The organism is Parasphingorhabdus sp. (genome assembly GCF_036964565.1).
In the GTDB taxonomy this organism is placed as follows: domain Bacteria; phylum Pseudomonadota; class Alphaproteobacteria; order Sphingomonadales; family Sphingomonadaceae; genus Parasphingorhabdus.
Window position 1 is genome coordinate 1 of record NZ_JBALTN010000005.1, and the last position, 54,719, is coordinate 54,719.

Below are 54,719 nucleotides of genomic sequence, written 5' to 3' on the forward strand. Positions count from 1 at the left end.
TTGCACCCATCACGCTCAACCAAAAACTGGTCTACTTTTGCGCCGCCATATGGCCTGATTTTACTCCGCCGTTGACAATTATGACAGCCATGCCCAGCTGACCGCGCATCTCAACGACTTCATTGACGCCTACAATTATGGTCGGCGGCTGAAGACCCTCAAGAGACTCACACCCTTCGAATACATCTGCAAAATGTGGACAACTGAACCAAACAGATTTACACTTAATCCAACTCATCAAATGCCTAGCATTACAGTTGCATTTTAATTTTGAGATGTGCTTTTCTGGCAGCCGCCTGATGCGCTCGTCTCCAGCATGACCATGCGATGATATAGGCAGGTTGGATACGGCGGTGCGCAAGTTTGTTGGCGATGCGACGGACTTCTTGAATGGACCAGCGGATTAGATCCTGATGGTCCTCATCTTGGGTCTTTTTTGGGGCGTGACATTATTGGCGCGATATCGGATCACCGCCATCATCGCAAAGGCAAGCATGACGAGGGACACATGGCGGTGCCAGCCATGCCAGGACCGGGTTTCGTTATGGTCGAGGCCAAGCTCGTTTTTGGTAGTCTCGAAGCTGTCTTCGATCGCCCAGCGGTGTCCTTCGACAGAGACGAGCGTCTGGATGTTCGTGCCAGATGGACACCAGGTTGTGAAGAAAGCCATGTCACCGTCAGCAATGTTGCGCCGTATCAGCAGCCCGCGAGTCCAGAGACCTGTTTTCGCCTCATTATATTCATCGGCATCAAGATCGGCAAGTTCGAGATAGGCCCAGTCATGGAGCCTTAGACCCTTGGTGCCCTCACCAGCAGAAAGACGCTGCCACGCACCGGGTTCGAGTTCCTGTGCGATCTCGCGGGCCATTCCACCGATCGCAGGTGTACGTGACCACGAGCCAAAAAAATGATTGGATTTAACGCCAAGGACATACCCTTTACAGGCGCGTCGCAGGGCTTGTTCGACATCGCCAACCCCGTACACTGCATCTGCTGCAACCCATGAGAACGGCACATCGGTTGCCAGCGCACGCTCGATCATCTCCACAGCAAGTGCAGGCTTGGTGGCGAAGGCTACCGCTTCAGGAACGTGGGTCGCAGCAAGGCGCGCTGGATCGCCGGTCCAGCTCTTGGGCAAGTATAAAGCGCGATCGATAAAGGCATGGCCCCGAGTAGACACATAAGCAGCAAACACGCCGATCTGACAGTTTGTGATTTTGCCAGCCGAGCCGGTATATTGGCGTGCAACGCCGCACGATGATTTTCCCTGCTTGAGAAAGCCGGTCTCATCAATGACCAGAACCGCGTCGTTAGCGCCCAGGTTCTCCATAGCATATTCGCGCACGATGTCCCGCAGCCCGTCCGCATCCCAGCGACCACGGCCGAGGATGGCCTGTTGCCGCCAAGGTCCCGGATCACCAGCAGCCTCGGCGCGCATCCAGCCCGTCTTGCGCCGCTCATCGCCCAGCAAGCCGTCCAGAAACAAATTCGCCGAGGCGGCCACACGTTCCTGCGTGAACAGCCCGCGCATCCGGCCCTTCACATCCCGCAGCGAAGATGACCAAAGTTCCAGCGTCGTCTCGATAGATGCACTCATTATCTATGACCTCCATATCATGGAGACCCATTGATTCAGAGCTTGATCAAAAATGCAACTGTAATGCTAGACTAAACACCTAGCTTCAAATCAAGGTATCAAAATTCATATTTGGTATTCTCGACCACCCAATTCATCGAAGATATGACAGGTCATTCTAACATTGCGGTTAGCGTTCGTGGGAGCTTTTCCAAAAAGAAAGAACGCTCCTGAGAGCTGCGACAAAGGCCAATGGCTGATCGAGCATCAGGTGGTGGCGGGCTTCCGGTATGGCTATTATCGGGATGTCGTTTCCACCCATCTCGCGGATGTAATCGGCAGAATCCTGTGAGAAGAGCAGACTGTTACCGCCGTGCACGATTGCTTTGCGGCCCGGCGCTTGCACCAGCCGCTTACCCATGTTCAGCCACTCCTCGGGCCTATTGCTCCGCCGGAAAACCTCTGGTGAGAATTTCCACGTCCAACTGCCTCTTTTATGCTTCAGCGAATGATACGCAATATAATCTAGCAGGAATGGCTCCTCGGCGGGCTGAGGCGGCGATAGGATGTAGCGCGCACGCGCTGCTTCATAGCTGGGATAGCGCTTGTTGGGCTTGTCCGGATTCCCTGATCCCGGGCTCGACCGATCGTTCTTCCAGTATTTTTCAAGCAATTCAGGGCGCATGATCATAAGGTCGCATACGACCACTCCAGCAAAGGCGTCGGGCGACTGGGTCACGGCTGTCAGCGCGGCACCCGAACCGAAGCTGTGCGCGATGATCGTTGGCTTTTGGCCATCCGCAAACATGTTCAGGGCCTCGGCAACCTCGGTGAATTCCCTCCCGCGGGCCGCCGTGTCAGCTGCCCCCCGCATTTCGCTGTCCCCCATACCCGCCAAATCGAATGCCACGACATCATATTCTTCCGCGAAGAACGGCGCAATAAAAGCGAAGCAGCGGGCATGGGCGAGGAAGCCATGTGTCATTAGCAATTTGGGCTTATCGGGGCTGCCCCAGCGGAGATAGTGCACCTTGGCACCGGAAATCTCTACATAAGCTTCTTCGCGCGGCACGTTCAGTGCTGCTATGAACCATTCGGGCAGGTGCGAACCGTCCCCGGCCCACAAGGAATCGATGTCAGTCGGAAGGTTGTTTACAGGGGTCATTTCATTCATTGCGCGAAAGGTTCCTTGTTGGTGAGTTTTTAGGTGGCGAATCCGCGATAGGCATTTTGCGCTACGTCGTCGCATACGGCGGCATAGCCAACCACGCTTGGGAAATTGATAAGCTGGCGCTTCTTGCTCGGGATGTTTGCGCCCATGTACCAGGAGTCCGCTTCGGGAAAGAGTGTCATCGCGCCAGCTTGGGCGACTATTTCGGTCCAGGTCGTCTCGGCCTGCGGTTCGGCATCGAAGAGCTTGATCCCGCCTTGCCTCAGCCATATCAGAAAGTCGCAAATCCAGTCGCCTTGTATCTCAGCGCTCGTTGGGCCGTTCGCAAAACCTGATGGGCTCAGGGGACCGTAAGAAAACAGCATATTGGGAAAGCCCGTCACGGACATGCCCAGATAGGCGCGCAAGCCATCGTTCCAGGCCTGTGCCAAACCGAGCCCGCCCAGCCCGGTTATATTCATGTCGATCAGTCCGCCGCGTCCGGCATCGAAGCCTGTTGCAAAGACGATCAGATCGCAGTCAAACGCCCCATCCTGAGTTTCGATACGGTCCGCGCTGATCCGGACGATCGGCGTTTCCTTCAGATCGACGAGCGCGACATTTTCCTGCGCAAAAATCTCGTAATAATTCTGTTCCAGCGATGGCCGCTTGGTGCCGAAGGGGTGGGGCGGCTCGGCAGGAGCAAGTTTTTCCGCAAGCGCCGGATCGACGATCCGCTCCCGGACTTTGTCGCGCCAGAAATCATAAGCGTAGCGGTTTGCTTCGCGGTTGGTGAGCATATCCGCAAAATTGTGATACCAAAATTTTAGACCGCCGCGCTGCCAGAGATGCTCGAAATGTGCGGTGCGCTCCTCATCGCTAACCTCAAGTGCCGATTTTTCCAGCGACTGGTATTCAAAACCCCCGCTGGTCTGCTTGCGTTGTTCGAAAATGGCCGGATACCCCTGCTTTTCGCACACCTGCCCTTCCTCGGTCATTGTCTCCTGGCGCATGGGAAGGGCCAGGATCGGCGTCCTCTGAAACAGTGTCAGCCGGTCTGCTGATTTTGCTGCCTCCTGTGCCACCTGCACACCGCTGGCGCCGGTGCCGATCAGGCAAATCTTGCGGCCTGCCAGATCAATGCCTTCCTGAGGCCAGCGCGCGGTGTGGCACCATTCGCCAGCGAAGGTGTCGAGGCCGGGAATGTCGGGGACATAAGGCTTCGACGCGAAGCCGAGAGCCGGCAGGAGAAACCGCGCTGTCACCGTGTCCCCACCGTCCAGATGCAGGCGCCAGAGCGATGCCTTTTCGGCGAAGCGCGCGCTTTCGACCCTCGTGCCCAAACGCATGTGCGGCCACAGATCGAGGGTATCGCAGACATGACGAAAATAGGTGCGCAGCTCTTCCCATCCGGGAAAGCGCTCGGTCCAAGACCATGTCTGCCATATATCTGGGAGTGAGAATTCGTAAAGCGGAACCTGCGAATCGACCCGCGCGCCCGGATAGCGGTTCCAGTACCAGATGCCGCCGGGCTGGGCGGCAGCATCGACCAGCAGGATATTGAACCCGGCCTCGCGCAGTTTGTGAAGCAGGTAGATGCCGCTGAAACCGGCACCGACGATCACCGCGTCATAGTCTGGCGTGGTCTTGCCGCTCACGCTGCCGCCCTGCTGCCTTCCGCAATTTTCTTTGCCGCTGCGTAATCCGCCTTTCCGTTCGAGGCGCGCAGAGGCGTGTCGGTAGGATGGATCGCCTTGGGCGTTTTATATCCCGCCAGCTGCTGGCGGACGTGATCCTTTACAGCTTGCTCATCAAATTCAGCCTGCTTGTCGAGATGAACCACGGCGGTTACCGCTTGACCCCATTTTTCGTCCGGCACGCCGACCACCAGCGCATCGGCGATGGCGGGGTGGGTCTTCAGCACTTCTTCGACTTCTTCGGGATAGACCTTTTCACCAGCGGTGTTGATGCACACGCTGCCCCGGCCGAGCAGGGTCAGGCTGCCATCGGTCTCCACGTGGCACCAGTCGCCCGGTATCGAGTAACGCACACCGTCGATTGTCTTGAAAGTCTTGGCCGACTTTTCGGGGTCCTTGTAATAGCCGACCGGGATCGCACCCTTGCGCGCGATAAAGCCGGGCACGCCGCTGCCCGGTTCGACCGTCTGGTCGTTCTCGTCGAACACGTCGCAGAACTCGCCGATGCCGAATTTGGCGGTGTTGGTGCCGCCTTGCGCGGTGGTGACCGAAAGGCCGTAGCCGAGGCCTTCGGAAGCGCCGAAACTGTCCATCAGGATGACTTGAGAAATGTGCTTGCAAAGACCGGCCTTGACCTCCTTGCTCCACATCACGCCGGACGAGATGATCGACACGAGGCTGCTGGTATCCCAGCGGCCGGGATGTTCGTCGAGGGCGCGAAGCATCGGCTTGGCGAAAGCGTCACCCACGATTGCGATACTCTCGACCTTGTGTTTCTCGACCGTCTCCCACAACTCTTCGGCATCGAATGACGGGTCGGAGAGTGTAACGATTGCACCGCCCGACATCAGCGCGCCGATCCCGGTGATAAAGCCTGTGCCGTGCATCAGCGGGCAGGAGGGGAGGGTGCGGCGTCCCGGCCCCTGGCTCTTGATCAGCGCGACGTTTTCTTCGTGCGACTGCGGCACCGGGCCGAGCAGCTTTTGCGCGTCGAGCTGCGCCTTGCGCATGTCGTCGTGCCGCCACATCACGCCCTTGGGCATGCCGGTGGTGCCGCCGGTATAGATGAACAGCAGATCGCCTGGTGAGCGCTCGATGCCTAGAGGCGAACCGTCTCCCTGCGTCGTGAGATGTTCATAGGGAACGGCGAAAGGGGCGATTTCCGACGCATCACCGATCTCGACGAAAGTGTGGACCTTCTCAAGCCGGTCCTTCAGCTCAAGGATATAGTCGCGAAATTCGGAGCTGTAGACGATCACCTCGCTGTCGGAATCGTCGAAGATGTAGAATACTTCTTCGGGCACGTAGCGATAATTGATGTTCACATGCGTGAGCCGACCCTTGAAGCAGGCCGCCATCAGCTCGCCGTATTCGGGACGGTTTCGCATGTAGAACGCCACCTTCGCTCCGTCGACGGCACCGCGTTCCCGCAGGTTGCGCGCGAGATTGTTCGAACGGACTGACATTTCCGGCCATGTGATGATCCGGTCGCCATGGATCAGCGCGGGCGCATCCTTCGGCATGGCCGGTTCGATAGCATCAAGAATGTCGCCAAGGTTCCAGTCGATCACGTTTCCATCTCATCTCTTGGCGGGGCGCCGCTTGTCTCGCGGCGTCCCCGCAGCTACTTAAATCACGCTGCCCGGGTCCACCCCTGCCGCGCTGCTGCTTCGGCTCTCACCGCTTCGGGGCCGCCAAGAACCTGGCGATCGAAACCGATCCGCTTGAACCAATAATGGAGCCCAAGCAGGTCGGTGAAGCCCATCCCGCCATGCACTTCGGTGGAAGTGCGCGCGACGAAGCGATACACCTCGCCGGTATGCGATTTCGCATGGCACGCGGCGAGCGTGGCTTCATCCGACGCCGCGTCGAAAGCATGCGCTGCGTACCAAATCAGGGAGCGGCATGGTTCGTGACGGGCTGCCATTTCCGCGCACATATGCTTGACCGCCTGAAAGCTGCCAATGATCCGCCCGAATTGTTCGCGCTGTCCGGCATAATCGACCGCCTTCTCAATCATGGCCTGACCCGCGCCGAGGCTGTCAGCGGCCAGGATCACCCGGCCCGCATCGCGCAGCCGTGCCGCAGTCGCTCCGCCATCGTTGGCCAGTGGTTCGGCCGCAACGGTCTCGAACCGCATTTCCCCTACGCTGCGGGTGCGGTCGATCGTCGTCAGCGGGATTTTCTCCAGCCCCGGTGCATCGGCGGGGACGAAGTGCATCCGCCCCGCGGTATCGGCCACCAGGAAGGCCTCGGCGCCGGTGAAATCGAGTGCGAACAGCGCCGTGCCGTCCAGCTTGCCGCTGTTGCAGGTTACGCCCGCCCCGTCGCGCGCCTCAATAGTCTCGGCAATGGCAACGGCGATCTGCGCTTTGCCGCTGGCGATCTGAGGCAACCACTCAGCCTGCTGCTGCTCGTTGCCGGCTTGCGCCAGCGCGATGGGTGCAAGCACATGGCTGGCGAGAAACGGCACCGGAGCGACCGCATAGGCAAGCTGTTCGGCCACAATAGCTGCATCTAGCAAGGTCATACCGAGGCCGCCATGCTGTTCGGGAACCATCATTCCTGTGATGCCCAGTTCGCTCAGTGCAGACTGCACCTTTTCGCTGTAAGAAGCTTCGCCTTCGGCGCACTCACGCACATGGTCGAGCGGGCAGGTGTCGGCGAGGCATCGCGCGACTGTATCGCGCAGCATCTGCTGGTCTTGCGACAGTCCGAAATCCATCAGGCGGCTCCCTGTTTCTGGCGGGCCGCGACGGCGGCGCCCTGTTCGGCCGGCGCAGGTTTGGCCAGCTTAGGTTCGCGCGGCATATCGAGACCGCGTTCGGCGATGATGTTCTTCTGGATCTGCGCGGTACCTCCACCGATGATAAGGCCCAGCTGGAACATGTAGTTCCACTGCCACGCGCCTCCTTCGCGCTCGCGATTGCTACCGTGATAAAGGATGCCGATCTCGCCCATGGCGTCGATCGCCAGAGCCGATATCTGATGCGCCAGTTCGCAGCTTTGCAGCTTGACAATCAGCTTGGCCATGCCGCCGGGTTCGCCCTTCAGATTGTCCGAAAGGATACGCATTCCGTTGTATTTCATCGCTGCAACTTCGGCCTGAAGCGCCGCCAACCGGTCGCGCAGCACGGCATTGTCGATCGCGCGGCCTTGGCCGACACGTTCTTTCTGCATTAGCTTGACCAGTGCCTGAAATCGGTTTTCCAGCGCATCGGGATCGCCCAGCATGCCGCGTTCGTGACCCAGTGTCGCATTGGCGACGAACCAGCCTTGACCACGCTGGCCGACGATCTGGTCCATCGGCACCCGCACGTCGGTGAAGAACGTCTCGTTAAATTCGGCGTGACCGGTCATGGTCTTGAGCGGACGCACCTCAATCCCCGGCGTATCCATCGAGAATATCAGATAGGAAATGCCGCCGTGCTTGGGCGCGTCAGGTTCGGTCCTGACCAGGCAGAAGATCATGTCCGCCTGCTTGGCCGTGCTGGTCCAGATCTTCTGGCCGTTGATCACGAATTCGCCGTTTTCGATCCGCGCGCTGGTTTTCAGGCTGGCAAGGTCCGATCCCGCGCCGGGCTCGGAATAGCCCTGGCACCATACGACCTCGCCTTTCAGCGTCGGCTCGACCCACTGGCGTTTCTGTGCCTCAGTTCCCAGTTCCAGCAGTGTAGGGACCAGCATCGATATGCCTTGGTTGGCAAGTCCGCCGGGAATGCCGGCGCGCGCGAATTCCTCGGCGATGATTCGCGATTTGAGAATGTCGGGCTCGGCCCCGTAACCCCCGTATTCCGTGGGGATCGTGCGCGCGGTATAGCCATGTTCGATCAGCAGCTTTTGCCACTCGACCGCCTCGGGACAGGGGCGGGCGGCCCGGCCCTGCTCGGCTGGCGCACGATTCCCGTACGTCTTTAAGAATTGTCGCACTTCCTCGCAGAAAGCGTCATATTCGGGTCCATATTCGAGATCCATTTCGTGCTTATCCTTCGTGGGGTAGGTTCGTATCGGGGCGGAAAACCGGCAGGCGGAAATCCGCGCCGATCAGTTCGAAATCGAGCGTTACCGGAAGGTCCAGCTCTAGCTTGTCGCGGTCGCAATCGATCAGACGCGTGGCCATGCGGACGCCTTCTTCCAGTTCCACCACCGCCGAGACGAACGGAATGTCAGCGGCAAAGGCAGGGTGCAGAGCCTGATGTGTGACCGTCCAGGAAAACAGCGTACCTTTTCCGCTGCTTTGCTCCCAAGAAAAGTCGGGCGAGCCGCATTTTGCGCACATGTAGCGCGGCAGGTGGCGGAAGGTGCCACATTCGCCGCAGCGCTGGAAATAGAGATTGCCGTCCTGGCAACGGTTCCAGAATTCCTGTTCCACCGGATCCTGCGGGCGCGGTTGCGGCTTTGGCGGCGCCTTCTGCGCCGAGGCACGCATTTTGGGCGGAAGATTCTTCTCGTCGCTCATGCAAACCTCCTCAGGATAGCGATACTGCCATCGCCCAAGTCGCCCCAGCCGGTGACCAGCCCGGTCTGCGCGCCTTCGACCTGGCGTTCGCCGCAATCGTGGCGCAGTTGACGCACCGCCTCGACCACGTGGTTGAGGCCCCAGACATGCGCTTCGCTCAGCAGGCCGCCATGGGTGTTGACCGGATAGCGCCCGCCCAGCTCGATCTGCCCGTCGGCGACAAATTCACCCTGTCCGCCCGGTTCGCAATAACCCAGCGCTTCGAGCTGTAGCAGGACGACATAAGTAAAGCAGTCGTAGATCTGCAGGAAATCCATGTCCTCGCGGCGAACGCCCGCCATGTCGAAGGCGCGCGGGGCGGCATAGCTGAGGCCGATTTTGAACGGATCGGGCCGGGAAGGAATGTCGTCGGCCGGATAGGGATGTCCCTCGGCTGCGCCCGCAATGCTGACGGGGACATGCGGCATGTCTTTTGCCCGGTCCATCCGCGAGACGACGACCGCGCAGGCTCCGTCGGTTTCCAGGCAGCAATCGTAAAGGCGGAAAGGTTCGGAAATCAACCGCGCCGAGTGATAGGTTTCCGCGTCCAGCTCGCGCCCATAGGTAAAGGCCTGCGGATTCATCTGCGCATGGCGGCGGCAGGCCAGCGCGACGGCCGCCATTGCGTCAGGCCCGACGCCGTAAAGCTTTGAATGGCGGGTCGCGAGCCAGGCATACATTTGCACCGGCAAAAACACGCCATAGGGACTGTAATAGCCTTTGACCGTGTTGGTCAGCGTGTTCATGTTCATCGGCCGCGTCGGCGGCGCACCTGGCTTGGGCCTGAGCGCCGAATATCCGTTCCAGCCCAGCGTTATGAGCACATGGTCGCACAGGCCGCTGGCGATCGCCATTGCCGCGTTTTGCAGCGCCGTAGTCGGGCTGGCCCCGCCCATATGCACTGTGGCGGCATAGCGCAGCACATCGATACCCAGATTGGCGGCCATTTCCTCTGACGTCGTATAGATCGGCGGCGGCACCATGCCATCGATATCGGAAGGTTTCAGCCCGGCATCCGCGATGGCGCGGCGCGATGCTTCCAGCATCATGTCCACTGCGGTGCGTTCGGTGCCTTTGACGAAAGCGGTTTCGCCAACGCCAGTGATAGCGGACCTGTCGCTGAAGCTTAGGGCGGCGGGACCGTTCATGCCTGCAGCTCGCCTTGCCGGCGCGCCTGAAACTCACGCTCCAGTCGCTGTGAAAGATCACGCACGCCTACATATACTGCCGGGGGCTGGAGGTTCAGATCGCGGCGCACTTCCTCAAGCGGGTGATCGAGGTACCTTTCCCAATAGAAAGTGGTCAGGTCCGCTGCCTTGCGACCCAGTCGCCACGCCTCAAACGCGGCGCGCGCGACGGGGAGCTGCCATTGCTCCGCCAGCAGTTTGGGAATACCGACCGCAACGATGAAGGTGATGCCGTGATTGTAGAATTGTGCATTGCCAAAAGAGAGTACGCACAATTCGCCCAATGCATCGCGGCCATAACCGGTCACCACATGGAACAGATCGTGCGAATCGCGCAGACGTTGGCGATAGAGCGTGACCGCAGGATCGCTGAATTCTGCCATGCCGCTTGCCTCGCTCGCCTCGGCCAAGCCCTGAGCGGTCAGTCCCTCGCCATAGACGAAATCGAGATAAGCGCGGCCAAGCGTCCCCGGCGCGCAGCGCGCCAGACGCTCCCGGTCGCTGAGCGTGCCGAGCAAATCGGCCCGTTCCGTCAGGATCGTCTGCCCTTGCGGCGAGGCGGCGAAGCGGCGGAAGTTGCGGTAGTAGGAATTGCCCGATAGCGCCTGGACGATGCGAAATACCTGCGAAGTGTCTTCCTTGTCCGCTATCAGCCGGCGCATTGCCGAAAAGGCTTCTCCAGGGCGAATGCCGCGGCGCAATTCGTGCCCTTGCGGCAAGTTTGGTACTTCGTTCATGACAATACCTCCGTCGCGGTTCACGAGTAGGACTTGGCGGATGAAAGCGCCTCTTCGGCCCCCGTGACGAGATCCTGCATGACCTCGGAGGCGGGACGGATCGCGTCGATCAGTCCGATCCCCTGACCTGCGAAACCGGGAATAACGTCTTTTCGCTCCGCCTTGATGCCGGAGGCCATTACCGGCCCGGAAATCATCGATTGGTACGGCATGGGGAGGGGCTCTTTGCCCGCCTCAACCCATGCATCGGCCCATCTGTTGCGAATCATGCGCGCAGGCTTGCCGGTAAGAGAGCGGCTGACCACCGTGTCGTCCTCGCCGCTTTCGGTGATCGCTTCTTTCTGGAAGTGTTCGATACCCGCTTCCTCGGTCGCGAGGAACGCCGTTCCGATCCATGCGCCCTCGGCGCCCAGCATCATCGCGGCAGCAACGCCGCGGCCATCCGAAATGCCGCCGGCACCGATGACGGGAACGCGATCGCCTACCGCATCGACCACTTGCGGGATGAGCGAGATGGTGCCGATCGGCGAATTGTGACCGCCACCATCGTGACCCTGCGCCACAATCATGTCGATGCCCGAACCGACCACTTGCTCGGCATGTTTAACCTTGCCGATCACCGCCATGACCTTGGTGCCATTGGCATGCAGGCGGTCCATCCACGGTTCGGGATTGCCAAGACCCGCAGCATAGACGGACACTTTTTCCTCGATCACCACTTCCATCTGCGCTTCAAAGAACTCCTTCGAGAAGAGCTGAGGCCCGCCTTTCCCCATTTCGGGGGCGCCAGCCGCCCGCATGGCCGCCTCAGTATCAACTTGAGGAAGGCCTTCGCGGTCCATGAAATCGCGGGTGAACTGCTGGTATTCGCCCAGCAGTTCCATCGGATTTTCGGGTGCGCCACCGCTCTGCGGTGCGGATCCGCGCGTGACCGAGGCGGGCAGCAGCGTATCGACGCCGAAGGGCTTGTCGGTCAGCTCGCGGGTCTGACGAATCCAGTCGCGCAGCTGTTCAGGCGAACACGCCGCCGCACCCAGCACGCCCAACCCGCCCGCATTCGATACTGCCGCGGCCAGTGCCGGAACGCTTGCACCGCCCATGCCGGCCAGCAGGATCGGATATTCGATTCCCAGCATTTCACAAATTCGGCTTCTCAGTGCCATTTTCTCTTCCTCTCCGCATGGATGCCTTTTGGCACGCTTCAATTGGTTACAACTGCTAAATTTGCCCCCATTTGACCCGTTGGGACACCAGTTCCGGGCTGCGTTCCGCAAGATAGGATGCCGAGCCCGAGACGAGGCGGCTCATCGCCTGCCGCGCAGCTGCCTGGTCGCCAGTGCGCACCGATTCGAGAACGCTGCGCAAAAATCGTAGTTGGACCGCTCGCTCTTGTGCCGAATACCCCAGCGAGTTCGAGAATTCGCGGGTCAGCAAATGCATCGTCGAGGTTAGCAAGCCAAAGAGCGGATTGCCGCTTGCCCAGCCAAGCAGGTCGTGAAAACGGCGGTTCAGTTCCTCGAAATTATTGTCGGCTTCATTGCGCTCCAGTTCTTTGAAGCAATCGGCAAGTGCACTCAGGTCGCCCGTGGTCGCGCGCAGCGCGGCATAGGCAGCGACATCGGGCGCAATCGCCTCGCGCAGTTCCAGCAATCCGCGCAGGTCCGCTTCCATGAAATGCAGGATCAGCGACAGGCTATTGGCGAAATCACCAGTCTGCGGGCGTGCCACCACCGGCCCGCCTCCGCGCCCCAGTTGCAGGTGGATCACGCCCTGGAGTTCCAGGAAGCGCAAGGCTTCGCGCAAGGTCGCACGGGCAACCTCGTAGCGCGCCAGCATCTCGTCCTCGTGCGGCAGCCGGTCCCCAGGAGAATGCGCCCCCGCCTCGATGTCGCGCACGATGTTCTGGGCGAGCGATAAGGCGCGCTTGGTTTTCTTCACTGTTTCGACCTGCGGCTGCATCGTTGCCCCTTGGCTAAAGTCGTATAACATTTAAAAGCGTTCAATGCCCGCTGTCAATGGCCTTGAAACGATAGGGTGGGGTAAAAAGTAGAAAATATTATAAGCTTTCTTGACAAGAATCGGCTAGACCATTATTTTTGTAAGATTAGGGCAGGATTGCTTGCGGGAGAGGAAGACAGGATATGAATACCCAGATCATGGAAATGGATACTGCAGACAAGATCGCCGCGATTCCGATTGAAGAGATCGACGTTGCCCGGCCAAGCCTGTTCCAGAACGATACCATCGGATTGTTCTTTGATCGGCTGCGCAAGGAAGATCCGGTTCATTACTGCCGCGACAGCTATGTCGGCCCTTATTGGTCGATCACCAAGTTCGACGACATCATGGCGGTCGATACCAACCACAAGGTGTTCTCGTCCGAGGCGAAGCTTGGCGGTATCGCGATTCAGGACATGCATTCGGTTGAGGGTGCGCTTGACCTGGAAATGTTCATTGCCATGGATCCACCCAAGCACGATCAGCAGCGAAAGGCTGTGACGCCCTCGGTCGCGCCGTCCAACTTGCAGCAGCTGGAACCGATCATTCGCCAACGTGCCGCCAAGATTCTCGACGACCTGCCGGTCGGTGAGGAGATTGACTGGGTCGACAAGGTTTCGATCGAATTGACCACTATGACGCTCGCGACGCTGTTCGACTTTCCCTGGGAAGAACGGCGCAAGCTCACCCGCTGGTCGGACATCACAACGGCTGCGCCGGAAACTGGCATCGTCGAATCCTACGAGGCGAGGCGCGAAGAGCTCATCGAGTGCGCAATGTATTTCAAGGGGCTGTGGGAACAGCGCATCAATGAGGAGCCAAAGAACGACCTGATCTCCATTATGGCGCACTCCCCGGCGACAAGGGACATGCCCTTCCTGGAATTTCTGGGTAACCTTCTGCTGCTCATCGTGGGCGGCAACGACACGACCCGCAATTCGATCAGCGGAGGCGTGCTGGCTCTTAATGAGAACCCCGATCAATATCGCAGGCTGTCGGACGACCCTTCGCTCATTGGCAGCATGGTGCCGGAAATCATCCGGTGGCAGACGCCGCTGACCCATATGCGCCGCACTGCGCTCCAGGATTGGGAGATCGGCGGCAAACAGATTAAAAAGGGCGACAAGGTCGTGATGTGGTATCTCTCCGGCAACCGCGACGGCAGCGTCATCGACCGAGCGGACGAATTCATTATCGACCGCAAAAATCCGCGCCATCACCTCTCTTTTGGCTATGGAATTCATCGCTGCATGGGCAGCCGCCTCGCCGAACTGCAACTGCGTATCATCTGGGAAGAGATTCACAAGCGTTTCTCAAGGGTCGAAGTGACCGGCGAGCCTGAGCGCCTGTTTTCAAATCTGGTGCGGGGAATCACCAATCTGCCGGTGCGTTTGCATGCCCGCTGATTGTCCGAACCAAATATTGCGGAGATAGAAATGGTAAAGGTAACGTTCGTCGCGAGCGACGGAGAGCGCCGGGAAGTCGAGATCGACAAAGGCGAAACCGCGCGCGAAGCGGCATTGTTCAACGACGTGCCGGGTATCGACGGCGATTGCGGAGGCGTTTGCGCCTGCGCGACCTGTCACGTTCATGTCGACCCCGAATGGATCGACAAGGTCGGTCGGCTGCAGGAAGACGGGATGGAAGCCGAACTGCTGCAGTTCGCCGAAGGCACTACAGAATACAGCCGCCTCGCGTGCCAGATTCCGATGAAGCCGATGCTGGACGGCCTAGTGCTTCACGTGCCCGAACAGCAATATTGATCCATCGAGATAGATCTCGCAATCCTCGCCCAATCGATGGAGAAGCAACCCTGATCCTCAGATGGAGACCATGATGGCGACCCAGCTGAAAGAGAACACCCACGCGGACGACGACGCGTTTCGCACAGAAGTACACGAATTCCTTAGCGAAAAATTCCCGCAAGAACTCAAGAGCAAGGTCAACCTTGCTAGCAGGCCTGAAAATTCCGACAAACGAAACGCCTCTTCATACAAAATGGCGTGAGTCATATTGGTGCTCGGGGCTGGGCACGCCCACTGGACCCAAGGCATATGGAGGCAGTGGCAGGCTGCTGCCGAGATGCTCGATTTGGCGCAGGCATTGTTCGACAGCACGCTTGACTACCTGAAGCAGCACGTGCGGTTCAACCAGATGCTCGCTTCTTAGCGCTTCAATACCGCGCTGAGCTTTCGCCTGCCGCTAGCTGCGCGAGGAAGGCTAGCTAAGCGGCATGTGGGCACGCAACTCTCGCGCCCACGATCCGAGCGGTCGTCTCATCCGCCCGATCATTTTTCGCAGGTGCTGAGACTGTCCGTCGAACAGCACAGTGGAGGTTTAAATGCATTCGGGCCTACTTCTTTCGTAAGCGAGTTCGGCACCGACTTGCTGCCAACCTCTGCCTTCCTCTCAGCAGGTTGATTCTTCCCCCGTCAATTCTGTCCGCCCCCGAGTCCAATCAGAACAGCCCGGGCTGGACGGCCTGCGAATAGGCGGAACTGTTTGCCCTTCATTCGAACACCCATTCGTTCAGGAGCTATCGGGAATGCAATCTCGTCAACCTACTACTTCACTGGCTGCCCCATAACCCGCACTCTCGGGAATGGTGAGAATGTTCTTCCCGTCACGCTGAACGATTTTCGGGAGGACTGGCGCGATCAAGCGCGCTTCGGCACGTTCGACGCAGTCCTGCGCACTGCTGGCCTGGGCCAGCAGTTCCAGGTTCAGCCTGGTGGGAAAGATAATCGTCCGCTCCCCGGCTTCGCCCATAGCCAGTGCGCCGCCAGGTGATAACCATTCGGCATCCACGGTTTCGTAGCCATCGCACGCCGCGATCTGGCGTTCGGGAGCGCGGGCGACGTAGAACCAAGTGTCGAAGCGCTTGTTCATGAAGGTGGGTGTGATTCACCGAGCGAAATCGCTAAGCCTGTCCAGCCGCAATTGCACATCGGCCTCACGAACCACGTCGAGGAACGCGAGTTCGCCTTGTTCGACCGCCTTGCGGCTTGCCGGGTCGCAGGAACCCTCGAAAGCGCTGCCATCGCTTTTATCGGCCAGCAGGATGCCCGCTTCCTCATAGGCTTCGCGAACTGCGGCGATCCGCAGGGTCCGCTGTGTCGGTTCAAGTGTGTCCCAGCCGGCGCAATGGTCGGCCCATTGCGCAGCATCATCACCCGTAGCTGGTTTCCCACCCGGAAAGACCAGCGCGCCGGAGGCAAAGTCGATCTGGTGGTGCCGCTTTACCATCAGCACTTGGAATTCCGGCTCGTCGCGCAGCAACAACATGGTGGCTGCGGGGACGGGATCGACGGGTTGCGGGCTGGTCATATTTCTCTCTCCGGTTTGATCTTCGCTTATTTGTGTTGGCTTTAAGACATGGGCAGTCGGCTGGTTCAATTCCATTTCCGGACCAATGCGATCAGTGCGAGCGCTAGGGTGATCCCTGCCAGCACCCACGACTGGTCGGGTCGATGGTCACGGGAATCGAGCCAGATCGGGCGATAATGGTGGCATTGCCGATTAGGTCTGGCAGGGAAGCCGAAAGACCGAACAGTCGGCGGCGCAGCTTGGTGAGCTGGCTGCGGGTCGCACCGAACGAGAACCGTTCCGACAGCAGTTCAATAAGGATGGGTCTGGTCTCTTCGGCAATGTTGTAGTCTGGCGCGAACGCGAGGACAGGGCCTTCGGTCGTCAGCAGTGTGCGCAGCAGGATGGCAAGATCGGGCGGCAGGACGAGGCTGTATTCGCGCAGAAGGCCGAAAACCCGGTCGAAAAGCGCCGATAATTCGATCCCCGACAGCACCGTGCCGCGAAATTCTTCGATGATATGGTCCAGATCGAGGGCGAGCTGGTCGCGATCCACCGCCGGATTGCCGGCCCAGTCGAGCAGCAGATCGGCAACGTCCTCCGCCTGTTCGTCGGCGATTGCGAGGATCAGACGGACGATTTCCTGCCGACTCGCTCCGCTGAGAAAACCGACCGCGCCGAAATCGATGAAGCCAACCTGGTCAGCATCCATCCGGAAAATATTACCGGGATGGGGGTCGCCATGGAATTTGCCATTGAGGATCATCATCCGCAGCACAGCATCGGCATAGCGTTTGGCAAATACGATGTTTCGCGCCTTCTCCGCCACACGGTCGATCTGCGATGCGGTGCGATCTCAACCGGTCGATGCAACACAGGCGTTCCAGCACATTCACCCGCAGGCCGGTGAGATGCCAGTGTATCGCCGGGGACTTCGCTCCCAGCGTTTCAAGGTAGCCGCCGATCCGCTCGCAGGCCCGCGCTTCTGCAGCGAGGTCCATCTAGCGGGCCAGGTTCTTGCCGAAGGTCTGGAGGAACTCGACTGGACGATAGCGGGCGATGTCGCTCGACCGCCGCTCGGATAGCTTCGCCAGCCGCACCAGTATGCGCATGTCTGCTTCCAGTCTGGCCGCAGTGCCCGACCGTCGAACCTTCACGATCACGTCACTGCTATTCAGCAAGGTTGCCGTATAGGTTTGGGCGATAGAGGCGGAGGCCATCGGATCGCGCTCGAATGCCGTGAAATCTTCCTCCCACTTCTCGCCCCAACTGGCGACGAGAACAGGCTCGATCGCGTCAAACGGCAGGGGCTCGACCCGGTCCTGAAGACTGGCCAAGGCGTCTATCCACTCGTCAGAGAACACATCGCCGCGCGTTGCGAGAAGTTGGCCGAGTTTCACACCGATCGGGCCAATATCGCGCAGCAAGGCAACCATTGATTTCGGTCGCAAGTGCTCTGGACTGACATCTTCTTCCGGAAAAGGTGCAATTCCAAGGGCATTACCCAGATTCATTGCACCGTGACGGGCAAAAATTCGACCGAGTTCCGCCAATCGCGAAAGGTCGCCTATGAGTTTTTCCGAATCTCCGGGCATCTGGCTCAGTCCGTTGCGTCCGGGAGTTTTTCAAGGTTCTTGGATATCCGATCATCGTCAGTGATTATCTCCCGACGGTCTTTCGATTCGCGCACTTGGAGTTCATAGATGGCCATGGGATTGCTTTAGCCAACTTGGTATGAAACACCAAACAAATATAATAAAGTGCTTTACGATCTGTAGGGCTATCTCTAACTCACCCGTTAAATGAATCGGGATCGATAGAGTGAGCGGACAAATGAAGGATATTTCCGAAGCTGTAGAGGGCGACAATGAACCGGCTGCGGGATCGCGTTCCAACAGGAAACTACGCCTGTTCATCCTCGCGGCGGTGATCGTGGCCGTTCTTGCAGGTGCCTGGTGGTATTATCGTTATGTTACCTACGGGCAATACATGCAGTCAACCGACAATGCCTACGTTGCAGCGGACAGTGTGGTGGTCTCTTCCAAGGTGGCCGGATACGTCGATGCGGTGCTGGTTTCGGAAAACCAACAGGTTGCCCGCGGCGAAGCACTGGTCCAGCTCGACCTGCGTGATTACCGCGCCCAAGCCGCTCAGGCACGCGCCCAGATCGCGGCCACGGTGGCCGGTGCCGACACGATCCGCTCGCAGGTGAGCGAACAGAACGCCGCGATCCGCCAGGCGCGCGCGCAATTGGCCGTCGCGCGCGCGACGCTAGACCTTGCCAACAAACAGGTGAACCGCTATCGCCCGCTCGCCGCCAGCGGGGCGGAACCGCGCGAAAAACTCGACCAGTACGTGACACAAGCGCAGCAGGCTCGGGCCGAACTTGCCTCCGCGCAGGCTGCGGTCGCGGCCGCCACAGGGCGCCGCGCCACGTTGTTTGAGCAGATCGAGCAGACCCGGGCACAGGCCGATGCTGCTCGCGCGCAGCTCGATGTTGCCGACCTCAATGTCTCTTCGACCCGGCTGGAAGCGAGCAGGGCAGGGCGCATTGGTGACCTGTCGGTCCGGGTCGGGCAGTTCGTCCAGCCCGGCCAGCGGCTCATGACTCTGGTGCCGGTGAGCCAGATCTACGTTACCGCCAATTTCAAGGAAACGCAGGTCGGTCTCGTGCGACCGGGTCAGCCGGTCAGACTCGAAGTGGATGCATTGCCAGATGGCAAGATTGCTGGAACGGTGGACAGCATCTCGCCCGGAACCGGGGCCGAATTTTCGATTTTGCCACCAGAAAACGCGACCGGGAACTTCACCAAGATCGTCCAGCGTATCCCGGTCCGCATATCCATCGACGCAGCACCCGAAGTGCGCCGCCTGCTCGTGCCCGGCATGTCGGTCGTCGCTACCATCGACACCCGCGGTGCCGTCGGCGAACTCGAAGAGATTTCGAGCGCTGCCGAATGACCGAGGCAGCGCCTGCCCAAGCTGGCCCGACCGGTGCTCCAACCAAGCCGCAGAATGCCGACGTCACTGCCTGGGTCGCGGTGGTGGCGGGCGCGCTCGGCGCTATGCTGGCGACCTTGGACATCTCAATCGTCAATTCCGCGCTTCCCGTCATTCAGGGCGAAATCGGGGCGACCGGTACCGAGGGCACCTGGATCGCTACCTCCTTTCTCGTCGCCGAGATTGTCGTCATCCCGCTCAGCGCCTGGCTGGAGCGCCTGTTTGGCTTGCGTACGCTGCTCATCATCGCCGTGACTGCGTTTACAGGCTTCTCGATACTATGCGGGATCGCGACCGATCTGACGACTATGATTATCGGTCGTACAGGTCAGGGATTTATGGGCGGCGTACTGATTCCGACTGCGATGACGATCGTGGCGAAGCGGCTGCCTCCCCACCAGCAACCCATCGGTATGGCGCTGTTCGGCATGACCGTCGTCTTAGGTCCGGTCATGGGGCCGCTGATCGGCGGATGGTTGACTGAGAATCTTAGTTGGCACTACGCCTTCTTTGTCAATGTCCCGGTCTGCGCGACCCTCCTCTTGCTCCTATTCGTAGGTTTGCCACACGAAAAGCCGAACTGGGAATATCTGACCCAGGCAGACTGGGCCGGTATCCTTGGCATGATTCTCGGGCTTGGTGGACTGACGGTCGTGCTGGAGGAAGGCCACCGCGAGGAATGGTTCGATTCCTCTCTCATCCGATGGCTTACCCTGATCACTGTAATCGGGTTCGCGTCCCTCATCTACGGTCAATTGTACGCCTCCAAACCCGTTCTTAAACTCCGGCTACTCTTAAGTCGGCAATTCGGGAGCGTCGCTGTGATGGCGCTCGCGTTGGGGATGGTGATGTATGGCTCGATCTACGTTATCCCACAGTTCCTGGCGATTATATCTGATTACAACGCCTTCCAGACCGGGCTGGTAATCTTCTGGATGGGTGTGCCGGCGTTCCTGTTGATGCCGGTTCTACCCTTCATGATCCGTCGCGTTGATATCCGCATCGCAGTAGGGGCTGGTATGCTCTTGATGGCCCTTAGCTGTTTTGTGAGCACCAGCCTTACAGCCGAATCCGGTGGCGCAGTGTTTACCGAAAGCCAGCTAATACGCGGGGTGGGTATGATCCTGGCGATGATGTTCCTCAACCAGGCGACTGTTGCCTCGGTGGCGAAGGACGAAGCCGGCGATGCTTCGGGCATCTTCAATGCCGCGCGCAATCTGGGGGGGTCATTCGCATTAGCGGGCCTCGCCTCGTTCCAGGACCAGCGCACCTGGCATCACAGCCGCCGGATGGAAGAAACTCTGAATGCAAACAGCGTCTCGCTGCAGAGCTACCTGGATTCGCTGGCGCGGACCTTCGGCGGTATGGATGAAGCAATGGCCGTGCTGGACCGGACCATCCAACGTGAAGCCTTTGTTATGACCTATAACGACGTGTTCTTCGTGATGGGTCTGTTGACGGTGATAACGGTGCCGCTTGTCGTGTTCCTCAAGCCGCTGCCCAAGAACGTTTCCCTCTCGATGCACTGATACCGACATGATCCGAAAATCAATTCCTTTTCTTCTTATTGCCGCCACTCTGGCAGGATGCACCGCCGGCCCAGACTATGCGGGGCCGCCCGAGTTGGCTGCCGCCGGCGGAGCCGGGGGTTTCATCCGGGCCGGCGACAAAGTGAGCAGCACAGTGCCGGAACTCGCCGAGTGGTGGATTCTACTCGACGATCCCGGACTCGATCGACTGATCGAGGCGGCGCTCGCCGATAATCCTTCGCTGGAGGCGGTGGGTGCGCGCATCGCGCAGTCCCGCGCATCCCTCGCGCAGGAAAATGCAGGCCGTCTGCCATCGCTTGGCACCCAAGCAACGGTCGTGCAGGGCCGTCTGCCGGGTTTAGACATTCAGGGCGGTCCGCCACTTCCTCCAGGGACGCCCGGAATGCCGCCAGAAGAGGAAGACGATACCATCAGTTTTTATAATGCCGGCCTCAACGCCAATTGGGAGATCGATTTTGGTGGCGGGACCGGGCGGCGGATCGAGGCAGCCAATGCACAGTTGGCCGCTGCCGTAGCGAATGCCGAGGATGCGCGAGTCCAGCTAACTGCAGACGTCGCCAACGCCTATGTGAACCTGCGCGAGGCACAGCAGCGGGTCGTGCGGTACCGCCTGCAAAGCGAGTTGCAGGAGCAGATACTCGTTCTGACCTATCAGCGTTATCAGCAAGGTACCCTACCGCTGTTTCCGGTCGGAAATGCTAATGCAGAACTGGAGTTGCTCAAGTCGCAACTGGCCGAGGCCGAAGCAGATGAGGCCGTGTTGCTCGATGCGCTCGCCGTTCTGACCGGGCGCGCTCCGGGAGCGCCTTCTCTCGAAGTTGCACCGATTGGCGAGATCCCCCTGCCGCCCGAAAGAGTGGCGGTAGGTGATCCCGCTAGTCTCATCGCGCGGCGGCCCGATATCCGCGCCGCTGAACGCACCTTGGCCGCCGCGACGGCGCGGGTCGGTGTGGCCGAGGCTGCGAAGTTTCCGAAACTCTCGTTCATGGGCATCCTCGGGCTGGGGGGAACCTCGCCGGAAGATATCTTCGACGTAGGCGAGTTTTCTGCCATTGCGATTCCGCGCCTGCAATGGAATTTCCTTGATTTCGGAAGGGTCGACGCGTCGATCGACCGGGCAGGTGCGGCTCGCCGCGAGGCTGCTGCAAATTACCGGCAGACCGTGCTTGCAGCTTTGCAGGATGCCGAGCGCGCCTTAGCCCGTTTCGCGCAGCAGCGCGCTGCGCTGGCGGCTTTGATCCAGGTCAAGCGACATGCCGATAAATCGGCGGATCTCAACCGGCAGCGCTTTGAGTCGGGGGCGATCTCGCGCATCGATCTCAACCGGACTTTGCGCGAGCAGGAGAAGGCCAATACGGACTTGGCCCGGGGCAGAGCTGCCCTTACTCTTGCGTGGATTGCGGTGCAAAAATCGCTCGGCCTGGGATGGCAGGCGCCATCCTAGATGCCGACCCTACAGGTCACCGCATATATAGGCACCGCGCCCGCTAGCGAGCAATTTTTCATTCGGCCCGGTAACGCTGGTTTCGGCCACTGAAATTTGCTGACCGACTTTCACAATCAAACCGGTTGCGACGAGCGGGCCTGAGGTTGCCGGGCGATGATAATCGACCCGCAGATCGGCAGTAGCCTTTACTTTCGTGCCCTGTGCAATGAGGGCGTAGAAACCGGTCAGGTCGATCAGAGACGCAAGTACGCCGCCATGGGCCGATCCGATTATAGGATTGGAAACGATTTCGTCGCGCCATGGCATTTCGAGCTCCAGCCGCTGCGGAGTCAGCGACCTAACCTTCAGATCGAGCCACGCATGGAAAGGCGCGATACGGAGAATTTCCTCTATGCGTGCCCGATCTATTCGCGCTGGCGCCTCGCTCATGTTTCTCGCCCCCGCATGGAGTGATGTCGTTTCAGGAAATCGAGAATGGCGTGAGAAAACGAATCGTTCGCATCGCCCACAACCATGTGAGTGGCGCCGGCGATGTCGGTATATTCCGCATGCGGCGCAAGTTCGCGTAGATGCTCCACCGCGTCTTCGGAAACGAGGTCGCTCGAACCGCCGCGAATGAGATGGACCGGCAAGGTGAGGTTCTGGGTCGCCTGGCTTAATGCTTCAAATTGGCGTTGATGGCGCCCTTCATCGCGTTTGCTGACCGTCCTGCTGCTAAGGATAAAGGCTGGATCCCAATGCCAGTAATACCGCCCATCGGCTTTGTGTCGTAGATAGTTACGCAGCCCTTCGCCGCTCGACCGCTTGCGTCGAAGGGGCATATAACGCGCGATCGCTTCCGACGCCTCTTCGGGCGAGGCGAAACCGGTTTCGATATGCTCTTCCATAAATCCGACAATGCGGTTGACCCCGCTTACTTCCATCTGCGGTGCGATGTCGACAAGTGTCAGGGAAGCGAAGCTGCCGGGCGCCAAATCCCCTTCGGCGAGTATACCGGCCATTCCGCCCAGCGACGCCCCGACCAGCGCAAGCTTGCGCTCCATCCGTGATACGATGGCGACCAGATCGGACGCGAAATCGTGTGTTTCGTAAGCGCCATCGGCTGCCCATTCGCTGTCGCCGTGGCCCCGCATGTCGATGGCGATTGCGTGGAAACCCGCCTCCGCAAGGTCGCCGACCACGTTCTTCCATGCACGACGTGTTTGCCCACCACCATGAGCGAGCAGGACGGGCATCGCACCACTCTCGCCGTTGGCTTCGGCTGTGAGGGTCAAGCCTCCAGCTCCTTCAATGCTGACTGTTTCGCAATACATGGGACTACCCCCTAGCTTCCGGCGCCCCAAACAGTAAAGTTATTTAATGTCTCGCCTTTGAAGGAAACTCACCAGCTTATAGCTGGTAGAAGGCTTCAGCCGTTATTGTTTGCTCAGCACTATCCTCCAGAAAATGACCGGCTCGCAGGCGAAGTCATTTTCTGGAGGATAGTGCTTATGCCATATTCACGCGGGAGCCACACGGCTTTTCATCACCGTTATCATATTGTCTGGGCACCAAAATACCGCTTCAAGGTGCTGCATGGGGAGGTCCGCCTGCGGGTGCGGGAGATCATCCGGCAGGTCTGCAGCGAACTGGGCGTGAAGATCATCCATGGCGTTCTGTCACGCGATCATGTGCATATGTTTGTCGAGATCCCGCCCCATATTGCAGTCAGCGACTTCGTGCGCCGGGCAAAGGGACGCTCATCGCGCAAGATACAGCAGGAGTTCGAGCATATCCGCAAACGCTACTGGGGCCAGCGCTTCTGGCAACGAGGCTATTTCTCGACCACCTCAGGCAATATCACCGACGACGTGATCCTCAATTATCTCGACAAGCATACTAACCCAAACAAAGCTGGCTTCAGCCCCAACCCGTGAACCTACATGGAGTAATCGCGGGAGCGTGTCGCCTTGACGGCATTTATGCAGTAAAGGGCTTTATATTATATTGAATTTACGATATGGTCACTATCATGACAACCGAAACAGCTACAATGAGCGCAAACGCGCAAGACGGCTTCCTGAATGAGACCGATGAGTTTGCGTTTTTGCTGGAGGAAGTACCGCGAGTCCTGCGCAAGTCATTTGATGAATCGATTGCCCAGTTCGGCTTGTCCCGCACCCAGTGGAGAACATTGGCCTATCTGATCAAGACCGAGGGAATGACGCAAACCGAGCTGGCAGTTTGCCTAGAACTGGAACGAGCTACGATCGGATTGACGATTGATCATCTTGAAAAACTGGAATTTGTCGAACGTCGGTCCGCAGAAGATGACCGGCGTGTCTGGCGGATATTCCTGCGTCCAAAGGCAATCGACATTATTCCGGAACTTCGGAAAGAAGCCAACGCCGTTTATCAGAAGATGTTCAAAGGCATTTCCAAAGCAGACTTGACCATCATACGAACCGCGATGGAAAAAATGGTTGGGAATCTAAGGGTGTGCTGAACACGTCAGATCCCAAAATCTAACTGGTTCTGATCCTTCTCTCCCATAGGATCAGCTGGAGCGAGTGGCTGGGGCCACTCGCTCCCTTTTTTGGTATAAGCCAGTTATTGGCGTTGCTAGCGATCGACTCCTGCCGGAGCATAAATCAGGCAGTCATCCGCGGCTAGAAGTTGCTTAACGGGATGTACGACGTGGATAGAGTAGATATCCTCATCCTTATATACAGCGGATATGATCTACACTGCGCCATGTAGCCGTTGGACGGCATAGCGCCCGAGACTACCGAGAATCTCCCAGCGCGGATTGTGTTTGCTTGTAAGAATACCGAAGAGGTGGTCGACCGACCGACAAGAGGGCGGGTTGTGTTGAAAAACTCGGTCTTGTCAGCATTGTAGAGATGCGATTCAGCATTCCTGTAGAGGCGGGAGATGCTGCGATGATGGGCGAGCGGACGGTGATGCAGGAGGCGCTGTTTTTCGGGTCGATGGTCCGGCAACCAATTTGCTCGCTGTTTTCGGTGACTGGCAAGTGGTTCAGCCGAGCGTTGCCAAAGCACTTGATCGCCTTTTTTCGGGGGAAGGTGAAGAGTTTGCGACCACCGACTGTGCTGCGCTGATGCCGCGCAGCTGGCAATGGCTCGACGGCTCTGCCTTTTCAACTCATGGAGACCTTATGCAAGTCGCGTTTGGTCTGGATCCAATCAATACCGACAAACCGCTCATGTATCAGGGTGTTCGGATCGGTTTTTCGGCCCGACCGAAGATGTGTCGTTGCCCACTATCGAACATGGTATTGATTTTGAAGGCGAGTTCGGTGTTATTGTAGATCATGTTCCAATGGGAACATGCGCTACGGACGCAACGAAACACATCAGACTAATCGTCAAAATCAACGACTGCTCTTTGCGCGCGATTGCTCCGATAGAAATGGCAACCGGCTTTGGTTGGGTGCAGGCAAAACCGGCCTGTTCGATGGTGCCCTTTGCGGTGACACCCGATGAACTGGGTGAAGTCTAGAAAGATGGCGTGTTTGACACGACTTATAAATTGACTTGTACGGTGAACGTTTTGGTGCAGCCATGGATTTTGGTTTCCAGGGACTGGTTGCTCATGCTGCATTGACGCGCGATCTGGTAGCGGCAACGATTATTGAGTCGGGTACCGTTTCCGATTCAAACTATACAGAAGTCGGATCAAGCTGTATTTCAGAGGTTCGTGCGATCGAGGTGATCCGCGACAAGGGCCTAGCCACAACGCCGTTCCTGTCTTTTGGTGACCCTATTCGCATCGAAGGGCGCGGAATTGACGGCTCATCCCCATGTGGTGTGATCGACCAGCAGGTCGTTCAAGCCTGACGTGCGACTGCCACTTTCTGAAAATAGTATAGGAAAGCCTGATTTGTCATGCCAAGATCGCTCAATTGAAATTGTTTTCAATTGAACCTATTTGGTTGATCTTTTTGACCATGTTCTAGAATGAGCGTGAAATCCATAGGGTGCGATGAGAACAAAAAGAGAGTATCCGCACTTACATTGCACTTACAGCGGTGATATAAGAATTCAGCATTTTGAAAAAATGGCTGAAAACTGGCCGGGACGAGAGGATTCGAACCTCCGATCCCCCCCAGCATCGACTGCTCAGGATAACGCGATCATCTTTAGCCAGGATTGTTCAATCAGTGTTTATTTTTGTCAGAAAAAAAGATTACCATGACACATCTTATTCGTCTGCCCTCTGGTGTTGTTTCGCTGAACACCTAAAGCTCTTGTTCGCATCGCAATTTGAATCGTGATACAACGCAACTATGACCAAGCCAGATCCAGCAACATTGAAAATTGTGGCGGCGCTAATTCGAACCCGCATGGACCGCCTTTCCGGCGATCAGCGACTTGATGGTCTAGAGCGCCTTGGAGCATATCGTGAGTTCAATCAATTGGCGAAAGATCTTGACGCGACCGCAGTCGAGTTTACTCGCGACGAGAAATGGTAGCAGGCGCCGCTACCGGAAATCGTTTTTACATTTATCACTGTTTTGGGTTGGATGGTTCGTTGGTTTAGCAATCAACGCTGTTGTATTCCCTACCTTTGAAAGAACTGGTCCATCATCAGTTCTTCGAATATTGGAATTTCTTCCATTTGCTACCCAAAATGCTACCCAAGTTGCAAATATTGCAACTTCGAATATCATTCTGTCAGAAAATCGTTTATCTTCAACGTATTATGGTGAGCCCTGCTGGGTTCGAACCAGCGACCTACTGATTAAAAGTCAGTTGCTCTACCGACTGAGCTAAGGGCCCCACGACCGGCGGTGCGTTGCGCATTGCCTTCGGGAAGCGCTTCCCTAGGGACGGTTTGGCGGAGGGTCAAGCCGCTTTGGCGCTTTTTCCCGTCGCTTCCTGGGGCGCCGGTTCAGGGCGGCGAGCTGGGCCATGGTCCGGCCGCTGAGCGGGTCGCGCCAATCGCCCGCGATTTCGGCGGCCGGGCCGAGCACGAAGCCGCGCTCGCGCATCAGCGGGTGGGGTATCGTCAGCGGGGGCGGACCGCCAGCGAACATGCCACCGCTCCACAGGATGATATCGAGATCGAGCACCCGGCGCGACCAGGGCTGGCCGCGGCGCGCACCGAATTGCGACTCGATGTGCTTGAGCCGCTTGAGCAGTGCCTGCGGCGGCAGCGCTGTTTCCAGAATTGCGGCGGCATTGGCATAGCGGCGCTGGGACGGTCCGACCGGGCGGGAGCCGATCACCGCCGATCGAGCGACCACCATCAGGTCGTCATCCTCGGCGAGCCGGCGGGCCGCCGCCGCGATCACGGCGCGCGGTCGTCCGGCGTGCCGGTGCCGCTGGTTCGAACCGAGAGCGATCAGGTAGAGCATGGACGGCACGGTAGCTCCGGTGCGACAGGAGGGGGCGACGAACGGAACAGGGGGTTCCAAGCCGGTGTATCGGCTGCTATCATGCAAGCAATGGCAAGAAAATCAAGGAGAAGCTGCATGCGTCACGCTCAATTCACTCTACCGGGCATCGCCCTGTTGTCGCTCGTTGCTGCGTCCTGCAGCCCGCAGGGAGAATCGCCCGGCGAGGCCAGCGGCAACGTTGCCCGCGCCGCACTGGTCGGCGCGGACGAGACACAATATGGCGAGGTCATCGTGGCCCAGGGCGATGAGGGGCTGCTCGTCAATATCAGGGCGCAGGGCATGTCTCCCGGACCCCATGGCGTGCATATTCACCAGACCGGCAAATGCGAGGGCCCCGATTTCAAGTCCGCCGGCGGCCACTGGAACCCGGGGAACAAGGAGCATGGCTTTGACAATCCGCAGGGCGCGCATGCCGGGGATTTCTTCAACCTCGACATCGGCGCCGATGGCACCGGCTCGCTCGAGGCTACCGTATCGGACGCCAAGCTGCGCGATGGCGACTTTGCCCTGCTCGACGCTGACGGCGCTGCCTTTGTCGTGCACGAGGGAGCGGACGACCTCAAAACTGATCCGTCCGGCGAGAGCGGCGGCCGGCTGGCTTGCGGCGTCTTTGTCGGCGGCCGCTGATCGGCGCGTTGCGTTGCGGCTGGCAGCAGAGCGGTAGATGAGTGTAGCGGTCCTGTTCGTGTGCCTCGGCAACATCTGCCGCTCGCCGCTGGCCGAGGCGGCGCTGCGCCAGGAATGCACGGCATCGGACCTGAATATCATCGTCGATTCCGCCGGAACGGGCGACTGGCATGCCGGTCAGCCGCCGGACGAGCGGGCTCAGGCGGCAGCAGCGCGCAACGGGCTCGATATCGGCCATTTGCGTGCCCGCCAGGTGACCCCGGCCGATTTTCGGGATTTCGATCACATCGTCGCCCTGGACCGCCAGAATTACCGGGATCTGCGGGCCATGCAGCCGGCCAATGCGCGTGCGCAGCTGTCGCTGCTGCTTGACCATGTCGAGGGCAGGGCGGGGGAGGATGTCGCCGACCCCTATTATGGCGAGGACGCCGCTTTCGACCAGACATGGAGCGAAGTGACCGATGCCGCGAGGGCGATGCGGCAGCGGCTGGAAGCGGACGCCGTTGCCTAGCGCCTGTTGCTGGCTGGCGACAGGGGGCCGGACGCGCCTCTTCATAGATAATATCTATCGAATTGCCTGATAGTATTTTAGAAGCCCGTTGCGGTTTCTCTTGAAATAGCGGTACTATTACACGATATTGAACGCATGGAGCCGAATTGCTGGCTCGCCAATTGAGGAGTATGGAAATATGGCTTGGCAGGATCCAAGAACAACCTTCGGGCAGGCACCGGTTGGCGCCGCATCGCAGACGCAGGTTGCGTTTGACGCGGGCCTGCGGACATACATGCTCAAGGTTTATAATTACATGGCCAGCGGCGTGCTGCTGACCGGCGTCGTTGCGATGCTGTTCGCCAGCTCCGGCTTGGCGCAGGACATCATGTTCGGTGGCGGTCCCCTGAAATGGCTGATCATCCTTTCGCCGCTCGCGATCGTTTTCGCGATGAGCTTTGGCCAGAACAAATTCTCGACCTTCACGATCCAGGCAATGTTCTGGGCGTTTGCGGCTTTGATGGGCATGTCGATGTCGACGATATTCCTGGTCTATACCGGCGCGTCAATCGCCCAGACCTTCTTTGCCACGGCGGCGGCCTTTCTGGGCTTGAGCCTCTACGGCTACACCACCAAGAAGGACCTGTCCGGCATGGGCAGCTTCCTGATCATGGGCGTGATCGGCTTGCTGGTTGCGATGGTGATCAATATCTTCCTGCAATCGACGATGATGCAGCTGGTGATCAGCGCCATCGGCGTTTTGATCTTCGCGGGCCTGACCGCCTACGACACGCAGCGGATCAAAAGCATGTATGCCTATGTGGCGGGAACCGACATGGTCGGCAAGACCGTGGTCCTGAGCGCGCTCAGCCTCTATCTGGACTTCATCAACATGTTCCAGTTCCTGCTCTATTTCATGGGCAACCAGGAATAGGCTAGAGGGCGGAACAGCCCACCCAAATTATCGGAAAGGCCCGGCAGAAAACTGTCGGGCTTTTTTGTTTGGCACTTCGTCGAGAATTGATCGCAATTGCTGGACAAGGGCTTGTGTGAATCCTAATGAAACGGCTGTTGTTTTGGGGAGAGTATCACGATGCCGCGTTTGAAGAATTTGCGTCTGTTATTGATAGCCGGTGGTCTGGCTGCTCTCGCGGCCTGTCAAACGCCGCCACCGCCGCCACCGCCCCCGCCGCCGGTCGTCCAGCCGCAATATACGCCGCGCGCTCCGACCCCGCCATTCGGTGCCAGCAGCTTGACCATTGTCCCTGCGTTGCGGGCTGACGGTCTGCGCGAAACCATCAACCGCGACATTGGTCCGCTGGAGACCTTGTGGCACGTGCGTGCGGCCCTGAATGTTGCTGCGCTCAGCTGCACCGGCCCGCTCTACGAGCGCCTGGTGGGTGACTATAATGCCTTCATCACCAACAACAGCGCCTCGCTGCGCAATGCCAACGATGCGATTATTCGCAAATTCCAGCGGGATATCGGCGCCGGATACAAGGTTGAGCATGACCGGCACCAGACCCAGCTCTACAATTACTGGTCCTTCTCGCCGCTGCGCCGGCCGTTCTGCGATCAGGCTGTACAGATCAGCCAGCGCGCGATCGTGACCAAGTCTGCCGACCTCGACGATTTTGCGGCACGGGCGCTGCCGGAACTGGAGAAACCATTCACCGATTTTTACCTGGCCTATGAGGAATATCAGCGCGATCTTCAGGCATGGCAGGTCCAGTATGGCCAGCCAGGATCGGTCCCGGTTCAATCCATCACCGTCCAGCCGGATGCTGGATTCGGTACGGTCGTGCCCAATCTCGCCCAGCCGGAAGCCACCATCGACGTCCCCACGCCCGACTCAGACCAGCCGGTAACCGGCGGATAGAGGGGGCTCTCCTGTAATGAAGAAAAGGCCGGATCTGCTGATCAGATCCGGCCCTTTCTTTTGGAGGGACTGCGGTTCAGCTATTTTCGGCGATCAACCTATCGTCGATCGCCTTTGCGGCCAGATAGGCGTCGCGCCCGGTCACCCGGCCGGCATAGGCCAACAAGGAATCCCGCTTCGGCAGGGTATCGAACATCGTGCCCCACACCACCTGCGCGCCGACATAGACGTCGGCCATGGTAAAGCGCGATCCGCAGACATAGTCATCGGCCTGGAATTTGGCATCCAGCACATCGACGACCTGTTCAAAATTGCCATAGCCGGCCATCATCTGCTTGTCCGGTACCACCTCGAAGCCCATTGACCGGTTGGTGACCGCCGCTTCCACCGGACCGGCGGTGAAAAACAGCCAGCGGAAATAGTCGGCCTTCTCGGCCGCGGTGGGCGCAAGGCCGGCATCCGGGAAGGCTTCGGCGAGATAGGCGCAAATGGCCGCGCATTCGGTCACGATGGTGCCGTCGTGATCGATGGCGGGCACCTTGCCCATCGGATTGACCTTGAGATAATCTTCTGCCTTCATGGACGTGCCATATTCCAGCAGCACCTGGTCATAGTCGGCACCGGCTTCGTGCAGGGCCCAGCGGCCGATCTGGCCGCGCGACATCGGGTTGGTGTAAAAGATCAGGCTCATGTTATTTTTCTCCTCCGTAGCAACGAGAACATAGTAGGAACAAAATTCCGCGAGTCAATCTCGATCGCGCTCGGGATACTCAGGATCCCGCTGGTCCTTCGCAAAGCTCGGCAAGCTGGTCAGCGCATGCGCCCCAGCCCTCCGCAAAGCCCATCGCTTCATGCCGGTCACGGCCTTCCTTGCTCCAGTGGCGGGCCACCGCGGTATAGCGCATGCCGCTGCCTTCTGCTGGGCGAACAGCTCGATCATGGCGCCTCCTTCACCGCGGCCTCGATCGCCGCCACGTCGATCTTGCGCATCGTCATCATCGCCTCGAATGCCCGCTGGGCAACGGCGCCGCCTCGCGCCATGGCGTCCGTCAGCACCCGCGGGGTGATCTGCCAGTTGAGACCCCATTGGTCCTTGCACCAGCCGCATTCGCTTTCCTGTCCGCCATGGCCGACGATCGCATTCCAGTAGCGGTCCGTTTCCTCCTGGCTGTCGGTCGCAATCTGCAGCGAAAAGGCCTCGCTTTGCGGGAATGCCGGACCGCCGTTCAGGCCGATGCAGGCAAGGCCGCAGACCGTGAACTCCACCGTCAGCGCATCGCCCGCCTTGCCGCCGGGGAAATCGGCCGGCGCATGGTGTACCGCCGTGACCCGGCTGTCGGGGAAGGTTTCGGAGTAGAAGCACGCGGCCGCTTCCGCATCCTTGTCATACCACAGACAGAGCGTGGCTTTGGCAGCGGCGCTCATGTCCGCGCTCCAACCAGGCCGAATATCGCGCCCTGCGGGTCCATAGCCACCAGCGAATAATCGCCGCCGGGTATTTCAATCGGCTCCTGCACCAGTTGGCCGGACTTGGCCTTGATCGTCTCGACCGCCTTGTCGATATCCGGGACGCGGAAATAATAGGTCCACATCGACACCGGCTGCTCCGCCATTTTCGGCATGACCGCGCCCAGCATGAATCCCCGATCGTCCCCGACCTTCCAGAATTCATATTTGCCCATCGGCCCCATGTCCATGTCGCCATCCTGCTGCCAGCCGAACTGATTGCCGTAGAATGTCTTGGCGCCTTCGGGATCCTCGGTGGCCAATTCGTTCCACGCACAATGGCCGGGTTTCGGCTCGGTTGCCGCAAAGCTGCTGCTGTCACCGCCTTCCACGCTGCCCTTCATCACATAGAACGGCGCGCCCTGCGGGTCGGCGACAAAGGCCATGCGTCCGACGCCCGGGATATCCCATGGCTCCATGTGGACGGCACCGCCGCTGGCCTTGATATCGGCAACCGACGCATCGACATCGTCGACCCCGATATAGCCCAGCCAGCAGGGGCGGGCACCACCGGCCGTCATCTCGCTGGTCAGCGGCATCAGCCCGCCGACCTCGGTGCCTGCCATCGAGAACAGGCGGTAATCCATATCGGGCTGGTCGGACGCCTTGACCGTCCAGCCGACGACGGCGCTGTAAAATTCCTGCGCCTTGTCGGCATCGCCGGTCATCAGTTCATACCAGATGAAATCACCATGTCTGTTGGCCATCATTTCCTCTCCTCGTATCTCTCAGCTATTTCTCCAGCGTGACCACGGGCACGAAGCCGCCGAAGATCATGCGCTTGCCGTCGAAGGGCATAGGATTGTTCGCCGGATCCATGCGCGGGTCGGCCATCTCCGGATTCTCCATCATCTCGGTCATCTTCGCCATCGCTGCGTCGCGGGTGGCCTTGTCGGGCCATTCGATCCAGGAAAACAGCACCGCCTCATCTTCGGTGGCTTTCACCGCGCCGAAAAAATCGGTGACCTCGCCCTTCGGGACATCGTCTTGCCAGCATTCCAGTATGCGCGTCGCGCCCAGTTCCATGAACACCGGGTCGGCCTTTTTCGCATGGGCAATGAATTTTTCCTTGTTCGCCTTCGGGCAGGCGATCACGAAACCGTCAATATAGCTCATCTTCCTTCTCCTTCTGATAAACAGTCCATCATTGGTCGCGGGCCAGCCGGTTGCGGAGCCCTTCCTCCTGCTGCGCCTGCTCGGGCGTCAGCGCCTCGCCAAAATCCGCAGCCTCGTAATAGGGACGGATCTCCAGTTCGCTCGGCCCCGGCATCGGATTGGGGCAACACCTGGCCCAGGCGACTGCCTCGTCCATGTCGGCGACATCCCATATCCAGTAACCGGCCACCAGTTCATCGGGCGGGCCAAAGGGACCGTCGATCACCGTCCGGCTGTCGCCGTCAAAGGCGATCCGCTTGCCGAAGGACGAGGGCTTGAGGCCATCACCATCGACCAGGATCCCGGCGTCGACCAGCTGCTCGTTATAGGCGCCCATCGCGGCGAACATCTCGGCCATGTCCTCGACCGGACCCAGCCCCGCTTCGCTGTCTGCGGTTGCCTTGACAAATACCATCACGCGCATCGCTCATTCTCCTGCCATCGCTGCATCCATGTCCATCCAGAAGGGCCCCCAGACATGGCCGTCGGGATCGGCGATATCGCGGCCATACATCCAGCCATGATCCTGCACCGGATTGATGTCGGCGGTGCCGCCTGCGACCGCTGCGGCCTCGCACATCGCATCCACCGCGTCCCGGCTCTCGCAGGACAGGGCCAGCATCACCTCGCTCGAAGTGGCAGGCGGGATCGGGCGGTCGGTGAAGGTTCGCCACTTGTCACGGGTCAGCAACATCAGGTTGATCGTGTCGCTCCACACCATGCCGGCGGCCGTCTCGTCGGTGAACTGTGGATTGTTGGTGAAGCCGAGCGCCTCGTAAAATGCCATGGAGGCGTTCAGATCGGCGACTGGCAGGTTCACGAAAATATCTCGACTCATTGTAGGCTTCCTTCCTCTTTCATGCGGTTTTCACAGTTGAAAAGCATCAGCACATAGCGCCGCAGATGGGCGATCGCGTCGTGGACCGGCGCTGCGCTGCCCTGGCCCTTGGCGAGAATGAACGCGCCTTGCAGAACGGCCTGTGTATGGAGTCCCAGTGACAGGCCAGTGACGCCCTCGGGTGCGCCATAGTGCGCAATGGCTTGATCGAGATCCTCGGCAAGCCGGGCGCTGTGGCCGGCGATGCTCTGGTAGGCGGCGCCCCGGATTGCATCGCTGCTGCCATAGCATTCCTGCAGGCTGGTACCGGCATAACAGGTGAAGTCGGCCACCTCGCCGGTGGCAATTTCATCGCGGAAGTCGAGATAGCCGAGATAGCGGTCGAGCGGGTCTTCGTGGCGATTATAGTCCGCTTCCATGAACAGCGCGCTCGAGGTGGCGGTCCAGTGCTCTGCCGCCGCTGCACCAAGGGCATCCTTGCTCGCAAAATGGTGAAAGAACGCGCCCTTGGTCACGCCCGCCATTCCGCACAGCTGATCGACGGTGGTCGCCGAAAATCCCTGTTGGCGGACGAGGGCTATGGCCGCGTCCAGCAGCTTGGAACGGGCATTTTCGGTTTTGGCGGGCAAGGTGCGACTCGTGTTCATCTGTACAACATACCAACCAGTCGGTATGTTGTACAGATGGAATCCTGTGGGCGAGGGTGGCCGCCTCGTTCAGCCGCTGCGATCGCGGCTCACCGTCCTGCCATTTTTGACAGCATCTCGCCCCGTTCCGCTCCGCCTAGCATGGCTGGACAGGTTGACAGCGGCAGGAGCGCCATGATGATCAAGCATTTCTTTCTGATTTCGAAAAAGCCCGAGATTTCCGCGGAGGATTTTCGCACCTATTACGAAACCCATCATGTCCCGCTGGTCCGGCGGTTGCTGCCCATGTTCGCCCATTACCAGCGCCACTATATCGACCGGTCGGAAAGCCGGATCGATGCCGCGCAGGTCGAGCCGGATTTCGACGTAATCACCGAAATCCATTTTGCCACGCAGGCCGACTACGACCTTTTCCTCGAAACCGTCTCCGATCCCGACGTGCTCGCTGCGATCCGCGCCGACGAGGCCCATTTCCTGATCAGCGACGCCACCCGGTCACTGCGCATGGACAGCAGCAGCTAGGACCTCCGCGCAGACCCGGACAAAAAAACGGCGTGGGGATTAGCCACGCCGTCTTGTCTGGTTACAGAGTCCGGTTCGCGAATTACTTCGCCTTGCTGGGGGACTTTTTCTTTGCCGGAGCTTTCTTTTTCTTCGCCTTCGGCGCTGCCGCCGTGACTTCGAAATTCAGGGCATTGTCCTTCAGGTGCACCTTGACCTCGCCGCCGTTCCTGAGCTTGCCGAACAGCAGTTCCTCGGCCAGCGGCTGCTTGATCTTCTCCTGGATCAGGCGGCCCATCGGACGAGCACCGTAGAGCTTGTCATAGCCGCGCTCGGTGAGCCATGCCTGCGCATCCTCATCAAGCGTGATGTGGACATTCTGATCGGCCAGTTGCAGCTCGAGCTCGAGAATGAACTTCTCGACGACCCGGGCCACCACTTCGGTCGGCAGATAGGCGAAGGGCACGATCGCATCCAGACGGTTGCGGAATTCCGGCGAGAACATCTTCTTCACGGCCTCGTCGCCGGCATCTTCCTTCGACATATTGCCGAAGCCGATGCCTTCCTTGGCCATGTCGGACGCGCCGGCATTGGTCGTCATGATCAGCACGACATTGCGGAAATCGACGGTCTTGCCATGATGATCGGTCAGCTTGCCGTTGTCCATCACCTGCAGAAGGATGTTGAACAGGTCGGGGTGCGCCTTCTCGATCTCGTCGAGCAGCAACACGCAATGCGGGTTCTGGTCGATGGCATCGGTCAGCAGGCCGCCCTGATCATAGCCGACATAGCCCGGAGGCGCACCGATCAGACGGGAAACACTGTGCCGTTCCATATATTCGGACATGTCGAACCGCTTCAGCGGGATGCCCATGATCGACGCCAGCTGCCGCGCGACCTCGGTCTTGCCGACGCCGGTCGGGCCGCTGAACAGATAGTTGCCGATCGGCTTTTCCGGTTCGCGCAGGCCCGCCCGCGACAGCTTGATCGCGCTGGACAGCTTGGCGATCGCCTCGTCCTGGCCAAAGACCACGCGCTTGAGATCCTTCTCCAGATTTTCCAGCGTCTTCTTGTCGTCCTTGGACACCGACTTGGGCGGGATCCGCGCCATCGTCGCAATCACGGCCTCGATATCCTTGGCGGTGATCATCTTCTTGCGCCGCGAGGGCGGCAACAGCATCTGCATCGCGCCGACCTCGTCGATCACGTCGATCGCCTTGTCCGGCAGCTTGCGGTCGTTGATATAGCGGGTCGACAGTTCCACTGCCGATTTCAATGCATCCGGCGAATAACGCACCTTGTGATGCTCTTCGAACGCGCCGCGCAGACCAGCGAGAATCTTGATCGTGTCCTCGACCGAAGGCTCGTTGATGTCGATCTTCTGGAACCGCCGCAGCAGCGCCCGATCCTTCTCGAAATGGTTGCGGAATTCCTTGTAAGTGGTTGATCCGATGCAGCGAATGATCCCACCGGACAATGCCGGCTTGAGCAGGTTCGAAGCGTCCATCGCGCCGCCGCTGGTTGCGCCGGCCCCGATCACCGTGTGGATCTCGTCGATGAACAGGATCGCGTCCGGCATTTTTTCCAGCTCGGACACGACCTGCTTCAGCCGTTCCTCGAAATCGCCGCGATAGCGGGTCCCCGCGAGGAGCGAGCCCATGTCGAGCGAGTAGATCACCGCCGGCTTCAACACGTCGGGGACATTCTCCTCGACGATGCGCAGCGCCAGGCCTTCGGCAATCGCCGTCTTGCCGACGCCGGGTTCGCCGACATAAAGCGGGTTGTTCTTCGAGCGCCGGCACAGGATCTGCACCGTCCGGTCCACTTCCGCCTGTCGTCCGATCAGCGGGTCGATCCGGCCCTCTGCGGCTTTCAGGTTCAGATTGACGGTGAACTGGTCGAGCGCGGTCTCTTTCTTGTTTTTCTCTTTCTTGTCCTGTTCGCTATCCATGCCGGACAGCTCGGCCGGTTCGGCGCTCTGGCCGCCCTTGCCGACGCCGTGGCTGATATAGCTTACCGCGTCTAGCCGGCTCATGTCCTGCTGTTGCAGGAAATAGACCGCGTAGCTCTCGCGTTCGGAGAACAGTGCGACCAGCACATTGGCGCCGGTCACCTCATCCTTGCCGGAGGACTGGACATGGAGGATGGCGCGCTGGACCACGCGCTGGAATCCCGAGGTGGGGGAGGGATCGATCGCCTTCTCCACCTTGAGCGAATCCAGTTCGCTGTCGAGGTAGAGGATGACGGCATCTTCCAGGTCACCAAGATCGACGCCGCAGGCGTTCATCACCTGGGACGCGTCGCCATCGTCTATCAGGGCAAGGAGAAGATGCTCGAGCGTCGCATATTCATGGCTGCGATCCGATGCGTTTTTCAGCGCCTGGTGCAGCGTTTTCTCGAGCGATTCCGCAAATGATGGCATATGTTTTACTCCAAATTGGGGCGCTTTTGCCGCCCCGGTTGCCGCGCCGGATAGTCTTTCATCCAGGATCGGGCTTTCACTAACTGCTTGCTGTCTAGATCGTGAGCCGTCCGGCAAACGTCAAGGGTTGCCCGGGTTCGGATTAGCTAGCATCCAGCGAAAGCTGCCGGTTTTCGTCTCCTTCATCCTGTAGACGGCCCATAACGAAACGCCTGAAGCCGAATATTGTTAAACAAGGTTAACAAATGCTTTATTGAAAGCCAGCATTTATCACGTCTTGAACAGATTTTCTGCGCTGGCGCGATGCGAGACGGCAAAGCTTTTCTTGGATTCACAGCGGCTTATTTCGGATTTCAGCAGTGAAATTCGCTGATCCAGTTCATCAACCGACAGGGGGTCCAGGTCCTGACGGATCAGCAGGGCCAGCGGATCATTGGCATTACGCGGTAAATTATCGTCATCGTCCATGAATCGACATGCCTCCTCCAGCGCAATGTTGACCGCCCGCGCTTTGCTGTCAATAAGGGGTTGGAATAGAAACGTCCTACAAAACTCGGGGTAAATTCAATGGCCGTATCTGAACTGTTGCAAAAAGAAATGACCGCGATCGCGATCAGTGAGCCGGGGGGACCGGAGGTGCTGAAGCCGGTGACCATGCCCTTGCCGCAGCCGGCGGCGGGCGAAGTTCTGGTCCGGGTGGCGGCGGCCGGTGTCAACCGGCCCGATGTCGTCCAGCGCAAGGGCCTCTATCCCGCGCCTCCAGGCGCATCGCCGCTGCCGGGACTGGAAATATCGGGCACGGTGGTGGCGCTTGGCGAGGACGTCGGAACGGAATGGATCGGTCGCCGCATCTGCGCGCTGACCAACGGCGGCGGCTATGCCGAATATTGCGTCGCGCCCATCGGCCAGTGTCTGGAGGTTCCCGACAGCCTGAGCATGGCGGAGGCGGCGGCGTTGCCCGAAACCCTGTTCACGGTCTGGGGCAATCTGTTCAACCGCGGCTTTGCCCGGGAAGGCGAGACCGTGCTGGTGCACGGTGGCACCAGCGGCATCGGTACGATGGCGATCATGCTCGGCAAGCTGTTTGGCCTCGACGTCATCGTCACCTGCGGCACCGATCAGAAATGCACCGCTGCCAAGCAGGTCGGCGCCGATCACGCGATCAACTACAAGACCCAGGATTTCGTCGAGGAGATCAGCAAGATCACCGGCGGGCAGGGTGTCGACATCGTGCTCGACATGGTCGCCGGCGACTATGTCGCGCGCAATCTGCAATGTCTCAAGGAAGACGGCCGGCACGTGACCATTGCGGTCCAGGGCGGGGTGCAGGCCAGGATCAACATGGCACAGGTGATGATGAAGCGCCTGATCCTGACCGGCTCGACGTTGCGGCCGCAATCGACCGAGCGCAAGGCGCTGCTCGCCGACGAGCTGCACCGCTATGTCTGGGGCGACGTCGAGGCGGGCAAGCTCAAGCCGGTGATGGACGAAAGCTTTCCGCTGGCCGATGCCGCCAAGGCCCATGCCCATATGGAAGCCGGAGATCATATCGGAAAGATCGTGCTGCTGGTCGAGTAGCCGATGTCCGGCGACTTGGACTTTCATGGCGCCAAGGTCGCTATATTCATCGACGATGCCATATTGGTTTACCGCCGCGACGACCGGCCGGACATTCCCTTCCCCAATATGCTGGATCTTCCGGGCGGCGGTCGGGAGGGACGCGAGAGCGGTGCCGAATGCGTGGCGCGCGAAACATTCGAAGAATTCGGCCTCCGCATCGCCATCGACAATTTCGAATATGTCGAGACCTACCCGAACTGGCGCGGAAAGGGGCATTCGGCGCTGTTCTTCGTCTGTCGACTGTCCTCCGATATTCTCCAGGATGTCGTGTTCGGCGACGAGGGTCAGGACTGGCAGGCAATGCCGGTTGCCGAATATCTGGCGAGTGACGAGGCGGTTCCCCACTTGCAGTTGCGCGTGGAAGCCTGTCTGAAAACCTAGGTTTTCCGTCACCAAAGCTTCATAAAAGGGGAATCGGGCTGTAACAATCAGCGCGTAAGGCTTGCGTCCATGGATAGTGTCCATGGGAGTTATTATGGCTAAGCAATTTCCGCCCTTCTCGAAATCCGATGTGCCCCTGCTCGACGCCGATCGCTATGAAGCGCGGCTCAAGCGCAAGCCGAGGGTGCGGGCGCAGGACCGGACCCACTACCGGACGATCTGGATTTCCGATATCCACCTCGGCACCCGCGGCTGCAATGCCGACCTGCTGATCGACTTTCTCGACCATGTCGACAGCGACACGCTCTATCTGGTCGGCGACATCATCGATGGCTGGCGGATGAAGAAACGGTTCTTCTGGCCGGACAGCCACAATGACATCATTTGGCGCATCCTCAAGCGCGCGAAGCGCGGCACCCGGATCGTCTACATTCCCGGCAATCACGACGAGATGTTCCGCCAGTTCACCGGGCTGAACTTCGGCGGCGTGGAAATTCGCCGCTCGGCGATCCACGAAACCGCCGATGGCCGCCGATTGCTGGTGCTCCACGGCGACGAGTTTGACACCGTGATGCTGGCCCATCGCTGGCTCGCGGTGGTTGGTGACGCCGCTTATGTCACGCTGATGCGGCTGAACTGGCTGGTCAACAAGATCCGCAACCGGCTGGACCTTCCCTATTGGTCACTGTCGAAAATGGCCAAGCACAAGGTCAAGAATGCGGTGGAGTTCATTGGCCGCTACGAGGAAACGGTGGCCAAGGCGGCAGAAAGCCGCGGCGTCGACGGCGTTGTCTGCGGCCATATTCACACCGCCGAGCACCGCGATATCCGGGGCATCCAATATTATAACGATGGTGACTGGGTCGAAGGCTGCACCGCTCTCGTCGAATGCGACGACGGCACGATGCAGATCCTCCACTGGGCCGACGAGATCAAGGCGCGCAAGGACCGCGATGACGTGCCGGTCCGGTTGCGCTCCGTCGACGGCGGCATGGACCAGGCCGCGTGAAGATCGCGCTGGTCACCGACGCCTGGCATCCGCAGGTCAACGGGGTCGTCCGCACGCTGGACACGGTCGTCGGACTGCTGCGCGACCGCGGCCACGAGGTGCTGGTGATTTCGCCGGACCAGTATCGCTCGATTCCGGCGCCAAGCTATCCTGAAATCCGGCTGTCCTATGCCCGCGCGCGGACCATCGGCAAGAGGATCGAAGCCTTTGCCGCGGACGCCGTCCATCTGGCCACGGAAGGCCCGCTCTGTATCCAGGCGCGCCGCTGGTGCCGGCGGGAAGGGCGTCCCTTTACAACGGCTTATCACACACAGTTCCCGGAATATCTGGCCCGGAGGACGAAATTGTCGCCGCGCCTGTTCTGGCCCTATATCCGCTGGTTCCACCGCAAGTCGGAAGCGATCATGGTGTCGACGGAAAGCGTTCGCGCGCAGCTCCGCGCCGAACGACTGCCCCACGTCCATCACTGGAGCCGCGGCGTGGACCTGAAATATTTTCATCCAGACGCGCCAGCGCCTCTTGAATATGACGCGCTGCCCCGGCCGATCCAGCTCTATGTCGGGCGGGTCGCGGTCGAGAAAAATATCGAGGCCTTTCTCGACAGCGATCAGCCGGGCTCGAAGGTCGTGGTCGGCGACGGGCCGGCGCTGGACAGCCTGAAGGCGCGCTATCCGGGCGTATATTTCGCCGGCCGCAAGACCGGCAGCGAGCTGGCCGGCTATTATGCCGGTGCCGATGTCTTCATCTTTCCCAGCAAGACCGATACCTTCGGCCTCGTCATCATCGAGGCGCTCGCCTGCGGAACCCCAGTCGCGGCCTATCCGGTGACCGGTCCGGTCGACATCCTGACGGCGAAAGGCGGCGCGATGGATCGCGATCTCAACGTCGCCATCCGGCAGGCGCTGTCGCTGGATTCCGCCGATTGCGTCGCGCTCGGCAAGGAATATAGCTGGGATGCCAGCGCCAGCCAGTTTTTCGCCGGACTGGTCTCGCAGGATCGGCATCTCCAATGCCACATGTCGCGCCGCTTCCTGGCCAAGGCGATATTTGCGCGGGTTTAGCCAAATATCTTGCCGACCGGCTCGAGATATCCTACATAAGCTAGCAACAGGCCGTCTCCGCAAGGGGGCGGCCCTTTATTTTTATCGCATCGCCGGCGCTGAACCGCCGGCTTTTGGAAGGATGCCATCATGGCCGAACAAGCAACCCCACTCATGCAGCATGCCACCGCAAGCTGGCTGGTCGACAACACGGCGCTGAGCTTCGAGCAGATTGCCGAATTTTGCGGTATTCACATTCTCGAGGTCAACGCGATGGCCGACGATCTCGCCAGCTCCAAATATACCGGGCGCGACCCGGTGCAGGCGCACGAACTGACCCACGAGGAAATCGAGAAGGCGGAGCAGGACCCGAGCTACCGGATGAAGATCCAGAAGGGACCCGACCAGGTCCGCCGGACCAAGGGCCCGCGCTACACGCCGGTGTCCAAGCGCCAGGACAAGCCGGACGGCATCGCCTGGCTGCTGCGCAACCACCCGGAAATTTCCGATGCCCAGGTCGGCAAGCTGATCGGCACCACCCGCACCACGATCAACGCCATCCGCGACCGCGAGCACTGGAATATCGCCAATATCGCGCCCAAGGATCCGGTGACTCTCGGCCTCTGCTCGCAGCGCGAACTCGACGCCGTGGTCGCCAAGGCGGCGAAGAAGGCGGGTATCGAACCGGAAGTCGCCGATGACGCGAAGCTCGGCGGCGACCGGCAGGCGCTGATCGCGGAACTGCAGGAAGAGCGCGCGCAGGCGGCTCGCAATGCCGCGGCGGCCCTTTCGGGCGAAACGGACGAAGAATCCGCACCGGTGGAACATACGGCAGAAACGCTCTTCAAGGATCGCTGATCGGGGATCAGCTTTCCCGAAGGCGAAACGAGGGGAGGCAGGGATGAACGAAGGAAATCCGGGCAGGCTGCGGCTGATGAAACTGGCCGCAATCGCCATATTCGGCGCGATGGCGCTGGTTTTTGTTTTTGTCGTCGGGCTCGGCTGAGATCAGCGCCGCGGCCGCACTAGCAGTTTAACCAGCCGATTAAATCGGGTTGCGTTTCTGCCGGGGCAGGGTCTATGGCTATGCCATGGACGCACCCAGAAAACCCCCCGCCTATGACGCGATGCTCGCCGACCACGGCTTCGACCCGATCGAATCCGACGGCCTGACCTATCCGCTCGGCGACTATGAACCGAAATTCGGCGAATATTTCGAGCTGATGCCGGGCATCGGCTGGACCCGCACGCCGGTACCCGGCCCGCTCGGCCATATCAACAACTGGGTGCTGGCCGACCGCCACGCCGACGGCAGCGCCGGTTTTGCCATCGCCGACACCGGCCTGTTCATGCCCGCCGTCATCGACGCCTGGAAGCATCTGTTCGAGGACGGCGCGTTGCAGGGGCAGAGCGCAACAAAGATCATCGTCACCCATTATCATCCCGACCATGTCGGCTGCGCCGGTTGGCTGGCAAAAAGGTTCAAGGCGCCGCTGCACATGAACCGGACCGAGTGGCTGCTGACCCGCATGCTGCTCGCCGACAAGCGCGACGGCGTGCCGGAAGAGGCGCTCGACGAATGGCGCTTCTGCGGCTGGGACCAGCATCTGATCGACGACTTCGCCAAAAAGGGATGGGGCCGCTTCGCCCGCGCCGTGTCCGACCTGCCGATCGGCCATATCCGGATGGAGGAAGGCACCCGCCTCAACACCGGCGACCACGAGTGGCGGGTGATGATCGGCAACGGCCACACACCCGAACATGCCTGCCTGATCGACGATCATGCCAAGGTGATGATCTCCGGCGACCAGATCCTGCCGCGGATCACCTCCAACATCTCGACCATGCTCAGCGAACCGACCAGCGACCCGCTCGGCGAATGGCTGGCCAGCATCGCTCGCTTTCGGAGGGAACTGGACAATGACCTGCTGATCCTGCCCGCCCATGGCCGCCCGTTTCTCGGCGCGCACCAGCGGCTCGAAGCGCTGGCCGAACGCCACAACGAGGCGCTCGATGATCTGGAACAGGGTCTCCGCGAAAGCCCGAAGCGCGTGGTCGACAGCTTTCCCTATCTGTTCCGCCGTCCGATCACCCCCGATGTCATCGGCATGGCCAGCGGCGAGGCGATGGCAACGCTCCGCCATCTGCAATATACCGGCCGCGCGAGGCTTGAAATGAAGGACGGAACGGCCTGGTACAGCGCCGCTTGACCACGGCTGGCGCGCTCAGTCGGTAGCGGGATGGGCATCCGGCGGCGGCGCAACCTCGCCGCTGGTGCGATGCAGCGCATAGCCGCGCAGGAATATGGCCAGCGCGACCAGCGCGATCAGGCCGGCAAGGGCAAAGGGCGCACCGGGCAGATAATGGACGGTGCCGGCAACGGTGAAGGCGGCGAACACGGCGGTGAACATGGGCGGCCCGATGACCGATGCCACGCTTTGCAGGCTGGCAACCGCGCCCTGCAACTCCCCCTGCGTATCGTCGGACACCGCCCGGCTCATCAATCCGTTGAGCGACGGCTGGAACAGGCCCTGCAGGGCGCCGACGGGAATGGCGAGAAAGATCAGCCAGCCCTGGTCCGGTCCCGCAACCAAATAGGCAACCGTGCTCACCGCCATCCCGAGGGCGCCAATGATGACGGCGTTGCGTTCGCCGATTCTGGGGATGAGTATCCGGATCAGCAGTCCCTGGACCACCGCCGCACCGATCCCGACGCAGGCCAGCGCCAGGCCCACCGTGAAGGCGCTCCAGCCGAAATTCTCGATCGCGTAGAAGGCAAAGACGATCGGGTAGACGACATGGCCGATCATCCATACGGTCAGCGCAGCGGCGTACCAGATGACCACCCGATTCTGACCGGACAGACCCTGCAGGGCCACGAACGCGTTGGCCCGCCTGATGTCGAAGGCCCGCCGTCTCTCGACCGGCAGGCTCTCGCGCAGCATCACGATGCCGAAGATGAGGTTGATCGCGGCCAGTCCGCCGGCTGCGAAAAAGGGCAGGCGCGTACCATATTCGCCCAGCAGCCCGCCGAGCGCCGGTCCGAAGATGAAACCGAGACCGAAGGCGGCGCCAATCAGGCCGAAATTCTGCGACCGCCGTTCGGGCGGGGAAATATCCGCGATATAGGCATAGGCGGTGCTGAAGCTCGCGCCCATGATGCCGGCGACGATCCGGGCCACGAACAGCCACAGCAGCGACGGCGCAAGGCCCATCAGGACATAGGCAATGGCATAGCCGCCGAGGGCGCCCAGCAACACCGGGCGGCGGCCGAACCGGTCGGACAGGTTGCCGACGACCGGGCCGAAGATGAACTGCATCGCGGCATAGGCGAAGGCCAGCCAGCCGGCGTCCACCGCTGCCGCGGAGAGGCTGTCACCGGTTATTTCGGTAATCAGCTCGGGCAGGACCGGCATGATGATACCGAAGCCGAGCATGTCGATCAGCACGACCAGAAACACAAAGACCAGCGAGGACTTGGGTGCGGCAATGGAAGTGGAATCGGTCATCGATTTTTGCCCTACACCGGGGCCGACCGGAAAGGGAGCCAATTATCACGGAATTTCATTGTCAGTTCAGGCGGCTTCACTTACACAAATGTCAATGACTGATATACCATCTGCCCAGCCCCCGATCTGGAAATCACGCTACAACCACCCCACCCAGTGGGACCAGTTTTACCCGCCGCTGTCGATGCCGGGCATGTTCTTTCGCTCGGCCGGTCGCCGCGGCGATGCGAACCTGCTCGACTTCATGGGCCGCAAATATAGCTACAGCGAGGTCGCCTCCGGCGTCGTGCGCGTGGCCAGGGGGCTGCAGGACCTCGGGATAGGCAAGGGCGACCGGATCGGCCTCTTCCTGCCCAATGTACCGCATTATGTCAGCGCCTATTACGGGGCGATGGCAATCGGTGCGACCGTGGTGAACTTCTCGCCGCTCTATACCGTGGAGGAACTCAACCACCAGGTCGAGGACAGCGGGACCAGGATCCTGTTTACCCTTTCGGCCACGGCGCTGTTCCCGACCGCATATGAGGTGCTGCAGCAATCCAGTCTCGAACGGCTGGTGGTCGGTAGCGTCGCCGGCGCGCTCCCGGCCGGCAAGGCGCTGTTCTACTCGCTGTTCCGGCGCAAGGAGAACAGCCCCCAGCCCGATGATGTGCGGATCACGCCCTTTTCCGAGCTGATCGCCAACGACGGCAATTACAAGGCCCCCAATATCCGTCCGGACAAGGATGTCGCGCTGCTGCAATATACCGGCGGCACCACCGGCGCGCCCAAGGGCGCGATGTGCAGTCACCAGAATTTGACCGCCAATGCGCGCCAGATCAACAGCATCGACCCCTATATCGACGAGGCCGACCGGCTGATGGGGGTGCTGCCCTTCTTCCACGTCTTCGCCAACAGCGCCGTGCTCAACCGCACGATCGAGCGCGGCGGCGAAATCGTGATGCTGCCGCGCTTTGACGCGAAACAGACGCTGAAGGCGATTACCCGCACGAAGATCACCGCAATGCCCGGCGTGCCGACCATGTACCAGGCGTTGCTCGATCATCCTGATATCGACAAGACCAATTTCTCCTCGCTCAAGATCTGTGTCTCCGGCGGGGCGCCGCTGCCGATGGAGCTCAAGAAGAAGTTCGAGGCCAAGACGGGCGCCAAGCTCGTCGAAGGCTACGGCCTGACCGAAAGCTGCGGCGTCGTCAGCGCCAATCCCTACGAAGGATTGAACAAGGCCGGAACCATCGGCCAGCCGGTTCCCGGCACGCTCGTGAAACTGGTCGACAAGGGCGATCCGACGAAGCCGGCCCCCGACGGAGAGCCCGGCGAACTGATATTTTCCGGTCCGCAGGTGATGCAGGGCTACTGGAACCTGCCGGCGGAAGACGAAAAGGTGTTCGTCGATGGCTTCCTGCGCACCGGCGACGTCGCCACCATCGACGAAGACGGCTATATCAGGATTGTCGACCGGCTGAAGGACATGATCGCCGTGGGCGGCTTCAAGGTCTTCCCGAGCCAGGTCGAAGAGGTGCTGTATCGCCACGAGGCGGTCAAGGAAGCCCTGGTGATCGGTGTCCCCGATGCCTATCGCGGCGAAAGCCCCAAGGCCTATGTCGCGCTGGAGCCCGACATGACCGTGACCGGCGAGCAATTGAAGCAATGGCTGAACCCCAAGCTGGGCAAGCACGAACGGGTGGTGGACGTGGTGATCCGCGACAGTCTGCCAAAGACCATGATCGGCAAGCTGGACCGCAGGGCGCTGCGCGAGGAAGAGCTGGAATAGGCCGGGACAGCCGGCCGCCGGCTAGCCTGTCCGGGAACGCAATCGTGCAGGCGCGACTGCTTTTCGTGGTTTTTCGTCACATTTCTTGACTGCATATAGCTGCTGGTCGGCCGCCTCCAGCAGGTGGCTGGCGCTTGTTCCGTCCCTCGGCCAGGTCGCGACGCCGATGCTGGCCTGCACCCGGATGACGTGATCCTCGACCGTGCACGGAGGCACCAGGGCGGCAAGAAGATGGTCGGCCGGGGTTGTCGGGTCAGCTGCGTGGGCGGTCGAATCGCGGATCATCGTGCGCGATCGAACGTGGGTCAGCGCGGGCTGCGCGCGGCCAGTATCCGCTTGTTGCGCGCCTCGACCGCGCGGAACGCGGTGAACACGCCCAGGTTGGGATCGATCATGCCGCTCTCTCCGAGATTCTCCAGCTGCTCGTAGAACCAGTAGATCACGGCAAAGCCGGAAACCGCCTTAACCATTTGAAATCGGCCTAGAAAATTCAGCCACTGGGGCAGCAGGCGGAGCTTTTCCTCATAGCGCGGTAAAGCCTCCAATCCTTCCAGCAATTGCTTCGGTGCATCGGTCATCACGCACATCGGGCGTCCCAGTCCGATCAGGTCCGCGGCACCGCTGGCGAGCGCGGACTCCATTGCCGAACGGGTGCGAAAGCCGCCGGTAACCATCAGCGGTACCGTCACCGCCGCCTGCATTGCCTTGGCGAAATCGACGAAATAGGCCTCCCGCGCCTTGGTCGAAGGCGCGACATTCTGCTCCTCCTTCTCCTCGATTCCATCCGATCCCATCAGCGCCGGCTGCTCGTAGGTGCCGCCGGATATCTCGACCAGATCGACGCTGGCCGCCTCCAGCCACTGCACGACCTGCAGGCTGTCCTCGAAATTGAACCCGCCCTTCTGGAAATCGGCGCTGTTCAGCTTCACCGAAATGGGGAAATCCGGGCCGACCGCAGCCCGGGTCTTGGCGACCACGGCGAGCAAAAAGCGCGCCCGGTTCTCCAGACTACCGCCATATTTGTCGCTGCGCCGATTGGAGCGCGGACTGAGGAAGCTGCTGAGCAGATAGCCGTGCGCGGCATGGATCTGCGCGCCAGTAAAGCCCGCTGCCTGGCAGGTCTGGGCGGCCAGTGCGAAGCGGTCCACCAGATCTTCGATTTCGCTGATGGTCAGCGCGACCGGCTCGCCAAACTGCCCGCCGGGCAGGCCGAGCTTGATCGCGGAAGGCGCTTTTGGCCGCGCGTTGACATTGCTCTGCGTCTGGCGGCCGGCATGGCTGATCTGGGCCCAGAAGTGATTGCCGTTGCGCGTTGCCTCCTTTGCCCAGCTTTGCAGGGCTGCCATCATGCTGTCGCTGGCCGGCCCGTCGATCACCACATTGCCCGGGCGTTCGAGATGATCCCGGTCCACCTGGATGTTGCCGCTCAGCAGCATGCCGGCGCCGCCATCGGACCACAGGCCGTACAGCCGCTCCAGCTGCGGGGTCGGCATGCCGTCCGGGGTTGCCATGCCTTCGGTCATCGCCGCCTTGGCAATGCGATTGGGCAGATTGGCTCCGCAGGGAAGGGTGAGCGGGTCGGCAAGCGAGATGGTCATGGACATGGCCCCGAACTGGATTGCGATCAAAAACCGATTCTGTCCCAGAATGGAATTTATGGCAAGCAGAAGCGCAAAATTCCGACATAAAATGCCATGCAAGCGAATGTTTGGCTTTTGCGATGAATCGGTTATAGTGTCGGAAGCGCGTGTACGGGAGCAAACTTCCGACCGACGCGGGAGCCAGGATTCTGAGGGGAATGGAAATGGTCGCAACAGCGTCTGGAAAATCAGTCAGCCAGCATGGCAAGCATCAGGATGTTCAGCGGACGGGCGTCCGCTGGGACAAGAAAATGAGCAACAACTGCGCCGCAGCCCTGCTCGTCTACACGCTGGCGCAAATATTTGTGGTGCTGAGGTTCATCGAAACGAACGGCATCTCGATCGCTCCCTATTTCGGGCTGATCGTGCTGGTCGCGGTGATCATTCCCTTTTGCCGCAATTTTGAAAAGCGCTGGCGCAACATGAACAACGGTCTCTCCGAACAAAGCCTGGCTGCGAAGTTCCGCGCCGATCAGGTCGTCCTCTGGCTTTTGGCACTGGGCCTGCCACTGGTGTTTGTCGGCGTGATCAAGATTGTCAGCACCGTCGTCTGAGCGCCCCCTTGGGAACCGGCGTCTCTTTGCCGCTCTTTTGACAGCCGATCGTTGACCTTCAAGGGTGCCGCACCTATGTCCGGCCCATGCTGAAACCTTCCGAAGCGCAGGATCGCGCCGACGCCCTCATTTCCCAAGCCAAAAAGGCCGGCGCCGACGCCGCCGATACCATCTATGTCTGCGATGCCGCGACCCAGGTCCAGATCCGTCTCGGCAATCTGGAAGATGTCGAGCGTTCTGAAGGCGAGGAAATCGGCCTCCGGGTATTCGTCGGCAAGCGCTCGGCCACCGTGTCCTCGTCGGACATGGACCCGCAAATTCTCTCGTCGCTGGTCGGACGCGCGCTGGACATGGCGAGAGAAGCGCCGGAAGACCAATATGCCGGCCTTGCCCCGCAAGAATTGCTGCTGAAATCCGAACCCCATGCCATCGAGGGCGATGACGGTCAGGACCCCGATCCCGAATTGCTGCGCGAGCTGGCCCTGCAGGCGGAAGATGCCGCGCGGTCGGTCGCCGGTGTGACCAACAGCGAAGGCGGCGGTGCCAGCGCCTTGCGCAGCATCGTTGCGCTGGCCACCAGCCACGGCTTTTCCGGCGCCTATTCGACCAGCGGCTACAGCCTGTCGGCCAGCGTCATTGCCGGACAGGGCGACGGCATGGAGCGCGACTATGCCTATGACAGCGTCCGCTTTCTCGAAGACCTGCAATCGCCCGAAAAGATCGGCCGCGAAGCGGGCGAACGCGCCGTATCGCGGCTGAACCCGGTCAGCTTCCGTTCGGGCGCGATGCCGGTGGTGTTCGATCCCCGCATCGGCAACAGCCTGCTCGGCCATTTTATCGGCGCCATCTCCGGCAGCGCCATCGCGCGCAAGACCAGCTTCCTGCTCGATGCGCTGGACACGGAGGTGTTCGACAGCGCGGTGAATATCATCGACTGTCCGCACCGCAAGCGCGGACTGCGCTCCAAGGCATTCGACGGCGAAGGTCTGCCCACGGCGAAAACGAAACTCATCGACCAGGGCCGCCTGACCCAGTGGATCATGGAAAGCGCCTCGGCGCGCCAGCTCGGCCTGCAGCCCACCGGCCACGCTTCGCGCGGCGTCGGCGGGGCTCCGGGGGTCAGCGTCACCAATCTGCACATGGGCAATGGTTCGGTCAGCAGGGCAGAGCTGATCCGCGATATCAAGCATGGCGTCCTCATCACCGAGCTGATCGGCATGGGTGTCAATCCGGTGACCGGTGACTACAGCCGCGGCGCTGGCGGCTTCCTGATCACCGACGGCGAGATCGGACCGCCGGTGTCGGAAATCACCATCGCCGGCAATCTGAAGGACATGTTCCGAAGCCTGGTTGCCGCCGACGACCTCGAATATCAGTACAGCATGAACGTACCGACCCTTCGCACCGACAGCATGACGGTGGCGGGCGGTTGACTAATCGGTTAGTGGCGCGCGTCTCTGATCGGGCCTAAACGACAGGAACATCCCCTGGGCAGGCCCAGGACGAACGGAGCAGCAGTTGACAGATATCGACTTTGATCGGGTTGTCGCCATCGCCAGGGAGGCGGGAGCGCTCGCCAAGCGGCACTGGGCGCTTGGCCGCAGGGAATCCAATATCTGGGAAAAGTCGCCGGGCCAGATCGTCAGCGATGCCGATCTCGCGGTCGACCGGTTCCTGCGCGACGAACTGGAGAAGCTGGTTCCTTCCGCCGGCTGGCTTTCCGAGGAAACCCATATCGACAACAGCGGCGCCGGCGTCGACCTGACATGGGTGGTTGACCCGATCGACGGCACCAAGGACTATGTGGCGGGCAAGACCGGTTGGTGCGTGTCGGTGGCGCTGGTCCAAAATGATGCGCCGATATTCGGGGTGCTCGACGCGCCGGCGATGGATGAGACGTGGGTGGCGATGCTGGGCAGCCACACGACGGTCAATGGCCGCGCTCTGGCCGTCAGCCGCCGGTCGGAATATGAAGGCTGCCGGATCCCGGCCGAGAGCCTTCCGCCCGAGATGAAGCTTACCGCCGTGCCCAAGCCGAACAGCATCGCGCTCAGAATGGCGATGGTGGCGGATGACCGGGCCGATGTCGTGGCGTCAACACGCTGGGGCCATGAGTGGGATATCGCGGCCGCCCATGTGATCGCTGCCGAAGCCGGGGCCAGTGTGACCAATGCGCTGGGTGAAACGCTGGTCTACAACGGCACCCATGGCAAGGCGCTGGGGGTGCTGTGCTGTTCGCCCAATCTTTATGATCAGGCGGTGCAGCGGATCGGCAAATATGTCTCGGAAAACGGGGCCAGCCACTAGCAGCCTAGGCCAGCCGGTCCCGCGTCCACAGCCCGGCGCGGTCGCTGCGCGCGGAATTCACCACTGCCTGGCCGAATGCCTTCATGATCCAGCCGAGCTTCTGGCCCTTGCTCGTGAATATCCTGTGGTCAAGCGACCCTCCGTTGCTCGCTTTCACGGCACGGGCGATATCGCCGTAGATCCCCGCCGCGGCAAGCACCGCCCAGCGCGACCGGAATGGCAATTGGGCTGCGCCGACACGAGCCGATGCCTCATAGTCGGCGGCGAGATCGCACAGCCGGGCCACCAGCGTGACAAGCGCCTCCCGCTGGTCCGGGTCCATCACATGATCGGACTCCAGCCCGGCTTCGGCAAGCCACTCCTGCGGCAGATAGCAACGGCCGGCGGCTGCATCCTCCGCCACGTCTCGGGCAATATTGGCGAGCTGGAACGCCAGCCCGAGATCGCAGGCGCGGTCGAGCAGATCATGGTTGCGGGCGGACACGCCCATCACGACGGCCATCATGCAACCGACGGTGCCCGCCACATGGTAGCAATATTGCAGCAGGTCATCCCTGGTTTCTGGCCGCCATCCGCGGGCATCCAGGGCAAAGCCGTCGATCATGTCGTCGGCCAGCCTTTTGGGGATGCCGCATTCCTGCGCGACCACGCCAAAGGCGTCAAACGGCGGATTGCCGGTCTGTTCGCCGCCATGGGCACGCGTGGTCATCATCCGCATTGCCGCGATGGTCTTGTCGGGGTTGGTCACGGTCGACATGCCGTGGCCATGATCCTGGCCATCGGCCAAATCATCACAGGCGCGGCACCAGAAATAGAGCAGCCACGCCCGTTCGCGCGTCTGTGGTGCAAAGAGTTTCGACGCCCGGGCAAAGGATTTTGACCCGCGTTCAATGCTGGCCCGGGCGCTAAGGACGAGATTCGTTCGGTTCATGATGCCGCCAAATGGAGCGCCGTTCGTCCTGAGCTCGCCGAAGAACAGCTTGTGCTCATCAGACTTGCTTCGACAGATACCGGACGAATGGCACAACCAGTCACCCCATGTCCTCCAGCATCAGCTCGGCGGTGGCCTTTGCGCTGCCGACCACTCCGGGGATGCCGGCGCCCGGATGGGTGCCCGCGCCGACAAAATAGAGATTGTCGATCACGTCGTCACGGTTGTGCACCCGGAACCATGCGCTTTGCGTCAGCAGCGGCTCAAGGCTGAACGCGCTGCCCAGATGGGCATTGAGATCGCTGCCGAAATCCTGCGGCGTATAGTGGAAGCTGGTGACGATCCGGTCGTGGATATCGGGGATCAGCCGGTGGCCGATTTCGTCGAGAATTCGCTTCTCGTAGACCGGCCCCATTGTCTTCCAGTCGATCGGCAGCTTGCCCTGATGCGGCACCGGTGCCAGCACGTAAAATGTGCTGTGGCCTTCCGGCGCCATGGCGGGGTCGGTCACCGTCGGGTGGTGGAGATAGAGCGAGAAATCCTTCGGCAATACGCCATTGTCGTAGATATCGGTCAGCAGGCCTTTGTAGCGTGGCCCGAACAGGATCATATGGTGGGGAATGCCCGGCCAGCTGCCCTTCAGCCCGAAATGAACGACGAAAAGCGAGGGCGAGTATTTTTTCTTCAGCAGCTTTTCGCTGACGGTTTCGCTGCGATGCTTGTGCCCCAGCAGGTCGCGGTAGCTGTGAACGACATCGGCATTGGACGCCACCGCATCAAATCGCTCGCTCCAGCCGGACTGGCAGGTCACGCCGGCCGCCCGGTCGCCGATCGTGTCGATCCGGGTCACGGGATCGGCCAGCCGGATCACCCCGCCGATCCGTTCGAAATGCTTGACCATGGCCGCGACCAGCATGTTGGTGCCGCCCTTGGCAAACCAAACCCCGCCAAGCCGCTCCAGCTTGTGGATCAGCCCGTAGATCGCGCTGGTATTCATCGGATTGCCGCCGACCAGCAGCGTCTGGAACGACAGGAATTCGCGCAGCTTCTCGTTTTTCACAAAGCTGGAGACCTTGGAATAGACCGAGCGATAGGCTTCGAATTTCATCAGCGCGGGGGCCGCCTTGATCATCGACTTGAAATCGAGAAACGCCTTGGTGCCCAGCTTGACATAGCCTTCCTCGTAAAGCCCGCCGCTATATTCCAGGAATTTCTTGTACCCCTCGACATCGTCCGGTGCGATCGCCGCGATATTGGCGTACAGCGTCTCCGGGTCATTGACATAGTCGAAATTGGTGCCGTCCGGCCAGTTGAGCCGATAGAAGGGCGAGACCGGCATCAGCTCGATGTCCTTCGCCATGTCATGGCCGGTCAGCTCCCACAATTGTGACAGGCAGTCCGGATCGGTGATCACGGTCGGGCCGCCGTCGAAGATGAAGCCGTCCTTCTCCCAGTAATAGGCCCGGCCGCCCGGCTTGTCCCGGCTCTCCAGGATGGTGGTCTGGATGCCGGCCGACTGCAGGCGGATGGCCAGCGCCAGGCCGCCAAAGCCGGAACCGATCACGGCGGCCTTGCGGAACAATTCGCTCTGGGACTTTGCAAGCTCATTCATCGGACGGGTTTCTCATCTATATTTCAATAACAAAGGGATGGCGCGGGAAATGGGTATGGGCGGCTTTCCGGTCAGCAGATTGGCCTGGTCGAGCCGGGTGGACTTGCCAGCATAGAAACGGGCCAGCAGCTGCTCGTCCTTGGTATAGGTATGCTGCAGCGTCTTGTAGCGCTGGTCGGGTTCTGCACCGAGGAACAGGAACGCACACAGCATCCGGTAGAATTTTCCGTTCTTCCAGTGCTTCCTGGCGAGATCGCGCAGCATCTTGTCGAGCTTGTCCTGGCTCAGCTCCGGCATTTCGGCGATCAGCATGGCGGTCTTCACCGCCATCGGCAGCGAATAGCTGGTGATCGGCTGGATCAGCGCCGCGCGCGCGCCGGCCCGCGCATCCACGCCGCGGTTCGCTGCCCAGAATGCCTCGAAGTCGCCGCCGTAGATGACCGGAAGCTGGCCCTTTTCCTCGCTCAGCACCCGTTCCAGCTGCCAGCCCTGTTCCGCGGCATAATCCGCGATCCGGCGACGCGATGCGGCGCTGTCGAGCGCGGCGGTGTCGGCGTAATAGGTGTCCTCGACAAAGATCTGGGTATCGCTGAACGGCAGGCAGTAGATGAACCGGTAGCCGTCGATCTGCTCCACGGTCGCGTCCATGATCACCGGCCGCTCGATCCCGTGCGGCGCTTTCAGTTGCAGCATCTGGCCGCAGAATTTCTGCCAGCCCGTGTCCAGCGCC

Annotated in this window: 60 protein-coding genes, 1 tRNA gene and 2 pseudogenes (1 of these 63 running past the window's edge); 28 read left to right on the plus strand and 35 right to left on the minus strand. The window is 60.2% G+C overall.

What is annotated here, in order from left to right:
* Positions 1-76: 76 nt before the first annotated feature.
* Positions 77-268: pseudogene (locus V7650_RS07815) on the plus strand (IS3 family transposase); the annotation flags it as partial.
* A 135-nt stretch (positions 269-403) separates the two neighbouring features.
* On the opposite strand, the gene V7650_RS07820 reads toward V7650_RS07815, so the two are convergent.
* The 11 genes from V7650_RS07820 to V7650_RS07870 all read right to left on the minus strand — a co-directional run bounded on the left by V7650_RS07820 (position 404) and on the right by V7650_RS07870 (position 12,804).
* Positions 404-1,597, minus strand: coding sequence for an IS701 family transposase (locus tag V7650_RS07820; RefSeq protein ID WP_442955272.1), 1,194 nt, complete (start codon positions 1,595-1,597; stop codon positions 404-406).
* A 169-nt stretch (positions 1,598-1,766) separates the two neighbouring features.
* Positions 1,767-2,750 (minus strand): alpha/beta fold hydrolase, encoded by a 984-nt coding sequence (locus V7650_RS07825; RefSeq protein WP_100092246.1) that lies wholly within the window; start codon positions 2,748-2,750, stop codon positions 1,767-1,769.
* A 29-nt stretch (positions 2,751-2,779) separates the two neighbouring features.
* Positions 2,780-4,384: a flavin-containing monooxygenase gene (locus V7650_RS07830; protein ID WP_100092245.1), complete on the minus strand. Its 1,605-nt coding sequence runs from the start codon at positions 4,382-4,384 to the stop codon at positions 2,780-2,782.
* Positions 4,381-5,994, minus strand: a complete 1,614-nt coding sequence (locus V7650_RS07835; protein ID WP_176278813.1) for an acyl-CoA synthetase — start codon at positions 5,992-5,994, stop codon at positions 4,381-4,383. The genes V7650_RS07830 and V7650_RS07835 overlap by 4 nt, the downstream gene beginning before the upstream one ends.
* A 62-nt stretch (positions 5,995-6,056) precedes the next feature.
* Positions 6,057-7,148, minus strand: coding sequence for an acyl-CoA dehydrogenase family protein (locus V7650_RS07840; protein ID WP_100092243.1), 1,092 nt, complete (start codon positions 7,146-7,148; stop codon positions 6,057-6,059).
* Entirely contained in the window at positions 7,148-8,398 is a 1,251-nt protein-coding gene (locus V7650_RS07845; RefSeq protein WP_100092242.1) for an acyl-CoA dehydrogenase family protein, read from the minus strand. The genes V7650_RS07840 and V7650_RS07845 overlap by 1 nt, the downstream gene beginning before the upstream one ends.
* A 7-nt stretch (positions 8,399-8,405) precedes the next feature.
* The gene (locus V7650_RS07850) at positions 8,406-8,882 is read right to left on the minus strand and encodes a Zn-ribbon domain-containing OB-fold protein (RefSeq protein ID WP_100092241.1); all 477 of its coding nucleotides are present in this window, start codon (positions 8,880-8,882) and stop codon (positions 8,406-8,408) included.
* Positions 8,879-10,069: a thiolase C-terminal domain-containing protein gene (locus V7650_RS07855; protein ID WP_100092240.1), complete on the minus strand. Its 1,191-nt coding sequence runs from the start codon at positions 10,067-10,069 to the stop codon at positions 8,879-8,881. The genes V7650_RS07850 and V7650_RS07855 overlap by 4 nt, the downstream gene beginning before the upstream one ends.
* A complete protein-coding gene (locus tag V7650_RS07860; RefSeq protein WP_240616811.1) occupies positions 10,066-10,845 on the minus strand; it encodes a ubiquinone biosynthesis protein COQ4 in 780 nt (259 codons plus the stop codon). Before V7650_RS07860 ends, V7650_RS07855 begins: the two co-directional genes overlap by 4 nt.
* 20 nt (positions 10,846-10,865) lie before the next feature.
* Positions 10,866-12,008, minus strand: coding sequence for an NAD(P)H-dependent flavin oxidoreductase (locus V7650_RS07865; protein ID WP_100092238.1), 1,143 nt, complete (start codon positions 12,006-12,008; stop codon positions 10,866-10,868).
* A 55-nt stretch (positions 12,009-12,063) separates the two neighbouring features.
* Positions 12,064-12,804 (minus strand): FadR/GntR family transcriptional regulator, encoded by a 741-nt coding sequence (locus tag V7650_RS07870; protein ID WP_100092237.1) that lies wholly within the window; start codon positions 12,802-12,804, stop codon positions 12,064-12,066.
* Positions 12,805-12,986: 182 nt separating this feature from the next.
* Between V7650_RS07870 and V7650_RS07875 the strand changes: the two genes are divergently transcribed.
* From V7650_RS07875 to V7650_RS07885, 3 genes are all read left to right on the plus strand, one after another.
* Positions 12,987-14,249 carry a cytochrome P450 gene (locus V7650_RS07875; RefSeq protein ID WP_100092236.1) on the plus strand — a complete coding sequence of 421 codons (1,263 nt, stop codon included), beginning with the start codon at positions 12,987-12,989 and terminating at the stop codon, positions 14,247-14,249.
* Between the two features lie 30 nt (positions 14,250-14,279).
* Positions 14,280-14,606 carry a 2Fe-2S iron-sulfur cluster-binding protein gene (locus V7650_RS07880; protein ID WP_100092235.1) on the plus strand — a complete coding sequence of 109 codons (327 nt, stop codon included), beginning with the start codon at positions 14,280-14,282 and terminating at the stop codon, positions 14,604-14,606.
* 70 nt (positions 14,607-14,676) lie between these two features.
* Positions 14,677-14,850: a hypothetical protein gene (locus V7650_RS07885; RefSeq protein WP_164088927.1), complete on the plus strand. Its 174-nt coding sequence runs from the start codon at positions 14,677-14,679 to the stop codon at positions 14,848-14,850.
* A 549-nt stretch (positions 14,851-15,399) separates the two neighbouring features.
* Here V7650_RS07885 and V7650_RS07890 read toward each other — a convergent pair.
* The 4 genes from V7650_RS07890 to V7650_RS07905 all read right to left on the minus strand — a co-directional run bounded on the left by V7650_RS07890 (position 15,400) and on the right by V7650_RS07905 (position 17,744).
* Positions 15,400-15,732: a hypothetical protein gene (locus tag V7650_RS07890; protein WP_206169918.1), complete on the minus strand. Its 333-nt coding sequence runs from the start codon at positions 15,730-15,732 to the stop codon at positions 15,400-15,402.
* Between the two features lie 15 nt (positions 15,733-15,747).
* Positions 15,748-16,170 (minus strand): NUDIX domain-containing protein, encoded by a 423-nt coding sequence (locus V7650_RS07895; protein WP_206169917.1) that lies wholly within the window; start codon positions 16,168-16,170, stop codon positions 15,748-15,750.
* A gap of 103 nt (positions 16,171-16,273) precedes the next feature.
* On the minus strand, positions 16,274-16,978 hold the full coding sequence (locus V7650_RS07900) for an AarF/UbiB family protein (protein WP_240616810.1): 705 nt from the start codon (positions 16,976-16,978) through the stop codon (positions 16,274-16,276).
* Positions 16,979-17,150: 172 nt separating this feature from the next.
* Positions 17,151-17,744, minus strand: coding sequence for an AarF/UbiB family protein (locus tag V7650_RS07905; RefSeq protein WP_335653125.1), 594 nt, complete (start codon positions 17,742-17,744; stop codon positions 17,151-17,153).
* 238 nt (positions 17,745-17,982) lie between these two features.
* Here V7650_RS07905 and V7650_RS07910 point away from each other — a divergent pair, with 238 nt between their 5' ends.
* From V7650_RS07910 to V7650_RS07920, 3 genes are read left to right on the plus strand one after another with little or no spacing between them, the layout of a single operon-like run.
* Positions 17,983-19,110 (plus strand): HlyD family secretion protein, encoded by a 1,128-nt coding sequence (locus V7650_RS07910; RefSeq protein ID WP_100092233.1) that lies wholly within the window; start codon positions 17,983-17,985, stop codon positions 19,108-19,110.
* A complete protein-coding gene (locus V7650_RS07915) occupies positions 19,107-20,678 on the plus strand; it encodes an MDR family MFS transporter (RefSeq protein ID WP_100092232.1) in 1,572 nt (523 codons plus the stop codon). The genes V7650_RS07910 and V7650_RS07915 overlap by 4 nt, the downstream gene beginning before the upstream one ends.
* Positions 20,679-20,685: 7 nt before the next feature.
* Complete coding sequence (locus V7650_RS07920; RefSeq protein ID WP_100092231.1) at positions 20,686-22,143, plus strand: efflux transporter outer membrane subunit; 1,458 nt, start codon at positions 20,686-20,688, stop codon at positions 22,141-22,143.
* Positions 22,144-22,152: 9 nt separating this feature from the next.
* Here V7650_RS07920 and V7650_RS07925 read toward each other — a convergent pair whose 3' ends face one another.
* Both V7650_RS07925 and V7650_RS07930 read right to left on the minus strand, forming a co-directional pair.
* A complete protein-coding gene (locus V7650_RS07925) occupies positions 22,153-22,575 on the minus strand; it encodes a hotdog fold thioesterase (RefSeq protein ID WP_100092230.1) in 423 nt (140 codons plus the stop codon).
* Positions 22,572-23,459 carry an alpha/beta fold hydrolase gene (locus V7650_RS07930; protein ID WP_100092229.1) on the minus strand — a complete coding sequence of 296 codons (888 nt, stop codon included), beginning with the start codon at positions 23,457-23,459 and terminating at the stop codon, positions 22,572-22,574. Before V7650_RS07930 ends, V7650_RS07925 begins: the two co-directional genes overlap by 4 nt.
* 177 nt (positions 23,460-23,636) lie before the next feature.
* On the opposite strand from V7650_RS07930, the gene tnpA reads away from it, so the two are divergent.
* The 6 genes from tnpA to V7650_RS07960 all read left to right on the plus strand — a co-directional run bounded on the left by tnpA (position 23,637) and on the right by V7650_RS07960 (position 26,620).
* The gene (tnpA, locus tag V7650_RS07935) at positions 23,637-24,062 is read left to right on the plus strand and encodes an IS200/IS605 family transposase (protein WP_335653126.1); all 426 of its coding nucleotides are present in this window, start codon (positions 23,637-23,639) and stop codon (positions 24,060-24,062) included.
* A gap of 95 nt (positions 24,063-24,157) precedes the next feature.
* The gene (locus tag V7650_RS07940; RefSeq protein WP_240616806.1) at positions 24,158-24,631 is read left to right on the plus strand and encodes a MarR family winged helix-turn-helix transcriptional regulator; all 474 of its coding nucleotides are present in this window, start codon (positions 24,158-24,160) and stop codon (positions 24,629-24,631) included.
* 397 nt (positions 24,632-25,028) lie between these two features.
* Complete coding sequence (locus V7650_RS07945; RefSeq protein WP_100092226.1) at positions 25,029-25,247, plus strand: hypothetical protein; 219 nt, start codon at positions 25,029-25,031, stop codon at positions 25,245-25,247.
* Positions 25,248-25,401: 154 nt separating this feature from the next.
* Complete coding sequence (locus V7650_RS07950; protein WP_254305636.1) at positions 25,402-25,647, plus strand: fumarylacetoacetate hydrolase family protein; 246 nt, start codon at positions 25,402-25,404, stop codon at positions 25,645-25,647.
* A gap of 62 nt (positions 25,648-25,709) precedes the next feature.
* A complete protein-coding gene (locus tag V7650_RS07955) occupies positions 25,710-25,985 on the plus strand; it encodes a hypothetical protein (RefSeq protein WP_254305635.1) in 276 nt (91 codons plus the stop codon).
* 449 nt (positions 25,986-26,434) lie between these two features.
* Positions 26,435-26,620 carry a hypothetical protein gene (locus tag V7650_RS07960; protein WP_100092225.1) on the plus strand — a complete coding sequence of 62 codons (186 nt, stop codon included), beginning with the start codon at positions 26,435-26,437 and terminating at the stop codon, positions 26,618-26,620.
* Between the two features lie 231 nt (positions 26,621-26,851).
* On the opposite strand, the gene V7650_RS07965 is transcribed toward V7650_RS07960, so the two are convergent.
* Together V7650_RS07965 and folK are read right to left on the minus strand one after the other, a co-directional pair.
* A tRNA-Lys gene (locus V7650_RS07965) sits at positions 26,852-26,927 on the minus strand.
* A gap of 44 nt (positions 26,928-26,971) precedes the next feature.
* Positions 26,972-27,505, minus strand: a complete 534-nt coding sequence (folK, locus tag V7650_RS07970) for a 2-amino-4-hydroxy-6-hydroxymethyldihydropteridine diphosphokinase (protein WP_335655700.1) — start codon at positions 27,503-27,505, stop codon at positions 26,972-26,974.
* A 117-nt stretch (positions 27,506-27,622) separates the two neighbouring features.
* Here folK and V7650_RS07975 point away from each other — a divergent pair, with 117 nt between their 5' ends.
* The 4 genes from V7650_RS07975 to V7650_RS07990 all read left to right on the plus strand — a co-directional run bounded on the left by V7650_RS07975 (position 27,623) and on the right by V7650_RS07990 (position 30,543).
* Entirely contained in the window at positions 27,623-28,174 is a 552-nt protein-coding gene (locus V7650_RS07975; RefSeq protein WP_335655701.1) for a superoxide dismutase family protein, read from the plus strand.
* A 37-nt stretch (positions 28,175-28,211) separates the two neighbouring features.
* Entirely contained in the window at positions 28,212-28,685 is a 474-nt protein-coding gene (locus V7650_RS07980; RefSeq protein ID WP_335655702.1) for a low molecular weight protein-tyrosine-phosphatase, read from the plus strand.
* A 178-nt stretch (positions 28,686-28,863) separates the two neighbouring features.
* Positions 28,864-29,598 (plus strand): Bax inhibitor-1/YccA family protein, encoded by a 735-nt coding sequence (locus V7650_RS07985; RefSeq protein ID WP_335655703.1) that lies wholly within the window; start codon positions 28,864-28,866, stop codon positions 29,596-29,598.
* Between the two features lie 159 nt (positions 29,599-29,757).
* The gene (locus V7650_RS07990; RefSeq protein ID WP_335655704.1) at positions 29,758-30,543 is read left to right on the plus strand and encodes a hypothetical protein; all 786 of its coding nucleotides are present in this window, start codon (positions 29,758-29,760) and stop codon (positions 30,541-30,543) included.
* Positions 30,544-30,619: 76 nt separating this feature from the next.
* On the opposite strand, the gene V7650_RS07995 is transcribed toward V7650_RS07990, so the two are convergent.
* From V7650_RS07995 to V7650_RS08030, 8 genes and pseudogenes are all read right to left on the minus strand, one after another.
* Positions 30,620-31,234: a glutathione S-transferase family protein gene (locus V7650_RS07995; RefSeq protein WP_335655705.1), complete on the minus strand. Its 615-nt coding sequence runs from the start codon at positions 31,232-31,234 to the stop codon at positions 30,620-30,622.
* A gap of 79 nt (positions 31,235-31,313) precedes the next feature.
* Positions 31,314-31,448, minus strand: a complete 135-nt coding sequence (locus V7650_RS08000) for an SRPBCC domain-containing protein (protein ID WP_335655706.1) — start codon at positions 31,446-31,448, stop codon at positions 31,314-31,316.
* 31 nt (positions 31,449-31,479) lie between these two features.
* Complete coding sequence (locus V7650_RS08005) at positions 31,480-31,968, minus strand: VOC family protein (protein ID WP_335655707.1); 489 nt, start codon at positions 31,966-31,968, stop codon at positions 31,480-31,482.
* Positions 31,965-32,759 (minus strand): VOC family protein, encoded by a 795-nt coding sequence (locus tag V7650_RS08010; RefSeq protein WP_335655708.1) that lies wholly within the window; start codon positions 32,757-32,759, stop codon positions 31,965-31,967. The genes V7650_RS08005 and V7650_RS08010 overlap by 4 nt, the downstream gene beginning before the upstream one ends.
* A gap of 22 nt (positions 32,760-32,781) precedes the next feature.
* Complete coding sequence (locus tag V7650_RS08015) at positions 32,782-33,165, minus strand: DUF1428 domain-containing protein (protein WP_335655709.1); 384 nt, start codon at positions 33,163-33,165, stop codon at positions 32,782-32,784.
* Between the two features lie 106 nt (positions 33,166-33,271).
* Positions 33,272-33,628, minus strand: a pseudogene (locus tag V7650_RS08020) (YciI family protein); the annotation flags it as partial.
* A 3-nt stretch (positions 33,629-33,631) separates the two neighbouring features.
* Positions 33,632-34,042, minus strand: a complete 411-nt coding sequence (locus tag V7650_RS08025) for a VOC family protein (RefSeq protein WP_335655710.1) — start codon at positions 34,040-34,042, stop codon at positions 33,632-33,634.
* Positions 34,039-34,671: a TetR/AcrR family transcriptional regulator gene (locus V7650_RS08030; RefSeq protein ID WP_335655711.1), complete on the minus strand. Its 633-nt coding sequence runs from the start codon at positions 34,669-34,671 to the stop codon at positions 34,039-34,041. The genes V7650_RS08025 and V7650_RS08030 overlap by 4 nt, the downstream gene beginning before the upstream one ends.
* 192 nt (positions 34,672-34,863) lie before the next feature.
* On the opposite strand from V7650_RS08030, the gene V7650_RS08035 reads away from it, so the two are divergent.
* Positions 34,864-35,211, plus strand: a complete 348-nt coding sequence (locus tag V7650_RS08035) for an EthD domain-containing protein (RefSeq protein WP_335655712.1) — start codon at positions 34,864-34,866, stop codon at positions 35,209-35,211.
* A gap of 82 nt (positions 35,212-35,293) precedes the next feature.
* Here V7650_RS08035 and clpA read toward each other — a convergent pair whose 3' ends face one another.
* Together clpA and V7650_RS08045 are read right to left on the minus strand one after the other, a co-directional pair.
* Positions 35,294-37,612 carry an ATP-dependent Clp protease ATP-binding subunit ClpA gene (gene clpA, locus V7650_RS08040; RefSeq protein ID WP_335655713.1) on the minus strand — a complete coding sequence of 773 codons (2,319 nt, stop codon included), beginning with the start codon at positions 37,610-37,612 and terminating at the stop codon, positions 35,294-35,296.
* A gap of 270 nt (positions 37,613-37,882) precedes the next feature.
* Positions 37,883-38,080 carry a DUF1192 domain-containing protein gene (locus tag V7650_RS08045; RefSeq protein ID WP_335655714.1) on the minus strand — a complete coding sequence of 66 codons (198 nt, stop codon included), beginning with the start codon at positions 38,078-38,080 and terminating at the stop codon, positions 37,883-37,885.
* A 99-nt stretch (positions 38,081-38,179) separates the two neighbouring features.
* Here V7650_RS08045 and V7650_RS08050 point away from each other — a divergent pair, with 99 nt between their 5' ends.
* The 6 genes from V7650_RS08050 (at position 38,180) to V7650_RS08075 (ending at position 43,872) form a co-directional block, all read left to right on the plus strand.
* Entirely contained in the window at positions 38,180-39,190 is a 1,011-nt protein-coding gene (locus V7650_RS08050) for an NAD(P)H-quinone oxidoreductase (protein WP_335655715.1), read from the plus strand.
* A gap of 3 nt (positions 39,191-39,193) precedes the next feature.
* On the plus strand, positions 39,194-39,613 hold the full coding sequence (locus tag V7650_RS08055) for an NUDIX domain-containing protein (protein WP_335655716.1): 420 nt from the start codon (positions 39,194-39,196) through the stop codon (positions 39,611-39,613).
* A gap of 94 nt (positions 39,614-39,707) precedes the next feature.
* Positions 39,708-40,622, plus strand: coding sequence for a UDP-2,3-diacylglucosamine diphosphatase (locus tag V7650_RS08060; protein WP_335655717.1), 915 nt, complete (start codon positions 39,708-39,710; stop codon positions 40,620-40,622).
* The gene (locus tag V7650_RS08065) at positions 40,619-41,683 is read left to right on the plus strand and encodes a glycosyltransferase family 4 protein (protein WP_335655718.1); all 1,065 of its coding nucleotides are present in this window, start codon (positions 40,619-40,621) and stop codon (positions 41,681-41,683) included. Before V7650_RS08060 ends, V7650_RS08065 begins: the two co-directional genes overlap by 4 nt.
* A 153-nt stretch (positions 41,684-41,836) precedes the next feature.
* Positions 41,837-42,520 (plus strand): DUF1013 domain-containing protein, encoded by a 684-nt coding sequence (locus V7650_RS08070; protein ID WP_335655992.1) that lies wholly within the window; start codon positions 41,837-41,839, stop codon positions 42,518-42,520.
* A gap of 233 nt (positions 42,521-42,753) precedes the next feature.
* Positions 42,754-43,872 carry an MBL fold metallo-hydrolase gene (locus V7650_RS08075; RefSeq protein ID WP_335655719.1) on the plus strand — a complete coding sequence of 373 codons (1,119 nt, stop codon included), beginning with the start codon at positions 42,754-42,756 and terminating at the stop codon, positions 43,870-43,872.
* Between the two features lie 15 nt (positions 43,873-43,887).
* Here V7650_RS08075 and V7650_RS08080 read toward each other — a convergent pair whose 3' ends face one another.
* On the minus strand, positions 43,888-45,213 hold the full coding sequence (locus V7650_RS08080; RefSeq protein ID WP_442955273.1) for a TCR/Tet family MFS transporter: 1,326 nt from the start codon (positions 45,211-45,213) through the stop codon (positions 43,888-43,890).
* 52 nt (positions 45,214-45,265) lie between these two features.
* On the opposite strand from V7650_RS08080, the gene V7650_RS08085 reads away from it, so the two are divergent.
* Complete coding sequence (locus V7650_RS08085) at positions 45,266-46,945, plus strand: long-chain-fatty-acid--CoA ligase (RefSeq protein WP_335655721.1); 1,680 nt, start codon at positions 45,266-45,268, stop codon at positions 46,943-46,945.
* Positions 46,946-46,966: 21 nt separating this feature from the next.
* Here V7650_RS08085 and V7650_RS08090 read toward each other — a convergent pair whose 3' ends face one another.
* Positions 46,967-47,230, minus strand: a complete 264-nt coding sequence (locus V7650_RS08090) for a diguanylate cyclase domain-containing protein (RefSeq protein WP_335655722.1) — start codon at positions 47,228-47,230, stop codon at positions 46,967-46,969.
* 20 nt (positions 47,231-47,250) lie between these two features.
* Positions 47,251-48,543, minus strand: a complete 1,293-nt coding sequence (locus tag V7650_RS08095) for an NADH:flavin oxidoreductase/NADH oxidase family protein (protein WP_335655723.1) — start codon at positions 48,541-48,543, stop codon at positions 47,251-47,253.
* 206 nt (positions 48,544-48,749) lie between these two features.
* On the opposite strand from V7650_RS08095, the gene V7650_RS08100 reads away from it, so the two are divergent.
* The 3 genes from V7650_RS08100 to V7650_RS08110 all read left to right on the plus strand — a co-directional run bounded on the left by V7650_RS08100 (position 48,750) and on the right by V7650_RS08110 (position 51,446).
* Positions 48,750-49,139, plus strand: a complete 390-nt coding sequence (locus tag V7650_RS08100) for a hypothetical protein (protein WP_335655724.1) — start codon at positions 48,750-48,752, stop codon at positions 49,137-49,139.
* 86 nt (positions 49,140-49,225) lie between these two features.
* Positions 49,226-50,572, plus strand: a complete 1,347-nt coding sequence (locus V7650_RS08105; protein ID WP_335655725.1) for a TldD/PmbA family protein — start codon at positions 49,226-49,228, stop codon at positions 50,570-50,572.
* A gap of 85 nt (positions 50,573-50,657) precedes the next feature.
* Positions 50,658-51,446: an inositol monophosphatase family protein gene (locus V7650_RS08110; protein ID WP_335655726.1), complete on the plus strand. Its 789-nt coding sequence runs from the start codon at positions 50,658-50,660 to the stop codon at positions 51,444-51,446.
* 4 nt (positions 51,447-51,450) lie between these two features.
* On the opposite strand, the gene V7650_RS08115 is transcribed toward V7650_RS08110, so the two are convergent.
* From V7650_RS08115 to crtY, 3 genes are all read right to left on the minus strand, one after another.
* Positions 51,451-52,377: a phytoene/squalene synthase family protein gene (locus V7650_RS08115; protein ID WP_335655727.1), complete on the minus strand. Its 927-nt coding sequence runs from the start codon at positions 52,375-52,377 to the stop codon at positions 51,451-51,453.
* Between the two features lie 100 nt (positions 52,378-52,477).
* Complete coding sequence (locus V7650_RS08120) at positions 52,478-53,989, minus strand: phytoene desaturase (RefSeq protein WP_335655728.1); 1,512 nt, start codon at positions 53,987-53,989, stop codon at positions 52,478-52,480.
* Between the two features lie 12 nt (positions 53,990-54,001).
* A protein-coding gene (gene crtY, locus V7650_RS08125; RefSeq protein ID WP_335655729.1) for a lycopene beta-cyclase CrtY crosses the window boundary here: on the minus strand, positions 54,002-54,719 show its 3' portion. 455 nt of this gene lie beyond the right edge of the window; 718 of the gene's 1,173 nt are visible here — the last part of the coding sequence; its start codon lies off the right edge, out of view; the stop codon is at positions 54,002-54,004.

What these genes read in the sequence shown, in the direction of transcription:
- V7650_RS07890 (WP_206169918.1), bottom strand. Translation starts at nt 15,732, where the DNA reads ATGAACAAGCGCTTCGACACTTGGTTCTACGTCGCCCGCGCTCCCGAA.
- V7650_RS08070 (WP_335655992.1), top strand. Translation starts at nt 41,837, where the DNA reads ATGCAGCATGCCACCGCAAGCTGGCTGGTCGACAACACGGCGCTGAGC.
- V7650_RS08105 (WP_335655725.1), top strand. Translation starts at nt 49,226, where the DNA reads ATGCTGAAACCTTCCGAAGCGCAGGATCGCGCCGACGCCCTCATTTCC.
- V7650_RS08050 (WP_335655715.1), top strand. Translation starts at nt 38,180, where the DNA reads ATGGCCGTATCTGAACTGTTGCAAAAAGAAATGACCGCGATCGCGATC.
- V7650_RS08085 (WP_335655721.1), top strand. Translation starts at nt 45,266, where the DNA reads ATGACTGATATACCATCTGCCCAGCCCCCGATCTGGAAATCACGCTAC.
- clpA (WP_335655713.1), bottom strand. Translation starts at nt 37,612, where the DNA reads ATGCCATCATTTGCGGAATCGCTCGAGAAAACGCTGCACCAGGCGCTG.
- V7650_RS08010 (WP_335655708.1), bottom strand. Translation starts at nt 32,759, where the DNA reads ATGATGGCCAACAGACATGGTGATTTCATCTGGTATGAACTGATGACC.
- V7650_RS07925 (WP_100092230.1), bottom strand. Translation starts at nt 22,575, where the DNA reads ATGAGCGAGGCGCCAGCGCGAATAGATCGGGCACGCATAGAGGAAATT.
- V7650_RS08100 (WP_335655724.1), top strand. Translation starts at nt 48,750, where the DNA reads ATGGTCGCAACAGCGTCTGGAAAATCAGTCAGCCAGCATGGCAAGCAT.
- V7650_RS07960 (WP_100092225.1), top strand. Translation starts at nt 26,435, where the DNA reads ATGACCAAGCCAGATCCAGCAACATTGAAAATTGTGGCGGCGCTAATT.
- V7650_RS08060 (WP_335655717.1), top strand. Translation starts at nt 39,708, where the DNA reads ATGGCTAAGCAATTTCCGCCCTTCTCGAAATCCGATGTGCCCCTGCTC.
- V7650_RS07955 (WP_254305635.1), top strand. Translation starts at nt 25,710, where the DNA reads ATGGATTTTGGTTTCCAGGGACTGGTTGCTCATGCTGCATTGACGCGC.
- V7650_RS07870 (WP_100092237.1), bottom strand. Translation starts at nt 12,804, where the DNA reads ATGCAGCCGCAGGTCGAAACAGTGAAGAAAACCAAGCGCGCCTTATCG.
- V7650_RS07945 (WP_100092226.1), top strand. Translation starts at nt 25,029, where the DNA reads ATGCGATTCAGCATTCCTGTAGAGGCGGGAGATGCTGCGATGATGGGC.
- V7650_RS07975 (WP_335655701.1), top strand. Translation starts at nt 27,623, where the DNA reads ATGCGTCACGCTCAATTCACTCTACCGGGCATCGCCCTGTTGTCGCTC.
- V7650_RS07820 (WP_442955272.1), bottom strand. Translation starts at nt 1,597, where the DNA reads ATGAGTGCATCTATCGAGACGACGCTGGAACTTTGGTCATCTTCGCTG.
- V7650_RS07980 (WP_335655702.1), top strand. Translation starts at nt 28,212, where the DNA reads ATGAGTGTAGCGGTCCTGTTCGTGTGCCTCGGCAACATCTGCCGCTCG.
- V7650_RS07910 (WP_100092233.1), top strand. Translation starts at nt 17,983, where the DNA reads ATGAAGGATATTTCCGAAGCTGTAGAGGGCGACAATGAACCGGCTGCG.
- V7650_RS07930 (WP_100092229.1), bottom strand. Translation starts at nt 23,459, where the DNA reads ATGTATTGCGAAACAGTCAGCATTGAAGGAGCTGGAGGCTTGACCCTC.
- tnpA (WP_335653126.1), top strand. Translation starts at nt 23,637, where the DNA reads ATGCCATATTCACGCGGGAGCCACACGGCTTTTCATCACCGTTATCAT.
- V7650_RS07885 (WP_164088927.1), top strand. Translation starts at nt 14,677, where the DNA reads ATGATGGCGACCCAGCTGAAAGAGAACACCCACGCGGACGACGACGCG.
- V7650_RS07840 (WP_100092243.1), bottom strand. Translation starts at nt 7,148, where the DNA reads ATGGATTTCGGACTGTCGCAAGACCAGCAGATGCTGCGCGATACAGTC.
- folK (WP_335655700.1), bottom strand. Translation starts at nt 27,505, where the DNA reads ATGCTCTACCTGATCGCTCTCGGTTCGAACCAGCGGCACCGGCACGCC.
- V7650_RS08090 (WP_335655722.1), bottom strand. Translation starts at nt 47,230, where the DNA reads ATGATCCGCGATTCGACCGCCCACGCAGCTGACCCGACAACCCCGGCC.
- V7650_RS07995 (WP_335655705.1), bottom strand. Translation starts at nt 31,234, where the DNA reads ATGAGCCTGATCTTTTACACCAACCCGATGTCGCGCGGCCAGATCGGC.
- V7650_RS08115 (WP_335655727.1), bottom strand. Translation starts at nt 52,377, where the DNA reads ATGAACCGAACGAATCTCGTCCTTAGCGCCCGGGCCAGCATTGAACGC.
- V7650_RS07920 (WP_100092231.1), top strand. Translation starts at nt 20,686, where the DNA reads ATGATCCGAAAATCAATTCCTTTTCTTCTTATTGCCGCCACTCTGGCA.
- V7650_RS08025 (WP_335655710.1), bottom strand. Translation starts at nt 34,042, where the DNA reads ATGAGTCGAGATATTTTCGTGAACCTGCCAGTCGCCGATCTGAACGCC.
- V7650_RS07990 (WP_335655704.1), top strand. Translation starts at nt 29,758, where the DNA reads ATGCCGCGTTTGAAGAATTTGCGTCTGTTATTGATAGCCGGTGGTCTG.
- V7650_RS07940 (WP_240616806.1), top strand. Translation starts at nt 24,158, where the DNA reads ATGACAACCGAAACAGCTACAATGAGCGCAAACGCGCAAGACGGCTTC.
- V7650_RS07855 (WP_100092240.1), bottom strand. Translation starts at nt 10,069, where the DNA reads ATGAACGGTCCCGCCGCCCTAAGCTTCAGCGACAGGTCCGCTATCACT.
- V7650_RS07915 (WP_100092232.1), top strand. Translation starts at nt 19,107, where the DNA reads ATGACCGAGGCAGCGCCTGCCCAAGCTGGCCCGACCGGTGCTCCAACC.
- V7650_RS08015 (WP_335655709.1), bottom strand. Translation starts at nt 33,165, where the DNA reads ATGAGCTATATTGACGGTTTCGTGATCGCCTGCCCGAAGGCGAACAAG.
- V7650_RS07905 (WP_335653125.1), bottom strand. Translation starts at nt 17,744, where the DNA reads ATGCCCGGAGATTCGGAAAAACTCATAGGCGACCTTTCGCGATTGGCG.
- V7650_RS08005 (WP_335655707.1), bottom strand. Translation starts at nt 31,968, where the DNA reads ATGAGCGCCGCTGCCAAAGCCACGCTCTGTCTGTGGTATGACAAGGAT.
- V7650_RS08000 (WP_335655706.1), bottom strand. Translation starts at nt 31,448, where the DNA reads ATGCGCTATACCGCGGTGGCCCGCCACTGGAGCAAGGAAGGCCGTGAC.
- V7650_RS07850 (WP_100092241.1), bottom strand. Translation starts at nt 8,882, where the DNA reads ATGAGCGACGAGAAGAATCTTCCGCCCAAAATGCGTGCCTCGGCGCAG.
- V7650_RS08120 (WP_335655728.1), bottom strand. Translation starts at nt 53,989, where the DNA reads ATGAATGAGCTTGCAAAGTCCCAGAGCGAATTGTTCCGCAAGGCCGCC.
- V7650_RS07875 (WP_100092236.1), top strand. Translation starts at nt 12,987, where the DNA reads ATGAATACCCAGATCATGGAAATGGATACTGCAGACAAGATCGCCGCG.
- V7650_RS07865 (WP_100092238.1), bottom strand. Translation starts at nt 12,008, where the DNA reads ATGGCACTGAGAAGCCGAATTTGTGAAATGCTGGGAATCGAATATCCG.
- V7650_RS08035 (WP_335655712.1), top strand. Translation starts at nt 34,864, where the DNA reads ATGATGATCAAGCATTTCTTTCTGATTTCGAAAAAGCCCGAGATTTCC.
- V7650_RS08075 (WP_335655719.1), top strand. Translation starts at nt 42,754, where the DNA reads ATGGACGCACCCAGAAAACCCCCCGCCTATGACGCGATGCTCGCCGAC.
- V7650_RS08045 (WP_335655714.1), bottom strand. Translation starts at nt 38,080, where the DNA reads ATGGACGATGACGATAATTTACCGCGTAATGCCAATGATCCGCTGGCC.
- V7650_RS08095 (WP_335655723.1), bottom strand. Translation starts at nt 48,543, where the DNA reads ATGACCATCTCGCTTGCCGACCCGCTCACCCTTCCCTGCGGAGCCAAT.
- V7650_RS08055 (WP_335655716.1), top strand. Translation starts at nt 39,194, where the DNA reads ATGTCCGGCGACTTGGACTTTCATGGCGCCAAGGTCGCTATATTCATC.
- V7650_RS07845 (WP_100092242.1), bottom strand. Translation starts at nt 8,398, where the DNA reads ATGGATCTCGAATATGGACCCGAATATGACGCTTTCTGCGAGGAAGTG.
- V7650_RS07860 (WP_240616811.1), bottom strand. Translation starts at nt 10,845, where the DNA reads ATGAACGAAGTACCAAACTTGCCGCAAGGGCACGAATTGCGCCGCGGC.
- V7650_RS07895 (WP_206169917.1), bottom strand. Translation starts at nt 16,170, where the DNA reads ATGACCAGCCCGCAACCCGTCGATCCCGTCCCCGCAGCCACCATGTTG.
- V7650_RS07825 (WP_100092246.1), bottom strand. Translation starts at nt 2,750, where the DNA reads ATGAATGAAATGACCCCTGTAAACAACCTTCCGACTGACATCGATTCC.
- V7650_RS07985 (WP_335655703.1), top strand. Translation starts at nt 28,864, where the DNA reads ATGGCTTGGCAGGATCCAAGAACAACCTTCGGGCAGGCACCGGTTGGC.
- V7650_RS07880 (WP_100092235.1), top strand. Translation starts at nt 14,280, where the DNA reads ATGGTAAAGGTAACGTTCGTCGCGAGCGACGGAGAGCGCCGGGAAGTC.